The following is a 56,220-nucleotide window of genomic DNA, read 5'->3' on the forward strand; positions in this document are numbered from 1 at the left end:
ACCGGACACGTCGACCACGGTGACGTTCTCCTCGACCTTGCCGCGGCTGCCGCCCCAGTTGGCGTGGGTCACGCGGATCACCCGGTCGGTCAGGATGTCGGAAACGACGGCGACGTGACCGCGGCTCATCCGGCCCTCGGGGCGGAACACCAGCACCGAGCCGGTCTCGGGTGCATCACCGGTGCGCAGCCGGTTGACCGCCTGGCCCCACCAGGTCCAGGCGTCGCCGAAGATGTTGATGCCGGAGAACATCCGGGCAAAGGTCACGCACTGCCAGTAGGGATCGTCCGCCTTTGCCGGTGCTGCGCCCAGGGCAAAAAACCCGAGGGAGGCTGCAACCACTGCGGCGGTGATCCGTTTCGTCATACTGGCGTGTTTCCAATTGTTTCCGGAAAAGTAGCCTTAGACGATAGTTTCCGAAGGTTGAAGAACCCTTTCCGGGGAATTTTTCCTTTCGGCCGCGTCCGCTTGCGCGCGACGTCGGCGATCGGCCATGCCCCGAAGGGCCGTTCGCGCCGGGCGTTCGACCAGATGGTAGGACGCCGCCGCCACCACCGGCAGCAGCGCGACCACGATCAGCCACACGGCGAGGGACAGCCGCTTGTCCTCGGCCCCGGTCAGCCGGGCGGCGACGTTCACCGCCAGGATCTGCCACGGTACGCAGACCATGTAGATCGAATAGCTGATCTCCCCCAGATAGACGGCGGGCTTTGACGCCAGCCAGCCGGCCCCGGCATTGGTCATCGACGCCATCCCCAGGATCAGGCCGCCGGCCAGCAGCACGGTGACGCCGTCCCACGCGCCGAGTGAGGCGCTGACCGCCATGGCCGCGGCAAACCCGGCGGTCCAGAGTCCGGCCCGCTTCAGCGGGGCGCGACGATAGGCCAGGTACAGGGCGCAGCCGAGGGCGAAACAGGGCACGATCCGCAGCGCCCCCCAGGCGAAGGTCGCCTCGGTCAGGGAGAACCCGGCCGCGGCCTCGAACGCCAGATACAGACCGGTCAGGAAGAGGGCTGCCCCGGCGACGGCCGTCCAGGGGCGTGACCGCAGCCGCCAGGCCACGAAGGCGAAGGCCGGAAAGGCCAGATAGGCGAACCATTCGGCCGAGATCGACCACGACGGGTGATTGAACCCGGCCGCCGGGGCCAGGCCCCAGGCATGGGTCATCGTCAGTTGCGCGGGCAGGGAGGCCCAGCTCAGCACATTGCCGTCGATGGTCAGGCCCGCGGCCACCGCCCCCAGCCCCAGGGCCAGCACCCCGGCCAGGGTCGCCAGATGCAGCGGATAGACCCGCGCGATCCTGGCCCACAGAAACCCGCCGTAGCGGAACTGTTTCTCGCCCGCCGCCTGCAGATAGACATGGCTGAGAATGAACCCGGACAGCACGAAGAAGGTCTCGACCCCCAGATAGCCCTTGGTCACCGCCACCGGCACCAGACCGACCCCCAGGTCGGGCCAGAAGGTGTACATCACCACCCAGGCGGCGGCGAAAAACCGCAGCGAGGTCAGGGCGCGCAGGTCAGCGGGGGGCGATACCGGAGTCATGGCCGCCATCTTGCCGGATCATCGCTTGGCGAAGGGTTAAGCCGGCACGGTCGAACGCCGGCATTTTCGCGAGGGTCTCCGTCCCGGCGGCTGACTTCAGCCCTTGTCGATCACCAGCCCGGACTCCCCGGCCGTCGCCAGGGCCGAGACCGAGGCGGCGCAGCCGGTCAGGGTCTCGCCGTCCACCTTGACCACGGCGGTCAGCGGATAGGTGCGGTCGCTCATCCCGTCGGAACAGGTGGTGGCGATCAGGGCCACGGTCAGCGGCGTACCGGTATCGGTCGTGGCCTCATAGCGGGCGGTGGTCCCCTGCAGCAGCGGCCCCGGATTGTCGGCCCGCTGCTCGGGCCGGTCGACGCCGGAATAGACCAGCGCCTGCGGCGTGATCTCGACGGCCCAGAACGGCTCATTGCCCAGGGCCCGGATCGGCCGGCCCAGATCGACCCCGGCAAGGGTGGCGGGCGAAACGTCGATTGGCGGGGCCTCCGGGTCCCCGGGCGACGGCGAACAGGCGGCCAGCAGCAGGACGGGCAGGCTGAGAAGGGCGGCGATACGCATGACGGGCTCCGGAAAACGGCCGGTATGGAGCGCCGCGGCCCGACGCGGGTCAAGAGGGGGCGCCGGCGGCCTTAGCCTGGCCTATGCTGGCCGCATGACGATTCGCGTCGACGCCCCAGCCGTGCCGCCCGCCGCCCGTTCGCCGGTGGCGTGGGAATTCTTCGCCGGCGGCGGCCTGGCCGGGCTGGGCCTGGCCGGGTTCCGCGTCGGCCTGGCCAATGACATCGACGCGATGAAGGCCGCCGCCTATCGGGCCAACCACCCCGACGTTCCGCTGCATCTGGACGACGTCTGGTCGCTGTCGGCCGCCGACCTGCCGGGGAGACCCGACCTGTGCTGGGCCTCGTCGCCGTGCCAGGATCTCAGCCTCGCCGGGGCGCGCGGCGGGTTGCAGGCGACCCGTTCGGGGGCCTTCTGGGGTTTCTGGCAGCTGATTCGGCAACTGGATGCCGACGGGCGCGCCCCACCGGTCATCGTGGTCGAGAATGTCGCCGGCCTGCTCAGTTCCGCGGGCGGGGCCGATTTCGCCGCCGTCTGTCAGGCCATGGTCGACGCCGGCTACCGGGTCGGGGCGCTGGAACTGGACGCCGCCCTGTGGCTGCCCCAGTCGCGCCCGCGCCTGTTCATCGTCGCTATGCGTGGCGTCGCCGGGCCGACCGTGCCGGCTCCGGTCGCGCCCTTCCACAGCCGGCGGCTGGTCGCCGCCCAGGCCCGCCTGCCCCGGGCCGTGCGGGCCGCCTGGGTCTGGTGGGCCCTGGCCGTTCCGGCCCGGCGCAATGGCGACCTGTCCGCCGTGCTTGAACCGGACGCGGCGGTCGACTGGTTCGACGCCGACCGTACCGGGACCCTGCTGGCCCTGTGCGCCCCCCTGCACCGGATCCAGCTGGACCGGGCCCTGGCCTCCGGCGTGCGCCAGGTCGGGGCCGGCTATCGCCGCGTCCGCACCGAGGGCCCCCGCAAGGTCCAGCGGCTCGAACTGCGCTTTGACGGCCTGGCCGGCTGCCTGCGCACCCCGGCGGGCGGGTCGTCGCGACAATATGTGGTGGTCTGTGACGACGGCCGGATCCGCGCCCGTCGCCTGACCGGGCGCGAGGCCGCGCGTCTGATGGGGGTCGACGACACCTATGCCCTGCCGGCCGGCGAGGGGGCGGCACTGAAACTGATGGGGGATGCCGTGGCCGTGCCGGTGGTCCGCGCCCTGGCCGACGGTCTGCTGCGTCCGGCGCTGTCCGGCGGCGACTAGGCCTCGGGCGGGTGCGCCGCCCTGGACGCCGCGGCGTCATCCGCCGGCAGCCGGTCGGCCTGGGCGTCCCAGCCGTCGCGATCGGAGCGGAAGGCCAGGGTCATCAGCCCCCAGGCCAGGGCGATCGAGCCGCCGATGCCGATGGCCATGGCGATCCAGCCGTGCACCGACAGCGGGCCGCCTCCGATCGCGGTCCATACGCTGGCTGTTCCGACCGTGCCGGCCGCGGCCAGGGCCACGACCGCCACGGTCAGCAGGGTGCGCTTCAACAGGGTCGGCATGGCCGGCCTAGCGGCGGACCCACTGGCCTTCGGCGTTGCGGTACCACTGGCCGGTGGTCATGCGCGGCAGCAGCTGGCTTTCGAACATCCGGGCAGCGGCCACCTCGGTCGTGGTCCCGGCGGCGGCGGCGCTCTCGGTATACAGCTGGCGGCGCGCCGTATTGATGGTCTGGACGGCGACGGTCAGGTCAGGACTGGGGGCCGGGACGCGGAAGCCCAGATAGCCATCGGCCTGTTCACCGACCACGCCTTCGGCCTTGGCCGCATCGACCATGGCCTTCTGGGACGGAGACTGGGCGATGGCGGCCCCGGCGGCGACGCCCAGGGCGGCAACGGCGGCCCCGACGACGAAGATCTTGCGCATGTTCATCTGAGCGACTCCCTAGAACAGGTTGGGGTTTTCGACGAGGAGGTCCTGGAGCTCCTTGTCGAGGCGGATGCGCACGTCGGCATCCAGCTTGGCATAGATCTGGATCGGGTCGACCTGCAGCCGGATGGTCGGGGTACAGGCCGTCAACCCGGCGGTGGCCAGGCCTCCGGCGAGCAACAGGCCGAGATGGCGCTTGGTGATCATGTCTTGGCGCTCCGGGGGTGGGAGGTACGGTTGTACCCATGTAACGCGAGTCGGGGTGAATGGGTGCTGAACGGCGGCGCTCACGGCCGGCGCGGCCCGACCCCGCCGTTGCGGGCATGGTTCAGGTCCAGCAGGTCGCTGACAAGCTGATTGACGTTCAGCGTCGTGTCCAGTGTCAGGTCGATGGCCGTGCCCGACGGCAGGGGCAGGGTCTCGTTCAGGAAGTCGCGGCGGATCAGCTGCGACAGGGTCAGGCGGATTTCCTGCTTCTGCGGCGGATCGTGCCGGCCCTTGACGTGGAACAGCACCGACAGCCGTCCCTCGTCCAGGCTGTTGACCTCGGCGGTCAGGATGTCGAAGGCCAGGTTCTCCATCGCCTGATAGGCCAGGTCCTCGACCGTGCCCGGCGGCACGGCCCCGCCGCCCCCGGCCTCGAGGTCGCTCAGGGCCGTGCGCTGGATCGACAGCCGCCCGGGCCGTGCCGCATACAGCGACCCGCCGGTGACCTTCACCCCGCGAACGGCATCCGACACGAAGGGCAGACGACCCGACACGACCGCATCCATCTGCACCCGGTCGCCGAACCCGGCCCCGGCGATAATCTCGCCCAGCTGCACCTGGTCCAGCACGATGACGCCGGTAAAGGGCAGGCTGCGGTCCAGCGGCAGGCTGAACGGCTCGAGGCTGATCGTCCCCCCGGCCACGGCCAGCTCGCCGCCCGCGACGGTGATCGCCGCCGCGTCGAGGCCGAAGGTCAGGTCCAGATCGGTCAGGGGCGCGAACGACTCCAGCCGGCTGGCGGTCAGCACCTGGCCCGGGGCGGTGACCAGCGGCGTCAGGCTGGTGAAGACGATGTCGCCCTTCAGCCCCGTCACCGGCCCGGCCGGGCTGACGAAGTCGAGCCCGGGCACGGTCAGCAGGCCTGAACTCGAGCCCGCCCCGTCGGCGGCCCAGTCGATCCGCCCGGCGAACCGGGCCGTGCCGGTCACCGGCGGTCCCAGCAGCGCTGCCAGCGGCGTCAGTTCGGCCGGTTGCAGTCCGCCCTCGGCGAACACCAGCTCGGGTGTGGTGATATCGATGCCGCCGGCCCCGTTGCGCCCGTCATGAGCCAGCACCAGCCGGCCCAGCCGGTGCCCGCCACGCTCCAGGTCGAAGGTGCCGCGCCAATTCTGGTCGACCAGCCGCGCCGCCCCGCCGGCATCAACCGGATAGAAGCGCACCGGGCTGGTGGTGTCCGCGACGCGCGCCGCATCGATCCGGGCGTCGAGGCCGATCCCGGCCGGCCCCCCGGTCGCGGTCAGGGCTCCGTCGACCCCGGCGAAACGCATGGCCAGGAACGGGGCCTCGGCACCCAGTCCGCGGACCGCGCCGCCCGCCTGCCAGCGACCGCCGGCCACGGTCACCAGGGGCCGTCCGTCGGGACACAGGTCGCCGGTCACGCCGGTGACGTCGTTGTCGCCCAACTCCAGCCGCGCCACCGTCATCGCGACACAGTCGGCGGAACTGTAGGTCAGCGTCCCGCGGTTCGAGGCCAGCACGCCCCGCGTCTGCAGCGTCAGGCCGCGGGCCAGGTCGAAGTCCAGCGCCGCGCGGCCGTCCAGCCGGGCGCGGAAACCGCCCGGGGTCAGTCCCCAGGCCGGAATCGCGAACTGCGCCTCCGGCAGGCCGGGTCCGCGCGTCGCCGTCAGGTTCAGCGCACCGCCGCCCGCCTGTCCGTCGGGGGCGGCGAACACAGGTCCGGCCGCCGGGGTCAGGGTCAGGACGCCGCCGCTGGCCGGGGCCAGCCGCACCGGCCGGTCCATGACCAGTCGCACGCCCGGCTCTGCGGCCGACAGGCGCAGGCGGGGCGCGTCGATTGAAAAGTCGGCCAGGGCCCGTTTCATCGCCGCCAGGTCGGGCAGGTCGTCGGCCTTCGCCGCGCCGAACAGGGGCCAGGCTCCGTGCGCCGCCCGCAGCGACCCCGCCGCTTCCAGCCGCAGCCCGGCGTCAAAGACCAGATCCAGATCCAGCGCCCCGGTCACGGTCTTCAGGCTCAGGTCGCTCCAGTCCAGTTGTCGTGCCGTCAGTCGCACCGGCCCGGCGGCCTCGACCGCCGCCCCGCGCCCGCCGAGGGTGAAGCGCGATCCGTCCACGCTCAGGGCGGTGCCGTCGACGCCGGCCCCGCGGGCGCGGGCCGCCGTCAGTCCGGCGCTCCCGTCCAGCCGCCAGCCGAGGCCGCGATCATCGCGATCGACCACGGTCCGGGCGTCCGTCAGGCGCAGTGACAGCGTGCGCAGGTCGAGACCCTGGCCGCCGATCCGGCCCGCCGTCAGGCCAAGGTCGCTCTGACCGGTCAGATTGAGCGCGTCGATCCAGCCCGTGACCTGTCCGGCAAAGCCCAGCGTCGCCACGGCGGCATCGGCCCCGAGACCGGCCCCGTCCAGCCGGTCGCCGGTCAGCCGGCCGTCCAGTGTCGCCTGACCGTCCATCTGTCGCGCCTCGCTGTCCGGATAGGGCAGGTCGCCGGTCGCCGTCAGTCGCAGGCCGCGCCCGCTCCAGCCTTGCAGATCGGCCCGGTCGGCGGCCGCCGTCAGCTGCAGCGCCACCCGGTCGCCGGTGGTGACCAGGCGCAGGGTCCCGCCCAGGCCCTGTGCCAGCTGGCCGTCGGTTCCGAGCGCCTGGCGGGGCAGGGTCGCGGTCAGCTGCATCAGCCGGCCGTCATCGACGCGGGCGTCGGCCTGCAGCAGCACCGGTCCCTGGTCGGTGGTCAGCCGGACCTGGCCGCCTTCGACGAGAATGCGGGGCCCGGGCGTCGCGTCACTCGGCGGCCGCGCCATGACATCGGCGATCAGGGGGTCCAGCGATCCGAACGACAGCTTGCCGTCCTGCCAGCGCGCCCTGACGACCGGGCGCACCAGGCGGATGCGGTCGGGGGTCAGGCCGGCTCCACCCGACGACCACGGCAGGGTGATGCCGTAGTCGACCTCGACCCGGTCGACGACCAGGTCGGGATTGGCGGGGTCGCCCAGCCGGACCCGGGCAATGATTCCATCCAGGGTGACCCGCTCGACCGCGACGTCGGCGTCGATCCCCTGACTCTCCAGCCAGCCGACCAGAACCTGGCGGGTGACCGCCCGCTTGTTCAGATAGAGGGCGGCCAGCAGGATCAGCAGTCCCGCGGCCAGCCCGACGGCAATGCGCCCGCCGCGACCGGTTGCGGGGCGGCGGCCGGACGGGCGGGGACTGTTAGTCCGGACGTCAGTCACCGGCGGCTCCGTGCATGTCCTGAAGTGGGACGGGGTGGAACAGTTTATCGTCCCGGATCCGGTAGAGTATCGTCGACGTTGCTGATTGAACACTATGGCGTGGCACTTCAGACACTTTCAGTTCGACGATGGCAACGGGACCGACGGATGAGTCGATTGGCGCGCGATTTTTACCCTAACGCCGTGAATAGACTGTTCGCTCCGGGCATCGAGCGGCATGTTGAACTGTCTATTACCGCTGAAACGCCGTGCGGTTAATCATTTGTAACCCTGATGCTTCCCATGATGGGTTTCACAGGTTATATCGCTCGCTTCGCGACCTTTGGGGCTCCTGGGCGCGATCCTTGCTTGAAGTGACTTGGCGCCGTGTGGCGTCGCAGTATGTCGGGGACCGATGGCTCAGTTCGACCCACGTCGCCAACCGATGCGTATCGCACCGCACGCCCTCACGGCGGTGGCCGCGATCTCGGTGGCGCTGCTCGCTGGACGAGTTTACCAACCTGCGCATGCGGTAGAGGCTCCGTCTCTGACCCAGCAGGAATTTTCCGTGCTTGAGGCCCAGGCCTTCGCCACTGCCGGCATGCCCGAGGGACTGACGGCCCCCGAGGCCATTCCCGTCCAGATTCGCCGCGGCGAGACCTTCGAACAGGCTGTGCGTCGCACCGGGATCGGTGCCGAGGAAGCCAGCGCCGTCGCCGCCACCATCGCCAGCGCCTTTGATCTGAAGGACCTTCGCGCCGGCCTCCGTTTTGAAACCGCCATCTCCCAGCCCCGCGCCGGCCGCGGCGACGCCCGCCTGATCGGCCTGACCATGCGCACCGGTCCGGCCAGCCAGCTGACCGTGTCGCGCAGCTTCGACGGCGCGCTGCGCCTGCGGGCCCTGGACGAGAAGGTCACCGACGAAACCGTGGTTCTGAAGGGCGAGGTCCGCGGATCCCTGTCGTCCTCGGCCCAGCGCGCCGGGGCCCCGGCCGCGGTCCGCCGCCGCGCCATCCAGCTGTTCGCCCACAAATTCGATCTGGACCGCGATATCCGCGCCAGTGACGACTATACCTTCGTCTTCCCGCGCTCGGTGACCGAAAGCGGTCGTACGGTCGAGTCCGGCGACCTGCTCTATGCCGAGCTCAAGGGCGTCGCCTTCTACCGGTTCAAGCGCGAAGGTGAGCGCGAGGCCCAGTATTTCGACGCCACCGGCAAGAACATGCGCTCGACCATGATGCGCACGCCGCTGGATCGCGGCTTCCGCATCTCCTCGTCCTTCGGCTTCCGCCGTCATCCGATCGCCGGCTATCGCAAGATGCACCAGGGCATGGATTTCGCCGCCGGCACCGGCACACCGGTGATCGCTCCCGCCGACGGCGTGGTGGTCGAGGCCCGGCGCTGGGGCGGCTACGGCAACTGGCTTCGTATCCGTCACGCCAACGGTCTGGAAAGCGGCTACGGCCACCTGTCGCGCTACGGCTCGGGCATCCGGGCCGGCCAGCGCGTCCGCCAGGGTCAGACCGTCGCCTATGTCGGCTCGACCGGGGCCTCCACCGGCCCACACCTGCATTACGAGATCTGGCGCAACGGTCAGCGGATCAATCCCGCCGGCATCCGCACCTCCGAAGGCACGATCCTGACCGGGTCGGAGCTGGCCGCGTTCCGCGCCGAAAAGGCCCGGATCGATCGCATCATCGCCGCCGGCGGTGAACGCAAGCCGGCCGTGCTTGAAGCCTCGGTCGAAGGTCTGCGCCCCGCCCGCGCCTAGGGTCGTCTCTGCCGTTTCAGGTCACGCGGGCGACCCCGCTGAACCGCGCGTCCGCATGGCCTCCACCGCCTCGACCAGCCGCGCCAGATCCGCCGGGCCGGACAGGCGATGGTCGCCGCCCTCGATGAAGTCCAGACGCACGTCGCCGCCGGTCAGCTGTTCGGTCAGGGCCAGGGCGTGCCGCCACGGCACCACGGCGTCGGCCCGTCCCTGCAGAATGTGAACCGGGGCGGCGAGGGGGATCGGCGCGTCCAGCAGCAACCAGGTCCGGGCCTCCTCGAACATCGCCCGCGTCAGCACATAGGAGCCGAGGCCCTCCTCGACGATCACCGTCTCGCCGTCGCGCAGGATCGCCTGCCGTTCGTGGTCGGCCAGACCCGGCCACATCAGCCGTTCGGTGAAATCCTGGGCCGGATTGATCAGCACCAGACCCGCCATCCGCTCCGGTCGCGCCAGGGCCAGCAGCAGGGCGACCCAGCCGCCCATCGATGAGCCGACCGGAATGACGGGCCCGTCCAGACTGTCGATCAGGGCCATGGCGTCCTCGCGCCAGCGGCCGATCGTCGCCTGCCGCCAGTCGCCCGACGACTGCCCGTGGGCGAAATGGTCGTAGCGCACAAAGGCCCAGCCCCGTTCACGCGCGGCGGTCCCCAGCACCAGGGCCTTGGTTCCCTCCATGTCCGACCGGAAGCCGCCGATCCACACGACCACGGGCCCGTCGCCGGCCGTGGCGCGGAAGGCCAGGCGCTCGCCGTCGGGTCGGGTCAGATAGCGGATGGTGTCGTCAGTCATGTCCGTGCCTCTCGCCCTATCGTTCCCGGCCTGATAGCGAACCCTGACCCATGATGCGAAGGCGAATGCGCGTGCCCGACTCCCAGATCACCCCCAAGGTCCTGTTCGTCACCTCCAACCGCATCGGCGACTGTGTCATCTCCTCGGGCGTCATTCGCGAGATCGAACGCCAGCTGCCGGGCGCGGCCATCACCGTGGCCTGCGGCCGCCCGCCCGCGCCGCTGTTCCGGTCGGCCCCCGGCGTCGAGCGCGTCATCATCCTCGACAAGAAGAGGGCGGCCGGCCACTGGCTCGACCTCTGGAAACAGGTCGTCGGCACCCGCTGGGACCTCGTCATCGACATCCGCGGCTCGGCGCTCGGCTATCTGATCCCGGCGCGGCGGCGCGTGATCTACAACCGCTCGTGGGAGACCGGCCTGCCCAAGGTCGAGATGGTCTCGCGCCTGATCGGGGCCCCCGCCGCCCTGGACCCTGAACTCTTTCTCGACGACCAGGCCCGGCGCGAGGCGGCCGCGGTCATCGATCCGCAGCTCGCGGCCGGACCCGGTCCCGGACCGATCATCGCCCTGGCTCCGATCGCCCATCAGCCCGGCAAGAGCTGGCCGGCGGACCGCTGGGGCAGCCTGGTCGAGAAACTCCGCGCCGAGCCGCGCTTCGACGGCTGGCGCTTCATGCTGGTCGGCGGCCCGGGCGACCATGCTCCGGCGGCCCCGGCCCTGAAGGCGGCCGCGGAGCGGGCGATCGACTGCGTCGGGCGCGGCGACATCCTGGCCTCGGCGGCGGCGATCGACCGGGCGACCCTGTTCGTCGGCAATGATTCCGGACTGATGCATGTCGCGGCCGCGGCGCGGCGGCCGACCCTGGGCCTGTTCGGACCGACCGAATGGTGGCTGTACGGCCCCTGGGGTTCGACGACCCGCACCGTCGCCTCCAACGAGACGCGCGGCGCCTTCGCGCCGATCGAGGCCCTGTCCGTCGACCAGGTGTTTGCGGCCGTTCTGGCCCTGCATGCGGACTTCATCGCATCGCCCGCACCGGCTGTGCCTTGAAGTCAGGCCCTTTCACGGGCATATAGCGGACCTTGGAGAACGCGATCGTCGATCGTGCGTATCCTCCTGCAAGTCCATCTGCCCTTTCGACCACACAAGGAAACGACGCCCATTCGCCGTCCGATGAACCAGCCGCCCGTCAAGGACGGGCCGCCCATGAACCAAGACATCCGCGCACCGCGCGTTCTGCTGATTGATCAGAACGGCGAAAAGCAGGGCGTGATGCCCACCTCGGCCGCGCTTGAGGCCGCCGAGGAGGCGGGTATGGATCTGGTTCAGATCGTTTCCACCTCCGAGCCGCCGGTCTGCAAGATTCTCGACTACGGCAAATTCCGTTTCCAGGAACAGAAGAAGAAGGCCGAGGCGCGCAAGCGTCAGAAGGTCGTCGAGCTGAAAGAGATCAAGCTCCGCCCGAACATCGACGTGCACGACTACGAGGTGAAGACCAAGGCGATGCACCGCTTCTTCGACGAGGGTGACAAGGTCAAGGTGACCCTGCGGTTCCGCGGTCGTGAAATGGCCCACCCGGAACTGGGCATGAAGCTGCTCAACAAGGTCCAGGCTGATTTCGACGAGATCGCCAAGGTCGAATATGCGCCGCGCATGGAAGGCCGCCAGATGATCATGATCCTGGCCCCGCGCTGACGGCACCCGGTCCGCGAAAATCCCAGACGCCCCGGCCCCGACGGCCGGGGCGTTTTTCGTTTGCGAACCGCGTTCGGTCAGGCCCCGCCGCGTCCTTGCGCCGGAATCGCCACCGGGTAGCACTTTTCAAACCGGACACGCCGGGCGATAAAGACGGGTGGGGAGGGCTGCGGGATCCGCAGCCCGGCACGGAACAGGGGAATTCATGATCCGATCAATTCTGGCCGCCGGGGCGCTCGCCCTGACGAGTGTTGCGGCCCTGCCCGCGGTCGCCCAGCCGGCACCGCCGCCGATCGAGGCCTATGCGTCCCTGCCGGCCCTGTCCAACCTGGCGATCTCGCCGAACGGCGAGCGTATCGCCTTCATCGGCCAGGCGGGCGTGAACCGCCGCCTCGGTATCCAGACCGTCACCGGCGAGCCGCTCGGCGTGGTCGACATCGGCACCCAGAAGGTTCGTAACGTCCGCTGGGCCGACGACGATCACGTGCTGATCCTGACGTCCACCTATTCCGATCTCTCCGGCATGTCGGGCGACAGCGAATATTACACGGCCCAGTCCTACAACGTCCGGACCCGCAGTTTCGTGACCCTGCTCAACCGTACGGTCGGGGGCGGGGCCAATATGTCGAGCACGCGCATTTCCGGCGGAGCCGGGATGTTCAACATCGTGTCGGGAGCGCCGTTCGTCCATGTCGTCAACGGCGTGCCGCGCACCTTCGTCACCAGCTTCAATCGCGACTTCCAGATGCAGACCTTCGAGGTCGATCTCGATACCGGCGTCGGCACCCCGCGGGATGATTTCAACGGCGTGATGGGCCCGGACGGCCGTGCCGTGGCGCGCGCCAGCTGGGATGCCGAACGCGGGCGCTGGTGGGTTTCGGCCCGCCGCGCCGTCGGCCTGACGCAGATCTGGACCAGCGAAGACCATATGATCGATACGCCGTCCCTGCTCGGCTACGGACGGACCGACCAGTCCGTCCTGGTCCGGGTGCCGGAAGACGGCGGCGATCCGCTTTATGAGATTCCGCTGGACGGCGGCGAGCCCCGCAAGCTGGCCTTCGGCAATGTCGGTGAGGCGTCGCCCATCTATCACCCGCGCACCGGGGCCCTGCTGGGCTTCTATTTCCTCGGCGACAACGACCAGGAATATGTCTTTACCGATGACACCGTCGGTCAGGCCTGGGCCTCGATCGCCGCCGCCTATCCGGATCAGGACGTGCGTCTGGTCTCGTCGACGCCGGACTATTCCAAATTCATCATCCTGACCCAGGGGGCGTCCGACACGGGCACCTACCATCTGGTGGATCTGAAGGCCGGCCGCGCCGTCCGCATCGGCGCGCAGTATCCGGCCATTCCCGTCGAGGCGATCGGCGAGGTGCGCTTCATCAACTATGCCGCCGCCGACGGCACCAACATCCCGGCCTATCTGACCCTGCCGCCGGGGCGTGACGTGGCCGACCTGCCGCTGATCGTCATGCCGCACGGTGGACCCCAGGCCCGCGACGAGCCGGGCTTCGACTACTGGTCGCAACTGCTGGCATCCCGCGGCTATGCGGTGCTGCGGCCGCAGTTCCGCGGGTCGGTCGGCTTCGGCAAGGCCCACTATGAGGCCGGCTTCGGCGAATGGGGCCGCAAGATGCAGACCGATCTGTCCGATGGCGTCCGCTATCTGGCGGCCGAAGGCATCGCCGATCCGGACCGCGTCTGCATCTGGGGCTGGAGCTACGGCGGCTACGCGGCCATGGCCGGACCGACCATCGACCCGGGCGTCTATCGCTGCGCCGCCGCCGGGGCCGGGGTCTCTGACCTGCCGCGCATGCTGGACTGGGAACGGGACCAGACCGGCGGTCGCGACACGCCGGTGATGCGCTACTGGAAGCGGTTCATGGGGGCGTCGCGCATCAATGACGGCTCGCTGACCGAGGTCTCGCCGACCCGCATGGCACAGAATGCCGATGTGCCGATCCTGCTGATCCACGGCCGCGACGACAGTGTCGTGCCCTATGCCCAGTCCGAGGTGTTCGCGACCGCCCTGCGCCGCGCCGGCAAGGATGTCGAAATGGTCGATCTGGTGGGCGAGGATCACTGGCTCTCCAGCGCCTCGGGGCGTCTGGCGGTGTTCAACGCCCTGATCCCGTTCCTCGAGCGGCACAACCCGCCCCGCTGACCGGACCCGCCGCCTCACGCGCCCCGGCCGTGAGGCGGCCCCCCGGTCGGACCGGCCCAGACTCATCTTGCCTTCCGGTCAGGCCTGGCCTACAAGCCGCGCCTTCGCGTACCGAACCGCCGGGCGAACAGGCATGCCTGGGCGGTTCTTAATCAAGGGTCTGCACCCCGGGGGCTCACAAGGTCCCAGGGGCGATAGCCCACTCAAAAGAGAGTAGAAATGCCCAAATTGAAGACGAAGTCAGGCGCCAAGAAGCGCTTCAAATTCACGGCGACCGGCAAGGTCAAGGCCGGCGTGGCAGGCAAGCGTCACCGCCTGATCAGCCACAACAGCAAATATATCCGCCAGAACCGTGGCACCCAGCTGATGGCCGCCGCCGACGCCAAGAAGATCAAATCCTACATGCCCTACGCCTGATCGGCGCAGCGGTTCGATCTGATCTCTTCACACTGAATTTGAACACTGCCCCCGGCATCGCCGAGCGCCATGAGCGCCGCGTCAGGGGCCCAGACAAGGATTAAGCCAAATGGCTCGCGTCAAAAGGGGCGTAGTTTCCCACGCCAAGCACAAGAAGGTTCTGGCCCAGGCCAAGGGCTTCTACGGCCGCCGCAAGAACACCATCCGCGCCGCCAAGGCCGCGGTCGATCGCGCCGGGCAATATGCCTATCGTGACCGTCGGACCAACAAGCGGAATTTCCGTTCGCTCTGGATCCAGCGCATCAACGCCGCGGCCCGGGCCGAAGGCTTCACCTACTCCCAGTTCATGCACGGCCTGGACAAGGCCGGCATCGAGCTGGACCGCAAGGTCCTCGCCGCCCTGGCCATGGACGGCACCGGCTTCAAGGATATCGCTGACAAGGTCCGCGGCGCGCTCGCCGCCTGATCTACCGGACGATGTGACGACACAGACGCCCGCTCCGGGGAACCGGGGCGGGCGTCTTCCGTTGGTCTGGAGTCCCCGGCGCGCGGTTCCGACCGTCCGACGATATGTCGTGACCGGGTCGCAACTCACGGAGACCGCCATGTCCATCGCCCGAGTCACCGAAATCACGTCCGCCTCGACCGTCAGCTTCGAGGACGCGGTCAGCCAGGGCATCGCCCGGGCCGACAAGACGCTGAAGAATGTCGAGGGGGCCTGGATCCAGGACCAGAAGGTCGTCGTCCGTGCCGGCAAGATCGTCGAATACCGGGTCAACATGAAGATCACCTTCATCCTCAACGACTGAGCCGCCCGCCTGCGGACCGCTTCGACCCGGGGCAAAGGCTTTGCGTGACGGCGTCGCCGGGTTAGACGGTCCGCACCATGACTGATCTCGCCCAACTCGAACTCGACCTCATCAACGCCATCGGCGGTGCCGCCACCGTCGCCGCCGTCGAGGAGCTGCGCGTCGCCGCCCTCGGCAAGTCCGGCACCATCTCCGGCCTGCTGAAGGGCATGGGGGCCATGTGCCCCGACGAGCGCCGCGACCAGGGGCCGAAGCTGAACGGCCTGCGCGACCGGGTTCAGTCGGCCCTGGCCGCCCGCAAGGCCGAGCTGGAGGCCGCCGAGCTCGACGCCCGCCTGCTGGCCGAGGGGGTCGACCTGACCCTGCCGGCCCGGCCGCGTCGCCGGGGCAGCGTCCATCCGACCATGCAGGTGATGGACGAGATGATCGCCGTCTTCGCCGACATGGGTTTCGCCGTGGCCGAGGGGCCCGACATCGAGGACGACTTCCACAATTTCACCGCCCTGAACTTCCCGCCCAAACACCCGGCGCGGGAAATGCACGACACCTTCTTCCTGAAGCCCGATCCGGAGACCGGCGAGCGCAAGGTGCTGCGCACCCACACCTCGCCGGTCCAGGTGCGCACAATGATGTCGCAGACACCGCCGATCCGCATCATCGCCCCCGGCCGCACCTTCCGGAAGGACTCGGATGCGACCCACACGCCGATGTTCCACCAGATCGAGGGTCTGGTCATCGACCGCGACATCCACATGGGTCACCTGAAGACGACCCTGATCAATTTCATCGCCCGTTTCTTCGAGGTCGACGACGTCGACGCCCGCTTCCGCCCGCACCATTTTCCCTTCACCGAGCCTTCGGCCGAGATGGACATCCGCTGCGACCGTTCGGGTGGTCAGCTGAAGCTGAACACCGGCAGCGACTGGCTCGAGATTCTCGGCTGCGGCATGGTTCACCCCAATGTGCTGCGCAACTGCGGCATCGATCCCGACGAGTTCCAGGGCTTCGCCTTCGGCATGGGCGTCGACCGTCTGGCCATGCTGAAATACGGCGTCTCCGACCTGCGCCCGATGTTCGAGGCCGATACCCGCTGGCTGGCCCACTATGGCTTTTCCGCCTTCGCGGCCCCGAACGCCGCCAGCGGCCTGAGCTGAGGACACAACGATGAAATTCACCCTGTCCTGGCTCAAGGATCACCTTGAGACCGAAGCCTCCGTCGCCGACATCGCCGCCGCCATGACCATGGCCGGGCTCGAGGTCGAGCATGTCACCGACCCGACGGCCGCCATGGCCCCCTTCACCGTCGCCCGCATCGTCGAGGCGGTGCCGCATCCCAATGCCGACCGCCTGCGCGTCTGCCAGGTCGAGACGGTCGACGGCATGAAGGAGATCGTCTGCGGCGCGCCCAACGCCCGCGCGGGCCTGGTCACCATCTATGCCCCGATCGGGGCCTATGTCCCCGGACTGGATGTGACGCTGGTCGAGAAGCCGGTGCGCGGCGTGGTTTCCAACGGCATGCTCTGCTCGGCGTCCGAGCTGGAGCTGGCCGGGGACAGCGACGGCATCCTCGACCTCGACGCCGGCCTCACGGTCGGCACCCCGGCCGCCGCGGTGTTCGGGGCTGAGCCGGTCATCGATTTTGAGGTCACCCCAAACCGTCCCGACTGGCTCGGTGTCGCCGGCATCGCCCGCGACCTGTCCGCCGCCGGTCTCGGCCCGCTGAAGACCCCGGCCATTGATCCGGTGCCCGGCACCTTCCCGTCGCCGGTCACGGTGCGGATCGACGATCCTGACCTGTGCCCGATCTTCGCCGGCCGCCTGATCCGCGGCGTGAAGAACGGACCCTCGCCCGAATGGCTGCAGGCCCGGCTGACCGCCATCGGCCTGCGCCCGATCAACCGGCTGGTCGATATCACCAACCTGGTCACCTACGATCGCTGCCGGCCGCTACATGTCTACGACGCGGCGAAACTGGTCGGCGGCGAGATCGTCGTGCGCGGCGGTCAGGTGGCGACCGATTCCGGCGAGCCCGAACATCTGATTGCGCTGGACGGCAAAACCTATGCCGTCGATCCCGCCATGTGCGTCATCGCCGATGCCGCCGGCGAGCGTCCCATCGGCCTCGGCGGCGTGATGGGCGGCGAGTCGACCGGCTGTTCCGACGCGACCACCGACGTCTTCGTCGAGAGCGCCTGGTTCGACCCGATCGTCACCGCCCAGACCGGCCGCAGCCTGACGATCAATTCCGACGCCCAGTACCGGTTCGCCCGCGGCGTCGATCCGGCCTCGGTGGTGCCCGGTCTGGAGCTGGCGACCCGCCTGATCCTCGACCTGTGCGGTGGTGAGCCGTCAGACGTCGTGGTCAGCGGCCAGGCCCCGGCCGCGCCCGTCGCCTTCGCCTTCGACCCTGCCTATGTGCAGCGCCTGTCCGGCCTGTCGCTGGGCGAAGACCGGATCGCCGACATCCTGCTGGCGCTCGGTTTCGCCGTCGAGCGCGCCGCGCCCTGGCGCGTGACCCCGCCCAGCTGGCGGCGCGACGTCGAGGGCCCGGCCGATCTGGTCGAGGAGGTCGCGCGCATCGAGGGCTTCGACGCCCTGCCCGACACCCCCCTGCCGGACATGCCCCGCGCGTCCAAGGGCGTGCTCAATCCGCGTCAGGCCCGTGTGCGTCTGGCCCGTCGCGCCCTGGCGGGTCTCGGCTATGCCGAGGCCGTGACCTGGTCCTTCACCCGCCGCGCCACCGCCACCCTGTTCGGTGGCGGCGATGACCGTCTGGTGCTCGAAAACCCGATCGCCTCGGACCTCGACTGCATGCGGCCGTCGATCCTGCCCAATCTGATCCAGGCGGCGGCCCGCAACGCGGCGCGCGGCCATCCCGACGCCGCCCTGTTCGAGATCGGCCCCATCTATCTGGGTGACGGTCCCGGCGACCAGCGCACGGTCATCGCCGGCCTGATCGCCCCGCATCCGGCCCGCCACTGGGGCGGTGCGGGCGAGGATGCCCTGTTCGGCCTCAAGGGCGACCTGATGGCCCTGCTGGAAGAAATCGGGGCCCCGGTGGCTTCGCTGCAGCTGACCCAGGGCCAGAACCGCGACTGGTGGCATCCCGGCCGGTCGGCCCGGCTGCAGCTGGGACCCAAGACGGTCATCGCCGAATTCGGGGCCCTGCATCCGCGCGTGCTCAAGGCGCTGGACGCCGACGGACCGATGCTGGCCTTCGAGATCGTGCTCGAGTCCGTGCCCGAGCCCCGCGGCAAGGGCGGCAAGGCCCGCGGCCCCGCCAATCTGGCCAATCTGATGCCCCTGACCCGCGACTTCGCCTTCCTGGTCGAGGACGGCACAGCGTCCGGCGATCTGGTCCGGGCGGTCAGCGGCGCGGACAAGGCCCTGATCGCCGGCGTCCGGGTGTTCGACCTCTATCGCGGCCCCGGCGTGCCCGAAGGCAAGGCCTCGATGGCGCTTGAGGTGGTGATCCAGCCGCGCGAGGCGACTTTGACCGAGGCCGAGATCGACGCCCTGTCGGCGAAGATCGTGGCGGCGGCGGAAAAAACCGGCGCGACCCTGCGGACCTGAGGGCCCGTGGACAGGGATGGGCGGCGGTCTGGCAAGGTTCCGTTAACCCTGGGGCCGCAAGTCTGCCGTAAAAGGCGGTGACCCTGCGGCTCCGGTCGCGAGTCGCGTGGCCGCCTGCTTCCGTCGCCAGCCCAGAGAGTCCCGCCATGCATCGCCGCCAAATGATCCTGTCCGGTCTCGCCGCCACCGCCGCGGGGTCCGCCCTCGGGGCCTGCGCCTCGGGTCCGCGCCAGCCGACCGAGCCCAGCTATCCGATCTCGTCGGACGCGGCCGCCCCGACCTATACGGCCGAGGAGTTGATCGCCGCCGGGTCGCGCGAACTGGGCATCGCCGCCGAGGCCATGGGCGGGGCCATCGAACGCATCTTCGCCGAACAGGGCGACCGTCCGACCGCCTATATCGCGGGTGAGGAGGGGGCCGGGGCCGCCGGCATCGGCCTGCGCTACGGTCGCGGGGCCCTGCATATGAAGGACCTGTCGGCCTCGCAGGAGGTGTTCTGGCAGGGTATCTCCATCGGCTGGGATGTCGGGGGCAATGTCAGCCGGGTCTTCACCCTGGTCTATGGCCTGTACCAGCCCGACGCCCTGTATCGCCGCTATCCGGGCGTCGAGGGCAGCGCCTATCTGATCGGCGGCCTCGGTGTGAACTACCAGCAGGCCGACGGCATCGTCCTGGCCCCGGTCCGCACGGGCGTGGGCCTGCGTCTGGGGGCCAATGTCGGCACCATGGCCTACAGCCGCCAGCGCAACCTGCTGCCATTCTAGCGCAGGGCGCTACCGCTCGCCGCGCGGCGGCTCGCTTCTTGAGCGCTTCTTCGGGCGCTACCGCTCGCGACGCGGTCACGCGCTGCTTGAGCGCAGGTCCCGCGCGCAGCGCCAGGCCGCGTCGGGTCGACAGGGCAGAGCCCTGTGACCGCGGCCAAACAGGAATGCGCTCAGCCGAACCAACCCCATTTGGTGAGTCCGAAGATCAGCAGAACAATGATGGGCGGAATGGCGATGGCGAGGGTCATGGCCAGGGTGGGTTTCTGTTTCATGGACCCAGCATCACTCTTTCCGGGGCAGGTCGCAATGTTCAGCCGCCCTCGCGGATCAGCGCCTCCAGCCCCTCGCGGTATGACGGATAGCGCGGTCGCCAGCCCAGTTCGGCCTTGGCCCGGGCGTTCGAGATCCGCTTCGAGTCCAGATAGAAGCGCCGCATCCCCGCGCTGACCGAGGCGTCGGTCCAGTCGACCTCGGGCGGGCGCGGCAGGCCCAGCCGTTCCGCGGCCCAGGCGGTCACCGTCTCGGCGGCGCAGGGTTCGTCGTCGCTCAGATTATAGGCGGCCCCGGGTCGGGGCCGGGCCATCGAGGCGAACAGGCCCGCGACCACGTCGTCGACATGGATGCGGTTGAACACCTGACCCGGCTTGCGCACCAGCCGGGCCGTGCCGTCGCGCAGCCGCTCGATCACCGACCGACCCGGTCCGTACAGGCCGGGCAGGCGGAACAGCTGCACCGTCAGCCCCATGCCCTGCGCCGCGTCCAGCCAGTCCTGCTCGGCCCGGACCCGGCGCGCGCCTTCCAGACTGGCGGCGTTCAGGGCGTCGTCCTCGAACACCCAGCCGCCGTCGCGGTCGCCATAGACGGCGGTCGAGGAGACATAGCCGATCCAGTCCGGCCACGACCCCGAGGCCGCCAGCGCCGGGATCAGGTCGCGGGCACCGGGGCAGCCGCCCGCCTCGGGCGGGGCGGTGACCAGGATGGCCGAGGCTCCGGCCACGGCGGCCTGCAACGCGGCGGCGTCGGCCGGATCGAGCGGGGTAAGGCCGTCCTGCGCCAGCTGCGCCCGCCGGCCGGCGTCGCGTGAGGTTGCGGCGACGCTGTCGCCCTGCGCCAGCGCCGCCCGGGCCACGGCCTGGCCCAGCCAGCCGCCGCCGTAGATCACCAGCGACCGGGGAGCGGCGGAGTCGGGTCGGGCCATGCGGATCAGGCGCTGCGGGCTGTGGTGGTGGCGGCGGAGACCGGCAGCGCCGGAGCCGCCTGCACGGCCTCGGCCCGGGCGCTGTTCCACGACGAGACACAGGGCACCTTCGACAGGTCGGCGCGATCGGCGTAGCGGCGGGCGATGCCGGTGACCTCGTCCAGCAGGCCCTGGGCCAGGGTGATCGGCTTCAGCCCCAGATCGCGGAACTGGTCATTGGCCACGACCAGCTCGTTCTCGTCGGCCTCGAGGCGCGGATTGGGCACATTGCTGACCGTGGCCCCGGTCATGCCGGCGATCATGGCCGCCAGACCCCGCACCCGGTGGCTCTCGGTCATCTGGTTCAGGATCTTGACCCGCTCGCCGCGCTTCGGCGGATTGGCCAGGGCCAGTTCGACACAGCGCACCGTGTCCTGCAGATGGATGAAGGCCCGGGTCTGGCCGCCGGTGCCGTGCACTGTCAGCGGATAGCCGACCGCCGCCTGCATCAGGAAGCGGTTCAGCACCGTGCCGTAGTCGCCGTCATAGTCGAAGCGGTTGACCAGGCGCTCGTCCTGACGCGTCTCCTCGGTCTGGGTGCCCCAGACGATGCCCTGGTGCAGGTCGGTGACCCGCAGGCCGTCGTTCTTGGCGTAGAACTGGAACAGCAGGGCGTCCTGGGTCTTGGTCATGTGATAGATCGAGCCCGGATTGGGCGGGAACAGGATCTCCTGCTCGGCCGGTCCGTGGTCGGTGTCGACCGTGACCTTCAGATAGCCCTCGGGGATGCGCAGGCCGGCGGTGGCATAGCCATAGACCCCCATGGTCCCCAGATGGGCCAGATGCACGTCCAGCCCGCTCTCGACGATCGCCGCCAGCAGATGATTGGTGGCGTTGATGTTGTTGTCGACCGTGTACAGCTTGTGCCGCGCCGACTTCATCGAATAGGGCGCGGCTCGCTGTTCGGCGAAATGCACGACACTGTCGGGTTTGACGTCGCGGATCAGGGTGACCAGGCGGTCGAACGCCTTGCCGACGGTCATGTTGACGAAATCGATGCTGCGGCCCGAGACCGCCTTCCACGCGGCGATCCGCTCGCCCATGGTGCGGATCGGGGTCAACGACTGGATTTCCAGCTCATTGTCGATGTTGCGGCGGGACAGGTTGTCGACGATCGTCACGTCCCAGCCACGGGCCGACAGGTGCAGGGCCGTGGGCCAGCCGCAGAATCCGTCGCCACCCAGAACCAGTACGCGCATCTCACTCAAACCCTCGTTGCAACAGGCCGTCTCTGACTAGCCCAAGCCGCGACGCGGGCAAAGCGCAGCGGTCGGTCTAGAGCAGGGCCTCGATCGCCGCCCGAGCCGCCGCGCCCAGGTCGGGCCGCTTCAGCGCCAGGGCGACGTTGGCCCGCAACAGGCCGATCTTGTCGCCGCAGTCGTGGGTCACGCCCGCGTATTCGACGGCGGTGAAGCTCTGGTCCTGCATCAGCCGGGCCATCGCGTCGGTCAGCTGGATTTCACCGCCGGCCCCGCGCTCCTGGGTCTCGAGGAAGTCGAAAATCTCCGGCTGCAGGATATAGCGGCCCGAAATCGACAGGTTGGACGGGGCCGTGCCCTGGGCCGGTTTCTCCACCATCCCCTTCATGCGGATGTTGCGGCCGTCGCGGTTCACCGGATCGACGATGCCGTATTTGTGGGTCTCGCTGTCCGGCACCGCCTCGACGCCGATGACGTTGCCGCCGACCGCCGCATAGACCCCGGCCAGCTGTTTCAGCGCGCCGGGCCGGGAGTCGACGATCACGTCCGGCAGCAGCACGGCAAACGGCTCATCGCCGATGATGTCGCGGGCACACCAGATGGCGTGGCCCAGGCCGAGCGGCTGCATCTGGCGGGTGAAGCTCATCTCGCCGGCGGTGGCCAGTTCGGCGTTCATCGCCGCCAGGATCTCGGTCTTGCCCTTGGCCAGCAGCTGGGCCTCCAGCTCGATCTGGTGATCGAAATAGTCCTCGATCGCCCCCTTGGAGCGACCGGTGACGAAGACGATGTGCTCGATCCCCGCCTCGCGGGCCTCCTCGACGATATAGCTCAGGATCGGCCGGTCGACGACGTTCAGCAGTTCCTTGGGCGTGGTCTTGGTCCCGGGCAGGACCCGGGTGCCGAGCCCGGCGACGGGCAGGACGGCCTTGCGAAGGCGACGGGGCGTGGCGGTCATGCGAATCCTGGTTCAGCGAAGCGCGATCCTAACGCATGATCGGACGGACGGGTGCCATTTTCAAAGCGATCGTCATCCCGGGGCGCGAAGCGACCCCGGGACCCAGCGGCACCGGAGCGAAGCGAAGGTGATGGGGCCGGGCAGGTGTTCGCGACAGGTTCGCGCTCACGCGCGCCGCCGGGTCCCGGCCTTCGCCGGGATGACGAAAGCAAAAATACGGATCGTCGCGGCTATTCCACCGTCACCGACTTGGCCAGGTTGCGCGGCTGGTCGACGTCCGTGCCCTTCTGCACGGCCGTGTAATAGGCCAGCAACTGCATCGGCACCGCATAGACCAGGGCCGCGACCAGCGGGTGACAGTCGGGCGCGGCGATGCGGCGGATACCGGCCCCGTGCGGATCGGGGGCGCGGGCCGGGGCGATCATGATCACCGGACCGCCGCGCGCGGCCACCTCCTGCAGGTTGGAGGCGGTCTTCTCGTAGACGTCGTCCAGCGGGGCCAGGGCCACGATCGGGGTGAATTCGTCGACCAGGGCGATCGGGCCGTGCTTGAGCTCGCCGGCGGCATAGCCCTCGGCGTGGATATAGCTGATCTCCTTCAGCTTCAGCGCGCCTTCCATGGCCAGCGGGAACATGGCCCCGCGCCCCAGGAAGATGACGTCGGTGGCCTTGGCGATGTCCTGGGCCACCTCGCGCAGGTCGCCGTCCATCTGCAGGGCCTCGGCGATCAGGCGCGGGGCCTCGAACAGCGCCTTGACCAGCTCGGCCTCGGTGGTCGCATCGATCCGGCCCCGGGCCACGCCGGCGGCGACCGCCAGGGCCAGCAGGGCGGCGACCTGGGCGGTGAAGGCCTTGGTCGAGGCGACGCCGATCTCGGGTCCGGCATGGGTCGGCCACAGCAGCGAGGCCTCGCGCGCCATGGACGAGGAATGGACATTGACCAGGGCGGCGGTCCTGAGGCCATGCGCCTTGCACCAGGCCAGGCAGGCCAGGGTGTCGGCGGTCTCGCCCGACTGGGACACGGCCACGGCCAGGGTGCCCGGGGTGACGGCCGGTTCGCGGTAGCGGAACTCCGAGGCGATCTCGACGTCGCAGGGCAGGCCCGCCAGCCGCTCGAAGGCATAGCGGCCGATCTGGCCGGCATAGAAGGCGGTGCCGCAGGCGACGATCTGGATACGGTCGATGCCGGCGAAGTCGATGGCCGGCGTCTTGGCCCGGCCGTTCACGAAGTCCAGATACTCCGACAGGGTGCGCTGCACGCTGTCGGGTTGCTCATGGATTTCCTTCTCCATGAAGTGGCGATACTCGCCCTTCTCGACCATGGCCGACGAGGCCGAGACCTGGACGATCGCGCGTTTGACCCCGGTCCCGCTGCCGTCGAACATCCGCGCGCCGTCGCGGTTGAGGGCGACATAGTCCCCTTCTTCCAGATAGCTGATCTTCTGGGTGAAGGGGCCGACCGCCAGGGCGTCAGAGCCCAGATACATCTCGCCCTCGCCCCAGCCGACCACCAGCGGACTGCCGCGGCGCGCGCCCAGGATCAGGCCGTCCTCGCCCTCGATCAGCACCGCCAGGGCATAGGCCCCGATCAGCCGGTCGAGCACCGACTTGAAGGCGGTCAGCGGATCGGAATCCCGCTTCAGCGCCTCGTCCAGCATGTGGGCCATGACCTCGGTGTCGGTCTGGCTCTCGAACACACAGCCGGCGTCGGCCAGTTCGGCCTTCAGCTCGGCGAAATTCTCGATGATGCCGTTGTGGACCAGCACCACACGCCCGGCCTTGTGCGGGTGGGCGTTGGTCGTGGTCGGGGCCCCGTGGGTGGCCCAGCGCGTATGACCGATGCCGAGGGTCGCCTCCAGCGGCTCGGCCGCCAGCACCGCCTCCAGCTCGCGAATCTTGCCCTTGGCGCGACGGCGTTCGATACGCCCGTCGACCAGGGCGGCGATCCCGGCCGAGTCATAGCCGCGGTATTCCAGCCGCTTCAGGCTGTCGATTATCCGCGGGACGGCGGGGCCGATGCCGGTGACTCCGATGATGCCGCACATGATATCTTCCCCGGAAAATGATGGACGCCGCTTTGCGCGCCGGTGCCTGACGGTCTAATCCGGCGCGGAAGGTCCGGTTGCGCATCTAGGCGATCTGTAGCCTTGAGGCATCTGAATTGCGGTTTCGCAAGGTTTCCGTACCGGCGACACCACGGGAGAATCCCATTGGGCGAGCGACGCTATTTCGGCACCGACGGCATCCGCGGCCGGGCCAATACCCATCCGATGACGCCCGAGGTGGCGCTGCGCGTCGGCCTCGCGGCGGGCCGTCTGTTCATGTCCGGCAACGAGCGTCGCCATCTGGCGGTGATCGGCAAGGACACGCGGCTGTCGGGCTATATGATCGAGCCGGCCCTGGTCGCCGGTTTCGCCAGCGCCGGTATGGATGTCCTGACCTTCGGTCCCCTGCCGACCCCGGGCGTGGCGATGATGACCCGGTCGATGCGCGCCGACATCGGGGTGATGATCTCGGCCTCGCACAACAGCTTCGTCGACAACGGCATCAAGCTGTTCGGACCCGACGGTTACAAATTGTCTGACGAGGTCGAGCTGAAGATCGAATCGATGATGGACACCGCCCTCGGCGAGGGGCTGGCCGCCCCGGACAAGCTGGGCCGGGTCAAGCGGATCGACGACGCCCAGGCCCGCTATATCGAGATCGCCAAGGCCAGCTTTCCCAAGACCCTCAGCCTGCAGGGCCTGCGTATCGCCATCGACTGCGCCAACGGGGCCGGCTACCGCGTCGCCCCGACCACCCTCTACGAACTGGGGGCCGAGGTCTTCCCGATCGGGGTCACCCCCGACGGTCTGAACATCAATGCCGAATGCGGCTCGACCTATCCGACGGCCCTGGCCGAGGCGGTCAAGCGCTACCGGGCCGACATCGGCATCGCCCTGGACGGGGACGCCGACCGGCTGATCATCTGCGATGAGCACGGCAAGGTCATCGACGGTGACCAGATCATGGCCCTGATTGCGCGCGACTGGGCCCGGCGCGGCCTGCTGACCGGCGGCGGCGTGGTCGCCACCGTCATGTCCAACCTGGGGCTCGAACGTGGTCTCCTCGCCGACGGCCTGTCGCTCGAACGCACCAATGTCGGCGATCGCTATGTGATGGAACGGATGCGCTCGGGCGGGTTCAACCTCGGCGGCGAACAGTCCGGCCACATCATCCTGCACGACTATGCCACCACCGGTGACGGCCTGATGTCGGCGCTGCAGGTCCTGGCGGTCATGGTCGAGAGCGGCCGCACCATGAGCGACCTGGCCCAACAGTTCGAGCCGGTGCCCCAGCTGCTGCAGAACGTCCGCTACAAGGCCGGCAAGCCGCTGGAGGCCACGGCGGTCAAGACGGCCATCGCCGTCGGCGAGGCCCGGCTGACCGGGGTCGGTCGCCTGCTGGTGCGCAAGTCCGGCACCGAGAAACTGATCCGCGTGATGGCCGAGGGCGATGACCCGGCCATGGTCGAAGGCGTGGTCCTCGACATCGTCGCGGCGATCGAGGCGGCGGGCTAACGTTCAGCCCGTCGCTTCAGGTCTTCCAGCATCGCCACCGCCCCGCGCGCGTAGGGGGCGATCCAGCGATCGTGGACGGCCTTGATCGGCATGGCGTTGAGGTGATTCCAGCGTTCGCGGCCCTCGCGCCGGACGATGATCAGACCGGCGGTTTCCAGGACCTTCAGGTGCTGCATCACGGTGCAGCGATCCAGTGACGGCTCGGCGGCGCACAACTGGCCCGTCGTTCGCGGCCCCGCCTTTATCGCATCCAGCAGGCGACGGCGAAGCGGATTGGCCAGGGCCCGGAACACACCGTCCAGATCGTCGTCGTTTGACATGTTTTATTTTTATAACATAAAATAGCCGGCAGCAACCATGGAGCAGATCAATGGAGCTGAAATTCGAGGTCAGCACCCGGATCGGACGGCCGGTGCACGAGGTGTTCGAGGCGGTGGTCGATCCGGCGAAACTGTCGGAATATTTCACCACCGGCGGCGCGGTCGGTCGGCTGCAGGCCGGTGCCACGGTCCAGTGGGCGTTCGCGGAATTTCCGGAGACCTTTCCTGTAGAGGTCGTCGAGGTGGTTCAGGATGAGCGCATCGTTCTGCGCTGGGCAGCCGGCGAGGGCGCGCCGGAGGATACCGATCCGGTCATGGACGCAGGCTATATGACGACGGTCACCCTGACCTTCCAGCCGCTGGACGCCGGAGCCCGCACGCTCGTCCGCATCGCCGAGGAAGGCTGGCGCCAGACGCCGGCGGGCCTGAAAGCCTCCTACGGCAACTGCATGGGATGGTCCCATATGCTGTCGGCGCTCAAGGCCTGGGTCGAACACGGCATCAATCTGCGCGACGGGGCCTACCGCTAGCCGGCCAGGGCGGTCACCACGGCTTCCAGGTGGCGGCGGATGTCAGGCACGGCGATCGACTCCCAGAAGGCGGCGCGGGCCGGCGGGCCCAGCACGAACAGCCCCGGGTCCGGCGTGCCGTCGGCCTGCAGCACCCGCCCGTCGGCATCGAGCGCCAGCCCCAGCCCCAGGGTGTCCAGTTGTGCGCGTCCGGCCTCGAGCAACGGACCGGTCAGCGCACTCCGGGCCGGATCATGGCCGGGTCCGCTGCAGTCGATCAGCCAGCCCGTCGTCAGGGTCTCCGGGGTCGCGCTGTGACGCGGCGTCCAGTGCAGGGTCACGGACCCGGACGTGGCCGCGATCCGTCGGGCCCGGCCCGCCACGACCCGCAGCCGTCCGTCCGCCACCAGCCCGTCGATGGCCGTGGCCACGACCGGGGCGAGGCGATGACGGTGCACATCCCACCACGGCCGCAGATGCCGCAGCAGCCGGGCCCGGACCGCCGGATCGGCCGCGCGCCACAGGTCGGCGGTGACCGGCCGCAGACCGTCCATCATGGCCCGCCATCCGTCCGACCGGGCCAGCCGTCGTCCGTCGCCCAGTCGCCGCGACGCCGGTCCCGCGACCATGCCGGGGGTGGGGTCCGTCGGCACCTCATGATGGATCCGGTGGGCCCGGGGCAGCAGGCCGCGCCGCGACAGGGCCGTGGCGCGGCCGCGCCAGCCGCCCGCCGTCAGTTGCAGCAACAGGTCGACCATGGTCAGGCCGCTGCCGACGATCAGCACGTCGTCGTCGGCCCCGATCCGCGCCAGGACTCCGGCGACCCAGGGGTCGCCCAGCACGCGATCGCCGCTGCTGTCATCCGCCGCCATCCGCGGGGCGGGGTTGCCGGTGGCCAGCACGACGGCCCGGGCCGGAACGACCCGGCCGTCCGCCAGCCGGACCCCGTCGCTCTCGATGGCCACCGCCTCGCCGACGACCCGGTCGATTCGTCCCGGATGCGCCGCCTCGGCCGCCGCCAGCCGGTCCTGCACATAGTGGCCGAACAGCCGACGCGGGACGAAGCCCGCCGCGTCGGCATGGCCGGGGTGGTGGCGGGACAGCCAGTCGATGAAATCGTCCGGCCGATCCTCGACCGCGCTCATCCGTCCGGCCCTGACGTTCAGCAGATGGCCGTCGAACGGCGTCGCATAGGCCACCCCCGGGCCGAACTCCGGGGTGCGGTTGATCAGGCTCGAGGCGATGCCGCGTTCGGCCAGCCGCACCGCCAGCATGGAGCCGGAAAAGCCCCCGCCGATGATGACGACCGGCCCTGACGGATCAGATCTCCTGATTGTAGGCCCCGATCTCGGGGTATTTCGCCAGGCGCGGCTTCACCTCGTCGTGGAACAGGGCGCGCATGTCGTCGGCCGAGCGCATGCTCTCGACCACCACCACCAGCTCGGGCTTGTTCGACGAGGCGCGCACCAGCACCCACGAGCCGTCCTCGAGATGCACCCGCACTCCGTTGACGGTGATGGCCTCGACGATCTTCCGGCCCAGGATCGAGCCGCCGGACGCCGCCAGGGCCTCGTAGTCGGCGACGATCCGCTCCAGCACCTCGTATTTCAGCTCGTCATCGCAATGCGGGCTCATGGTCAGGCTGGTCCAGGCATCCGGCAGGGCCGCCTTCAGCGCCGAGAGTTTCTTCCCGGGGTTGCGATCCAGCATGGCCAGAATGGCCCCGGCGGCGACAATCCCGTCGTCATAGCCGCGCCCGATCGGGGCGTTGAAGAAGAAATGGCCCGACTTCTCGAACCCGGCCAGGGCCCCCAGCTCGGCGGTCTTGCGCTTGATATAGCTGTGGCCGGTCTTCCAGTAGACGACGTCCGCGCCGTTGGACTTGAGGACCTCATCGGTCTTGTACAGGCCGGTCGACTTCACATCGACGACGAAGGTGGCGTCGGCGTGCAGGGCCGACAGGTCGCGCGCCAGCATCAGGCCGATCTTGTCGGCGAAGATCTCCTCGCCGGTGTCATCGACCACGCCGCAGCGGTCGCCGTCGCCGTCGAAGCCCAGGGCCAGGTCGGCCCCGGTCTCGCGCACCCGCTGCGCCATCTGGCTCAGCATGGCGTGGTCCTCGGGGTTCGGATTGTATTTCGGGAAATTGTAGTCGAGCTCGGTGTCCATCTCGATCACCTCCACCCCCATGCGCCGCAGGGCCTCGGGCGCGAAGGCCCCGGCCGTGCCGTTGCCGCAGGCGGCCACCACCTTCAGCGGCCGGGTCAGCGTCACCCCGGTGGTGACCTCGTCCAGATAACGGTCGCGGAAGCCCTCGACCCGCTCCAGCCGCCCGCCCGGCCGGGCCACGCCCTGGCCCTCCAGCACGATGGTCTTCAGCCGCCCGATCTCGTCGGGCCCGAAGGTCAGCGGCGGATTGGCCCCCATCTTGACACCGGTCCAGCCGTTCTCGTTGTGGCTGGCCGTGACCATGGCCACGCAGGGCGCGTCGAGCGCGAACTGGGCGAAATAGGCGGTCGGCGACAGGGCCAGGCCGATGTCCAGCACCTCCATCCCGCCTTCCAGCAGGCCGAGGATCAGGGCCTGTTTGACGGTCAGGGAATAGGACCGGTAGTCGTGGCCAACCACGATGCGCGGCCGGGTGCCGACCTCGTGGACATAGGTGGCCAGGCCCAGCCCCAGGGCCTGCAGGCCCAGCAGGTTGATCTCCTTGTCCAGGATCCAGCGCGCATCATATTCGCGAAAGCCCGTCGCCTTCACCAGCGGTGTGGTCTCGTAGTCGGCGGTGTTGGGACGAAGGTCGGAACGGGGTTTTTGCATGGACGGAGCCTTGAATGAGACCGGACTGGGGCTGGCTATAGGACACCCGGGGCGGGGCCAACAACAACGCCGGTCGTCGGCAACGGCTCCGACGGCCTGCCGAAGGCGGTGCGGCGGTCGCCTTGACCCGGCGCTCACCCGGTCCTACGCCCCGTCTATTACCGTCGGAGACCCTGAATGCCCCGTCTGATCCTGTTGCGTCACGGCCAGAGCCAGTGGAATCTCGAGAACCGCTTCACGGGCTGGGTCGATGTCGACCTGACCGCCCGGGGGGAGGCCGAAGCCCGTCGGGGCGGTGAGCTGATCGCCGCGTCCGGCTTCAGGCCCGATGTGATGTTCGTGTCGGTGCTGACGCGGGCCAAACGGACCGGCGCCCTGGCCCTGCAGGCCGCGAACCTCAGGGACATCCCCACCGTCGAGGACTGGCGGCTGAACGAACGCCACTACGGCGGCCTGACCGGCCTCAACAAGGCCGAGACGGCGGAAAAGCACGGCGAGGACCAGGTCCGCATCTGGCGTCGCAGCTATGACGTGCCGCCGCCGCCGCTGGCCCCCGGCGGCGAGTACGATTTTCATGCCGACCCCCGCTATGCGGGCCAGCCGATCCCCGACACCGAAAGCCTCAAGATCACGCTCGAGCGGGTTCTGCCCTACTGGACCGACGCCATCGCCCCCCGCCTCAAGGCGGGCGAGGACGTGCTGATCGTCGCCCACGGCAATTCGCTGCGCGCCATCGTCAAACATCTGTTCCAGGTGCCGGACGACCGGATCGTCGGCGTCGAGATCCCGACCGGCAATCCGCTGGAGATCGATCTGGACGCGAACCTGAAGCCGGTCGCCGCCCGCTATCTCGACACGGCCCGGGCCCAGACCCTTCCGGTGCTGCCGTGAGCGACGCCGCCGCCGATCTCGGCTTCATGCGCCGGGCCATCGACCTGGCCCTGGGCCGGATGGGGGACACCTGGCCCAATCCGGCGGTCGGCTGTGTCATCGTTCGCGACGGGGCGGTGCTGGCCGAGGCGGCCACGGCCCCCGGTGGCCGGCCCCATGCCGAGGAACAGGCGATTCCGGCCGCCGGCGACCAGGCTCGCGGGGCGACCGCCTATGTGACGATGGAGCCCTGCGGCGCACGTTCGTCGGGACGCACCTCCTGCGCCCAGTTCCTGGTCGAGGCCGGGATCGCCCGGGTCGTGATCGCGGCCGTCGATCCCTCGCCCTTCGCCTCGGGCCGGGGCATCGAGCGGCTGCGCCAGTCGGGACTGACGGTCGAGTCCGGCCTGCTCAGCGCGGATGCCGCCGTCCTGTACGAAGGCTATCTGCACCGGCTCGAAAGCGGGCGCCCGATGGTGCGCATCAGCGAGGACGGGGCCGGCTTCGACGCCCGGTTCGCCGCGGCCCCCCGGGCCGACCTCGCCATGGAGCTGAAACGCCTCGGCGAGGCGGGCTATACGCGCCTGTGGACCGGACCCGGCGAACTGGCCGACGCCCTGATCGAACAGGGCCTGCTGACGGCTTGAGTCTGAACGGAAAAACCCGGGTTTCCGCAAGTCTTCCTTAAGCGAACGGGTTTAGCATGAACCCATGCCTGTGACCTCGCCAGATGTCGCCCGACGACGCCTCACACAGCCGGAGCTGGACGCCATCTGCGCCCGGCACGATCGTCTGTGGCAGGCCCGGCCCGGCGGTGCGCGCGCGGTGTTTGCCTGGATGGATCTCAGCGGCCTGAGCATGGTCGGGCGCAATCTCGCCGATGCCGACTTTTCCGCCGCCTGCATGATCGGGTGCGATCTGAGTGGCGCGCGGCTGGACAATGCCACCTTCTTTGGCTCGGACATGCAGGACGTCCTCCTGGTCGAGGCCAGCCTGCGGCGCGCCGACCTGCGGGGTGCCTGTCTGCGCGGGGCCGATCTGTCCGGTGCCGACATGTTCGAGGCCGACCTGCGGGAAGGCACCATCGCCGCCGCCGATTCCCGGCTCGGCTTCCGCGTGGTCGAGTCGAAGTCGCGGACCGATACCCAGGCCCAGGGGGCCTGTCTGGCCGGGGCCAATCTGCAGCGGTCAAAGCTGACGGGCATCATCGCGGTCGCCGCGGACTTCACCGATGCGATCATGAAGGACTGCAAGCTGGTCCGGGCCAATCTGAAACAGGCCAGTTTCCGCGGGGCGGACCTGGCCGGTGCCGACCTGTCCGGTGCGGACCTGACCGGGGCCGATCTGCGCGACGCCATCCTGGTCGGCGTCAAGGCGGACCTGTGGCGTACCGACGGGGCCAATATGGAGGGGGCGCTGACCGATCACCGCTCCGCCGGGGCCCCGGTGTCGGTCATGCCGGCCGCCGACATGCTGGGCGAGCACGCCCGCTGGTGTGACACCGGTGGGGCCGAGGGCCAGCCCTCGGTGTTCGACGGCGTCGACCTGCGGGAATTGCGATCGATCACCGGACTCAATCTGACGGCCCTGTCGGCGCGCGGCGCGGTCTTCTATGGCCTCGACATGGCCGGGGTCCAGTTGCAGGGCGCGCATCTCGAGGATGCCGACCTGCGCTCGGCCAATCTGCAGGGGGCCGATTTGCGCGGGGCCCGACTGGCCCGGGCGCGGCTCAACGGGGCTGACATGCGCGGGGCCCAGCTGGGGCCGTTGATGCTGGCCATCGACCGGCTGCTGCCGGCCGACCTGACCGGAGCCTGTCTGCGCGGCGCGGACCTGACCGGTGCCGATCTCCGCCGGGCGGTGCTGACCGGCGCGGATCTGTCCCGGTCCGTTCTCCACGGGGCCCAGATGCGTCAGGCCGAGCTGACCGATGCCGTCCTTGCCGGAGCCCGCGGCATGGAATTGCCCGCCGCCCCCGGGGCGGCCGCCTGACACGAAACGGGGGGCGGCGCGAACGCCACCCCCCTATCTGTCCGATGTCCGTCGGAGTGTCGTCTCGAAAGGTCGCGCTAGGCGGCCTTGGCCTTGGTCTTGCGGCCCTCGAGCAACGGCGCACTGGTACCGATCTCGATCCGACGGGGCTTCAACGCCTCAGGCAGCTCGCGGTTCAACTCGATGCTGAGAAGACCGTTGACCAGGTCGGCCTGGGTCACGACCACATAGTCGGCCAGCTGGAAGCGGCGTTCGAAATCCCGCTCGGCCAGGCCGCGGTGAAGGAAGGACCGGGCATTGCTGTCGTCATTGGCGGTCTTGCGACCGGTGACGGTCAGCAGGTTTTCCTTCACCTCGAGGGTCAGCTCGTCGGGCCGGAAGCCGGCGACGGCGATCTCGATACGATAGGCGTTTTCGCCGGTGGTTTCGATATTGTAGGGCGGCCAGCCGTCGGCCTCGCCGGTTCGGGCGGCCGTTTCCAGCAGGGTCGCCAGCCGGTCGAAACCGACGGCGGAACGGTAGAGAGGGGAAAAATCATAGGCACGCATGGGTCATCCTCCTGGGAGTCAGCAAGGTTGAGTCGTCCGGCGATTTGGCCCCGGACGACGGTGGGGATCAGGCCGTGACGGTCCCTTGTGGGCCCCGCCTGGTCTGGAGAGCCCGGAACCGGCGCTCTCGGAATTCGATGTGGGAAGTGGCGTGCGGACGTCAAGGGGGTGTCGCCCCGATCAATTGCGATGTGCGGGATCGTGACTTGCCCCTGCCGCCATCCGTCGTATGAAAACCATCACCTTCCCGTTTTCTGTGGAGTTCGCCGATGCGTCTGCTCGCCCTGGTCCTGTCGACCGCCCTGATCCTGCCCGCCACGGCCCTCGCCCGAAGCGGGGCCATCGCCGGCGGTCCGACCGCGGACCGCGCCGCCCACGCGCGGCTGGCCATGGTGCCCCCGGTGCCGCAGGAGGACGAAACCCTTCGTGCGGTGATCGCCGATCCGTCCCGCCCGGCGGCGGACACCGCCCGTGACGCCGCGCGTCACCCGTTCGAAACCCTGACCTTCTGGGGCCTGACGCCCGGCCTGACGGTGGTCGAGATCGAGCCCGGCTCCGCCGGCTGGTGGCGAGGTATTCTGGAGCCCTATGCCCGCAACAGCGGCGGCACCTATGTCGCCGTCAACCGCCCCGCTGACGGCATGGGCGTCGCCGACGGCAGCGCCGACATGGTCGTCGTGGCCCGCGCCTTTCACAACTGGGCCCGTGACGGACGCACCGCCCCCTATATGGCCGCCTTCTTCCAGGCCCTGAAGCCGGGTGGCGTGCTGGCGGTCGAGCAACATCGCAGCCCCGGCGATCTGGACGTGTCGGTCACCGCCCCGACCGGCTATGTCTCCGAGGCCTACGTCATCGCGGCCGCCGAACAGGCCGGCTTCGTGCTGGACGGCCGCAGCGAGCTGAACGCCAATCCGCGCGACGATCATGACCACCCGTTCGGGGTCTGGACCCTGCCGCCGGTGCGGCGCTCCTCCGGTCAGGGTCAGACCCTGACCCCCGATGAGCGGGCCCGTTATGATGCGGTCGGCGAAAGCGATCGCATGACCCTGCGGTTCCGCAAGCCGGGCTGAGCCGATGGTCATTTTGACGACAGGGGCGAACGTGGTTAATCCAGCCCGGTCGGGGCCGCCGCAGCGAACGCGGCGCAACGACACGGGGGATGTGTATGGGTGAGTCTTGGCAGGGCCGGCAACTGGTCGCGTCGCGTCGCGGCATGCTTTTCGGTGCCTCTGCCGTTGTCCTGACCGGGCTGGCCGCCTGCGGGCGTGGCAAGGCGGTCGAGGAGCCGGTCGCCGAGGATGCGCCGACCGGCCCGCCGGCCGGCTCGCTGGAATGGGCCGTCGCCGGCGCGTGGCGGGCCCAGGACCAGGCGCGCGATCCGGCCCGTCACCCGATGGAGACCCTGCGTTTCTTCGGCCTGCAGCCGAACATGACGGTGGTCGACTTCTGGCCGGGCAGTGGCTGGTACACCGAGATCATCGCCCCCTATCTGGCCCGCGGCGGCGGCACCTACTATGCGGCGGGCTTCCAGACCGGGGGCGGTGACGACCCTGCCCAGTCGGCCCTGATGGCGGCCTTCCAGGCGCATTTCACCGCGGATCGCAAACTCTACGGGGATCTCAAATTCAGTGCCTTCGGGCCGACCAGCGGCCCGGTCGCCCCGGCGGGGTCGGCGGATCTGGTCCTGTTCATGCGCAACATCCACGCTTGGATGGCCGCCGGCGTGGCGGAAAAGGCCTTTTCCGACGCCTATGCCGCCCTGCGGCCCGGCGGAATCCTCGGCATCGAGCAGCACCGTCTGGCCCCCGACCAGGATCAGGATCCGGCCGCCGCCAACGGCTATGTCCAGGAGGCCTTCGTCCGGCAGCTGGCGGCCGAGGCCGGGTTTGTTTTCGTCGCGTCCTCGGAAATCAACGCGAATGAAAGGGATACCAAGGATCATCCGTTCGGCGTGGAGACCCTGCCGCCCCGGAGTTTGACGGCGGCGCGGGGTGAGGCGCCCGATCCGTCGTTCGATCGGAAGAAATATGACGCGATCGGCGAGAGTGATCGCATGACCTTGAAGTTCAGGAAGCCCGAGTGAACCGTGCCGTAGCCTATGCCGCCAATGCCCCCCTGATGGGGGTACCGGGCGCAGCGCCTCCGCCCGGCGGGCAGGGCGAATGGTTCCGTGGAGCCGGCGGCCTGCGCCTGCGCGCGGCCCTGTGGACCCCGTCGGCCCTGGTGGCCGCCAAACCGCGGGGCACCGTGGTCCTCAGCACCGGACGCACCGAACCGATCGAGAAATATTTCGAACTGATCGGCAATCTTCTCGCCCGCGGCTTCTGTGTGCTGGCGCATGACTGGCGCGGTCAGGGCCTGTCCGCCCGGCTGCTGCCCGACCGGCTCAAGGGTCACGCCCGGGCCGTCGAGGAGTTTCTCGACGACTACGGCCGCCTGATGGAAACCTTCGAGGCCCGCGCGCCCAAGCCGTGGATCATGCTGGGCCATTCGATGGGGGCCACGCTCAACCTGATGACGCTCGAAGCCGGCGAGACCCGCTTCTCGGGCGCGGTGCTGTGCAGCCCGATGCTGCGCATCAAGACCGGCAAGCGGTCGATGTGGTCGGTCAAGCTGGCGGCGCGCTGGAACCTGCGCCACGGCAAGGCCGGCGACTATGTGCTGGACGACGCCGATGATCCGTTCGACCACACCTTCGAGAACGACGCCCTGACCTCGGACGAGACCCGCTATGAGCTGTGGCGGCAGCAGCTGTACGCCTGCCCGCACCTGGCGGTGGGCGGCCCGACCTGGGGCTGGCTGGCCTTCGCCCTCGACGCGGGTGAACGGGCCCTGAAGCCCAAGGCTCTGAAATCCGTCAAGATTCCGGTGGCCATCGTCCAGGCCGGCGAGGACGACCGGGTCTGGAAGCAGACCAACAAATGGGCGGCCCGCCGGCTCAGCCGCGGGCGCTATGTCGAGGTGACCGGGGCGAAACACGAGGTCATCATGGAGACCGACGCCCTGCGCGGGGTCTTCCTGGAAGAGTTCGATGCGATGGCGGCCTATGTCTCGCCGATCCAGGACCTGTCACCGGTCGAGCCCGCGGCCGGACCCGCACCCGGGGCGGACGCCGGGGGCAGCGCGTCCGGCGACCAGGACCCCCCGTCGATGCCCGGATCCGCGCCGGAGCCCGCCCCCGAGGCGGCCAGGGATTCGTCCGAAGTCGCCTGATCGCCGGCGCTAGACGTCGGCGGCGCGGCCCAGGGCGGACAGGGCCGGTTCCAGCAGACCCGCGTCGCCGACCGCCAGCACCTGGCCGCCGGCGTTCGGGGCCCCGCCCTGCCAGTCGGTGACGCGCCCCCCGGCCGCCTCGATCACCGGCACCAGGGCTGACCAGTCCCAGACCTTCAGGTCGCTCTCGGCCACCAGGTCGATGGTTCCGGCCGCCACCATCGCATAGGCATAGGCGTCGCAGCCCAGCCGGGCCAGGCGGGCGGCGGCGCGCAGCCGGGTCCAGGCCGCGCGCTCGGTCGGGGTGAACAGGTCGGGGTCGGTGGTGGCGATCAGCGCCTGGTCCAGTCCGGCACAGGGCCGGGTCCGCAGCGGTGTCTCGGTGCCGCCCTTCAGCAGGCGGGCACCCGACGGGCCGCCCAGGAAGATCTCGTCCAGATAGGGCTGGGCGATGGCCCCGATGCGCGGCCGGCCGGCGTGGCGCAGGGCGATCAGACAGGTCCAGACCGGCAGGCCGGCGATGAAGGCGCGGGTGCCGTCGATCGGATCCAGCACCCAGACATGTTCGGCGTCCGGGCGGTCCTCGCCGTATTCCTCGCCGATCACCCCGTGGTCGGGATAGCGGGCGGCGATCCGGCGGCGGATGGCGGCCTCGGCCGCGCGATCGGCCTCGGTCACCGGATCAAAGGCCCCGCCGGCCCCCTTGTCCTCCTGGGCGAACACGCTGCGGAAGAAGGGCAGGGACACCCGGGCCGCCTCGCGGGCCAGGTCGACGGTAAAGGCTTCAAGCTCGGTCATCGCCGGCGGCATACAGCAAGGGCCGCCGGCAAGTCACCCATCAAACAGCCCGGCCCACCCCCGACCGGGGGATCAGGCGGCGTCGCCCTCGGCGTGCAGCGACTTGGCCAGGTCCAGCAGGCGACGGCGCGGCCGCTCGCCCAGCTGATAATAGGCCTGGATCAGGTCGAGCGTTTCCTTGCGGGAAAACATCTCGCCACCGTTCGCGCCGGCAGCCTCCTGTCGCTCGATCGCCTCTTCCAGCCCGTCGTAGAAATAGCTGACCGGCGACTCCAGCGCCTCGGCCAGCTGCCACAGGCGGGCGGCCGAGATGCGGTTGGCCCCGCACTCGTATTTCTGGATCTGCTGGAAGCGGATCCCGACCTGCATGGCCAGTTGCTGCTGCGTCAGGCCCAGAAGGCGACGACGACGACGCAGGCGGCGCCCCAGGTGAAGATCGATATCGGTAGCCATGACCCCAAATCCCCTTGGTAGTGCGCTGTCCCGAAACGGAACGGCTCGCCTCTCATGCGGCAAGGGGCGTGCCGCGTTCGCGTCCGGAGGGAAAACCGCCGAACGCCGTCTTTCAAGGTGCGACGCAACCGGATTGTGGCCGGGGCATTATGGGCTGGAGCTTTGCTTTTTAGGGAAGGGACTTACTCATGAGCATTCTGTTCTGGATCATCGTTGGTATCATCGCCGGTTTTCTCGCCGAGAAGATCATGGGCCGCAGCCACGGCCTGATCACCAACCTGATCGTCGGCATCATCGGTGCCGTCATCGGTGGTTTTCTCGCCAATGCCCTCGGCTTCTCGTGGGGCGGCTGGATCGGGTCGACCATCGTCGCCACCATCGGCGCGATCATCCTCCTGTTCCTGCTGGGCCTGGTCAAACGCCGCTAGAGCCGGCGAGGGGATAAACCAGAAAGGGCGGCCCCGCCGGGGCCGCCCTTTTTTGTGTCCGGTCCGGTTCGGGCCGCGACCCTATTCGGGGCGGGCGCGCTTCTTGCGGAAGCTCGGGTTCAGGATCTGCTTGCGCAGACGGATCGACTTCGGCGTGACCTCGACCAGCTCGTCCTCGCCGATATAGGCGATGGCCTGTTCCAGCGACATGGCGCGCGGCGGGGTCAGGCGCACGGCCTCGTCCTTGCCCGAGGCGCGGATGTTGTTCAGCACCTTGCCCTTGATCGGGTTGACGTCGAGGTCGTCCCAGCGGCTGTTCTCGCCGATGATCATGCCCTGGTAGGTCTTCTCGCCGGAGCCCACGAACATCACGCCGCGGTCCTCGAGGTTCCACAGGGCGAAGGCGGCGGTCTCGCCGTCCGAGTTGGAGACCAGCACGCCCTTCAGGCGACCCTCGATGGGGCCCTTGTGCGCCTCATAGTGGCTGAACACCCGGTTCAGCACGCCCGACCCGCGCGTGTCGGTCAGGAACTCGCCCTGGTAGCCGATCAGCGACCGCGACGGGCACATCAGGCTGATGCGGGTCTTGCCGGCACCCGACGGCCCCATGTCCTTCAGTTCGCCCTTACGGGCCGACAGCTTCTCGATCACGATGCCGGTATATTCATCGTCGACGTCGATCATGACGTCCTCGATCGGCTCCAGCTTCTCGCCGTTCTCGCCGGTCTGGTAGACCACGCGGGGACGCGAGATCGACACCTCGAAGCCCTCGCGGCGCATGTTCTCGATCAGCACGCCCAGCTGCAGTTCGCCGCGGCCGGCGACCTCATAGGCGTCGCCGCCCTCGCTGGTGGTGACGCGGATGGCGACGTTGGCCTCGGCCTCCTTCAGCAGGCGGTCGCGGATCACGCGCGACTGAACCTTGTCGCCTTCGCGACCGGCCAGCGGGCTGTCGTTGACCGAGACGGTCATCGAGATGGTCGGCGGATCGATCGGCTGGGCCGGCAGGGCGTCGGTGACCTCCATGGCGCACAGGGTGTCGGCCACGGTGGCCTTGGACAGGCCTGCGATGGCGACGATGTCGCCGGCCTCGGAGCCCTCGTCCAGCGCCGTGCGCTTCAGGCCGCGGAAGGCCAGGACCTTGGTGATGCGGCCGCGCTCGATTTCCTTGCCGTCGCGATCGAGGGCGTGGATGGCCATGCCGGGAACGGCCTTGCCGCTCTCGATCCGGCCGGTCAGCAGACGGCCGAGGAAGGGGTCGGACTCGATCAGCACGTTCAGCATCTGGAACGGCTTGTCCTTGTTCTCCTGCACCTTGGGGGCCGGGACGTGATCGACGATCAGGTCGAACAGCGGGGCCAGGTTGTCGTTGGGCTGGTTCAGGTCCAGCGTCGCCCAGCCGTTGCGGCCCGAGGCGTAGATGTGCGGGAAGTCCAGCTGCTCGTCGGTCGCGCCGATGGCGGCGAACAGGTCGAAGGTCTCGTTATGGACCCGGTCGGGATCGGCGTGGGCGCGGTCGACCTTGTTGATGCACAGGATCGGGCGCAGGCCCATCTTCAGCGCCTTGGTCAGCACGAATTTGGTCTGGGGCATCACGCCCTCTTCGGCGTCGACCAGGATGACGCAGCCGTCCACCATGCCCAGGATGCGCTCGACCTCACCGCCGAAGTCGGCGTGGCCGGGGGTGTCGATGATGTTGATCCGGGTCTCGCCCGCCTTGCCGTTCCACAGCACCGAGGTGCATTTGGCCAGGATGGTGATCCCGCGCTCTTTTTCCTGGTCGTTGGAGTCCATGGCGCGCTCGGTCGTCGCCTCATTGGCTCGGAACACGCCGGACTGGGCCAGAAGTTGGTCCACCAGGGTGGTCTTGCCATGGTCGACGTGGGCGATGATGGCGACGTTGCGCATGTTCATTTTGATATCAGACGTGAAAAGCGGCCGGCGAACGGGATGAACCGGGCGGGCCGCGGAGAAAGAGCGACAGTTCAGGGAGCGCGCGCCTCATACAGGGACGCGCACGCAAAGGCCAGAGCGTGCGAAACACGCCGCCCGACCAATCGGCGGATGTCCTAGCGACCAAAAACGGCGAGGTCGGGGCGGTGGCCGAACGGGACTCGGTGGAAGCGCGCCGGGCTAGACCTTCGCCGCCCGGCCGCGGGTCCAGCCGTACAGGCCGACGACCACGATCACGAAGGCGATCGCGCCCACGGCCATCGCCGGCCAGGCCGATCCCTCCGGCAACAGGGCGAACGGGGCGCTGTTGCGGCTGCTGACGATCACCGCCGCGGTAAACACCCCGAACAGGCTCTCGCCGACGATCAGGCCCGAGGCCAGCAGCACGCCCAGTCGACGCGCCACGGCCGCGAACGGTGTCGTCGACACCACCCCGTCATAGATCCGCCCGGCGACGGCCCCGACCACGACGGTCGAGACCACCGAGAACGGCAGATAGATGCCCAGGGTCACGGCCAGCGGATGCAGCCGCGCCCGGGTGCGGGCCCCCAGAATCTCGTCGACGACGATGATGGCCACGCCCAGGGCGATGCCGATGCCGATGAAATTCCACGGCAGATTGCCGTCGATGACCCCCCGCGCCAGCGACGAGATCAGCGTGGCCTGGGGCGCGGGCAGGGGCTGGGCCCCGACGACCGTGGCCGCCGGGCCGCCGACGAAGCCATAGGCCCCGTTCAGCAGGTCGAGGATCGGCGGAATGACCAGCGATCCGGCGATGACGCCGACGATCAGGGCTGTCTGTTGCCGCCACGGCGTCGCCTCGACCAGCTGACCGGTCTTCAGATCCTGCAGATTGTCATTGGCGATCACGGCGATGGCGAAGACCACGGCGGTGACCAGCAGGGCATACGCGATGACCGAGGGGTCGGCCGGGATATCGGCCAGCCGCATGGCCGCGACCATCATCAGGGTGGCGACGATCACCGCCAGGATACCGACGCCGGACACCGGGCTGTTCGAGGACCCGATCAACCCGGCCATATAGCCGCAGACCGAGGCCACGACGAAGCCGATCACGATCACATACAACAGGCCGCCGACGACCAGCATCGGCGCATGCGGGGCCAGCGGTGTTCCGGCGGTGAAGCTCCACAGCAGCACCCCGATGGCGGCGACCGCGGCCAGCGACGCCAGCCCGACCAGGCCGATCGGAATGTCCTGCTCGACCCGGTCCAGCGTCTGCGAGGTGGCGCGCCTGGCCTGGGCCGCCAGGGCTGCGGTCAGGCCCAGCACCAGCGGCCGGACCAGCTTGGTCAGGGTCCACAGGGCGGCCACACCGATGGCCCCGGCTCCGATGAAGCGCACCTGGTTCAGCCACACATCCATCGCCGCCGCCTCGGCCGCACCGGGGGTGTTCTGCATCGCGGTCAGCAACGGCACGGCCACGCCCCAGGCGATGACCAGCCCGGCCATCATCGACAGGCCGACGGTCAGACCGATCAGATGGCCCGCCCCGAGCAGGGCCATCGACACGCCGCCGCCCATGCCGGTGGCGCCGCCCCCCAGGGCGGTCGGCAGGCGGAAATAGGTAACCGCCTCGGCGGTGAACACCCGGGCCGAGGCGAGAAAGGCGAAGGCGGTCGAGCTCACGGCCCCGACGATGACGGTGACCAGGCCGGCCTTGTTCTCGCGCACGGCCGCCTCGGTCTGGTCCGCGCCGCGCGAGCCGACCTTCAGCACCTCGGCGGCGGCGACGCCCTCGGGGTAGGGCAGGTCGGTGTTGACCACCAGGGCGCGGCGCAGCGGGATCGACAGGGTCACGCCCAGCACCCCGCCGAAGGCGCAGATCATGAAGGAGGTCCAGAACGGGAAGGCGGTCCACCAGCCGACCATGACCAGGGTCGGCAGCACGAAGATGATCGCCCCCATGGCCCCGCCGACCGAGGCCACCGTCTGGACCGTCATATTCTCCCAGATGGTCGAGGACCGGAACGCCCGCAGCACCGCCATCGAGATCACCGCGGCGGGAATGGCCGAGGCGAAGGTCAGGCCGACCCGCAGGCCCAGATAGACATTGGCCGCCGTGAACACGAGCGCCAGCAGCGACCCCAGCACCAGGGCGCGCAGGGTCAGTTCCAGCCGCTTGGCCGGCTTTGCAGGGGCGTCGGTCATCGTGGGGTCTCTCCGTCTTCGGATGAGGCTAGGCCGGAAACAGCAGGAGAGGCTAGTGAGTAGTGAGTAGTGAGTAGTGAGTAGTGAGTAGGGCTTGGGGAGTAGGAAGACGCACCGGCCTGTCCCCGTCCCAAGCCCTAAGCCCTAAGCCCTAAGCCCTAAGCCCTACTCACGACTCACGACCTCCCACGCCCCCGTTCCAGACCCCCGCCTCATGCCCGAACTGCCCGAAGTCGAAACTGTCCGCCGTGGCCTCGAGCCCGTCCTTGTCGGCGCGCGTCTGACGGCGGTGCGCCAGAACCGGCCCGACCTGCGCTTTCCCTTTCCCGAGCGGTTCATCGACCGGCTGGAGGGGGTCACCGTCCAGCGCATCGACCGGCGCGCCAAATATCTGCTGGCGACCCTGTCGACCGGCGAGACCTGGGTCACCCATCTGGGCATGACCGGGCGCTTCACCCTGGGCGGGGTCGCGCCCGGCGACTTCGTCCAGGCCGCCCCGGTCACCGGCAAGCATGAACATATGAGTCTGGACGCCGTCTCGGGGTCGCTCGTCACCCGCGTCGGCTATACCGACGCCCGCCGCTTCGGCTTCATGGGACTGATCGCCGCCGGGGCGCTCGACACCCATCCCTGGTTCGCCGGCCTCGGTCCCGAGCCTCTGGGCAACGGCTTTTCCGGCGCGCACCTGGCCGAGGCCTTCGCCGGCCGCAAACCGTCCATCAAGGTCAGCCTGCTGGACCAGCGCCACGTCGCCGGCCTCGGCAATATCTATGTGTGCGAGGCCCTGTACCGCGCCCGTATCTCGCCCCTGACTGCCGCGGGCAGGATCAGCCGCCCGCGGCTGGAACATCTGGCCGCCGTGATCCGCGACGTGTTGACCGAGGCCATCGCCGCCGGCGGCTCGACGCTCAAGGACTTCGCCAATGCCGAGGGCGGCCAGGGCTATTTCCAGCATCGCTTCGACGTCTATGGCCGCGAGGGTCAGCCCTGCCTGTCCGACGGCTGCACCGGTACCGTCACCCGCATCGTCCAGGGCGGCCGCTCGACCTTCTTCTGCCCGGTCTGCCCGAAGGACTGAGCCCATGAACCAGCGCGTCTGCCTGCTGCGCGGCGTCAATGTCGGCGGGGTCAAGGTTCTGATGACCGAGCTGAAGGCCGTGGCCGACGCCCTCGGTCTGGCCAACCCCCGCACCCTGCTGGCCAGCGGCAATCTGGTCGTCGACAGCGCCGCCGATCCGGCCGGTCTGGAAGCCCGGCTGGAAGCGGGCATCGCCGCCCGCTTCGGCCGCCCGATAGAGGTGATGGTGCGCACGCCGGATCAATGGACGGCCCTGATCGCCGCCAACCCCTTCCCGGCCCAGGCTGCGGTCGACGGCAGCCGGCTGCTGGTCATGATCATGAAGGCCGGCGTCGCGGACGGTACCGTCGCGACCCTGCAGGGGCTGGCGACCGGGGATGAGCGGGTCGCCGCCGTCGGCGGGACTCTCTATCTCTGGTGCGCCGACGGCATCGGTCATTCGCGGATGGCCGCGCGGGCGGTGCCACGCCTGACCGGCACCGGCACCGGGCGCAACTGGAACACCGTCCTCAAGCTGGCGACGATGGTTGGTGTCTGACATACCGGACTCGATGTAAAAAATAATAGACATCGTGTCCGCTTTATGGGACACGACTTCCCCATCTGGAAATGAGGAAGACAATGTCGTTCAAGGAAAAGCTGTCCTGGTCTGCCCTGGTGACCATTGTCCTGGTCTGGGGCTTCTATTTCGTCCGCCTGGCCCAGATGGCGGGTGATGGCACCCTGACCGCGGACCGGTCGCGCTGGCTGTTGTTTGCCTGCGTCATCGTCCTGGTGGTCAGCCATGCCGTCAGCGCGGTGGTCGCCGCCCGCAGTGGCCCGCGCGCCGAAGTGGCGATCCAGGATGAGCGCGAGCAGGCCATCGCCCTGAAGGCCAGCAATGCGGCCTTTCTCGTTCTCGGCACCCTGCTCGGCGGCCTGTCGGCCTTCGCCTATGTCTATGCCGTCAAACAGCCCGACCTGCTGGGCACCGAACCGCTGTCGACCGCGGCGCTTATCGCCGTCAATGGCGTGGTGCTGGCCCTGGCCCTGGCGGAGGCGATCCGGCACCTGGTTTCGGTCGTCCTGTCCCGACGGGTCGGCTGATGGTCAGGACGCCGCCACCGATCCGCAACCGCATCCGTGAGCTGCGCTTTCACGCCGGAGAAATGACCCAGGCGGATCTGGCGGCCCGGATCGGCATGACCCGCCAGACCATCGTCGCGATGGAGCAGGGCAAATACTCGCCGTCGCTGGAAGCCGCCTTTCGCATCGCCGCCGTGTTCGGTGTCGAGATCGGTGAGGTGTTCCAGTGGACCGGATGACGCGCTAGACGTCGCCTCCGACCCAGAGGAGCACCATCATGTCTGACAGCTATTCCACCCTGCTGATCGAACGCCATGCCGACGGCTATGCGCTGGTGACCCTGAACCGGCCCGAGGCGCTGAACGCGCTGAACTCGACCCTGTTCGCCGAGCTGGCCGCCTTCCTCGACACCGTCGAACAGGACGACAGCGTCCGCTGCCTGATCCTGACCGGTTCGGGTCCCAAGGCGTTCGCGGCCGGGGCCGACATCAAGGAGATGGCCGACCAGACCTATGCCCAGATGTATACGGGCAATTTCTTCGCCCTCGGCCACGATCGCATCACCCGTTTCCGCAAGCCGATCATCGCTGCGGTCAACGGCTTCGCCCTCGGCGGCGGCTGCGAGCTGGCCATGCTGTGCGACTTCATCCTCGCCTCGGACAAGGCCCGGTTCGGCCAGCCCGAGATCAACCTCGGCGTCGCCCCCGGCATCGGCGGTTCGCAGCGCCTGACCCGGGCCGTGGGCAAGGCCAAGGCGATGGAGATGGTTCTGACCGGCCGGATGATGGATGCGGACGAGGCCGAGCGTGCCGGCCTGGTGTCGCGTGTCGTCCCCGCCGACACCCTGCTGGACGAGGCCCGCGCCGTGGCCGCGAAGATCGCCGCCCAGTCGCTCCTCGCCGTGATGGCCAACAAGGAGATGGTCGGGGCCGCCTTCGAGACCACCCTGACCCAGGGCGTCCAGTTCGAGCGCCGCCTGTTCCATTCCCTGTTCGCCTTCGAGGACCAGAAGGAAGGGATGTCGGCCTTCGTCGAAAAGCGGAAGCCGAATTTCACGGGGCGCTGACTCGCGTTGACCCCCTCAACCCTTTCAGCTATATCCGCGCGCTCTTGAGATTTCACGCCGTGGACGCTTGGTCTGCGGCGTTTTCCGTTGAAGGTTTTTTCAGATGGCTAACAACCCCGGCGCCCGGAAGGCGGTCCGCAAGATCGCGGCCCGTACCGAGGTCAACAAGGCGCGACGCACGCGAGTTCGCACCTTCCTCCGCAAATTCCAGGAAGCCGTCACCTCGGGTGACGCCTCCGCCGCCAAGGGGGCCTTCATCGAGGCCCAGTCCGAGCTGATGCGCGCGGTCTCCAAGGGCGTGGTTCACAAGAACACCGGTTCGCGGAAAGTGTCCCGTCTGGCCGCCCAGCTGAAGAAGCTGTCTGCCGCCTGACTTAGGACGCCTGCGGACGGCCCTTCGTCGGACCGTCATGCGAAAAATTATGGATTCCAACGGCGAGGGCGCAACCGCTCCCTCGCCGTTTCCACGTCCGCAGGTAAGTCCCGCGAGGGGATTCCGCGCTCGCCTGAACGGGGAATTGAAGTTTTCCTCAACGCTGCTTTGGCTTTAGCGGAGTCAAACAATTTAACTGCAATTCGAGTCGCGAATCAGCGTTGACCCAACCCGCGCTGAGGGTAAGTTTTGGGCTCTTACGCACCTCCATCCCGCAAGGGACGAAGGCAGCGCGGAACCTGTGTATCGCGTCGGCGTGAGACGTCTGTTCGAGAGTATGACCCCGCCTGCAAAGCACCACGCTTTGCGGGGCAGGAGAAGTCGTCCTCGGTTCTGGCGGCTTTGAAGTGCGGTCTGTTTGTTGGTTTTAGTAGGGTGGGTGATTGATATGGCGGGGGGCGTGGCAATGGCGAGCATGACGGATCCGGATCGCATCTGGACCGAGGCAGCGGGTCGTCTGCGTACCGAAATCGGTGAAGGTCCGTTCAGCTCCTACATCGCTCCGTCGGCCGTGCGGGTTGACGGTGCCGGCCAGCTGATCCTGGTCACCCCGACCGCCTATGCCCGGGACTGGGTGCGCAAGAACGCCCTGCGTCGCATGAACGAGCTGTGGCTCGGCCTCGACGGCCTGTCGCGGCATCTCGACGTGCGCTGCCGCGCCGAAATGAGTTCGACCCCGCCGGCCTCGGCCGTCAGCGCCGCCCGCGGTGAACTGGCCGCCGTGATGCCGATGCCGCGCCCCACCGTGGGACCGGTCGCCGACGGGGCCCGCGCCGTGCGCGCCGCCGGCCTGCAGGACCGCCTGACCTTCGACAGCTTCGTCGAGGGCCAGGGCAACGCCTTCGCCCTGGCCATCGCCCGCCAGGCCGCCGCCTGGGCCGACGGCCATTTCAATCCGATCTTCTTCTGCGGCCCCTACGGCTACGGCAAGACCCACCTGCTCAACGCCATCGCCTGGGAGGCCCAGCGTCTCCGCCCTGACGCCAAGGTCGTCTATCTGACCGCCGAACGCTTCCTGTCGACCTTCGTGCGCGCCATGCAGGACCGCTCGACCGCCGCCTTCAAGGACAGCCTGCGCAGTGCCGACATGCTGCTGATCGACGACGTCCAGTTCGTCGGCGGCAAGGCCTCGACCCAGGAAGAGCTGCTGTCGACCCTGACCGCCCTGATCGAGGACGGCAAACGTATCGTCCTGTCGGCCGACCGGCCGCCGATGGCCCTGACCGAGGTCGAGCCGCGCCTGCGCAGCCACCTGGCCTCGGGTCTGACCTGCCCGGTTGAACCGGCCGACCGTGTGCTGAAGCTGGCCGTGGCCCGCAACCGTCTGGCCGCCCTTGGCCGCCTCGGCGTCGTCTCCGGCGACGTCCGGCCCGAGGTGCTCGAACATCTGGTCGACCGCACCCCCGGTTCGATGCGCGAGCTCGAGGGGGCCGTGAACACCCTGGCCGCCGTGGCCGGCACCCGCCTGTCGGCCCTGACCGTCGAGGAGGCCCAGGGGCTTCTGGGGGCCGCCCTGCGCGGCGGGCCCGAGCGGCGCATCACCGTCGACGAGATCCAGAAGACGGTGGCCGAGCATTTCAACATGAAACAGGCCGACCTGCTCAGCGAGCGCCGCACCCGGTCGGTGGCCCGCCCGCGCCAGATCGCCATGTGGCTGTGCAAGCAGCACACGACCCGCTCCTATCCGGACATCGGTCGTCGCTTCGGCGGGCGCGATCACACCACCGTCCTGCACGGGGTCCGCAAGATCGAGGAACTGATGCCGCAGGACGACCAGATCGCCCGCGACGTCGAGGCCCTGACCCGCAAGCTCCGGGGGTAGTGAGCAGGGCTTAGGGCTTAGGTCTTGGGTCTTGAGACGGGCGTATCCGGCGTCTTTCCGCCGATTATCCCCATCTGCCGGTGGGTGCTCCCTAAGCCCTAAGCCCCAAGCCCTACAGGGTTCCTTGCCCCGCGCCACCAATCCGCTAGTGTCCAAGGCCCTCCAGTCGCAGCGACGATCCTGAGTCGTCGCATCCCGGGCGAGACGACATGCAGCTGACCATCGAACGATCCGCGCTCCTGAAGGCCCTCGGCCATGTGCAGAGCGTGGTCGAACGCCGCAACACCATTCCGATCCTGTCGAACGTCCTGCTCAGCGCCGGTCGCGACAAGCTGGCCTTCGCCGCCACCGATCTCGACATGGAGATGGTCGACGAGGCCGAGGCCGTGGTCCAGGTCGAGGGGCAGATCACCGCCCCGGCCCACACCCTGTACGAGATCATCCGCAAACTGCCCGAGGGGGCCGAGGTCTCGCTGACCTACAACAGCGACGATCCGCGGCTGACCGTCTCGGCCGGGCGTTCGAAATTCAACCTGCCGGTGCTGCCGGCCGGTGACTTCCCGGTCATGTCGGCCGACACCGGCGGCACCCGCTATGCCGTGGCCAAGGACGACCTGGCCCGGCTGATCGACAAGACCCGCTTCGCCGTCTCGACCGAGGAGACGCGCTACTATCTGAACGGCCTGTATCTGCACACCGTGGCCGAGGCCGGGGTGCCGCTGCTGCGCGCCGTGGCCACCGACGGTCACCGCCTGGCCCTGGCCGAGACCCCGGCCCCCGACGGCGCGGCCGGCGGCCCCGGCGTCATCGTGCCGCGCAAGACCGTCGACCAGGTGCGTCGCCTGCTCGACGACGGCTCCGGCCCGGTCGAGGTCCAGGTCAGCCCGCAGAAGATCCGTTTCGAATTCGGCCAGGCCTCCCTGACCTCCAAGGTCATCGACGGGGCCTTCCCCGACTATATGCGCGTGATCCCCAAGGGGAACGACAAGCGCGCCGACATCGACAACGCCACCTTCAAGAACGCGGTCGACCGCGTCGCCACCATCTCGGCCGAGAAGAGCCGTTCGGTGAAACTGGCCTTCGAGCTGGATCGCGTCACCCTGACCGTGCGCAACATGGAGGCCGGCCAGGGCGTCGAGGAGGTCGAGATCGGCTATTCCGAGGAACCGTTCGAGATCGGCTTCAACGCCCGCTACCTGCTGGACGTCGCCGGCCAGATCACCGGCGAGAACGCCACCTTCATGTTCGCCGACCCGGCCAGCCCGACCCTGGTCCTCGATCCGGGCGACCCCGGCGTCCAGTATGTGCTGATGCCGCTGCGGGTGTAGGGGCTCACACAAATCCGCTCATCCCGGCGAAAGCCGGGACCCAGTGCTTTCGTGAGGTACGGAGGTTCCGGTTGGCGTTTTTCACCTACATCGTCGCCAGCGGGCGCAATGGCACGCTCTATACCGGTTCGACCGACGACCTGATCCGCCGGGTCAGTGAACACCGGGACAAGGTCCGGCCGGGCTTCACCGCCAAATACGGGGTGGCCATGCTCGTCTGGTATGAGGTCCACGAAACGCGGCATGCAGCCTTTGTCCGGGAGCGCCAGATCAAGGAATGGAAACGTCTCTGGAAGCTGGAGTTGATCGAGCGCGCCAATCCCGGCTGGGTGGATCTGTGGGATCAGGTACTTGTCGAGTACAGTGTCTGAGCCAAAGGACTGGGTCCCGGCTTTCGCCGGGATGAGCGGAATTTTGAGTATCCAGTCCCTCACCCTCACCGATTTCCGGTCCTATGCGAGCGCCACCCTGCCGGTCCCGGCGGGGCCGGTGGTGCTGTACGGGCCCAATGGCGCGGGCAAGACCAATCTGCTCGAGGCGCTCAGCCTGTTCACCCCCGGCCGCGGCCTGCGCGCGGCCACGGCGGTCGAGATGGGCCGGCGCGAACCGGGCGAGGCGACCGGCCGGGCCTGGGCCGTGGCCCTGACCCTTGATGCCGGCGGCGGCGACGAAGTTCGCCTCGGCACCGGCGTCCAGTCCCCCGGGGCCGCGCGGCGCATCGTCCGCATCGACGGCGAGACGGCCCAGCCGGGGCGGCTGCTCGACTGGCTGCGCCCGGTCTGGGCCACGCCCGAACAGGACCGGCTGTTCTCCGACGCCCGCGCCGCCCGGCTCAAATTCTTCGACCGTCTGGTGTTCGCCGCCGTGCCCGACCATGCGGCGGTGGTGGCCGGCTATGAGAAGGCCCTGCGTGAGCGGCTGCGTCTGCTGACCGACGGGGCCGCCAATTCTGAAAAGGGGGGGCGCGAGGCCGACCCCCTGTGGCTGGACGCGCTGGAGTTGCGACTGGGCGAGGCCGGGGCCCGCGCCGCCACGGCCCGCACCGCCGCCCTGGCCGTGCTCCAGGCCGGGATCGACGCCCGCGGCGACCGCCCCTTTCCCCAGGCCGATCTGGGCCTGACCGGCGAGGCCGAATCCATGGCCGCCGCCGGGGCCGACCTGGACGCCATCGCCGCCGCGATCCGCGAGGGCCTGCTGCGATCCCGCCCCCGCGACGCCGCCGCCGGCCGCTCCCTGTTCGGTCCGCACCGCTCGGACCTGACCGCCCTGCACCGCGAGAAGAACCGCCCCGCCGCCGAGGGCTCGTCCGGCGAACAGAAGGCCCTGGTCCTGAACCTGATCCTGGCCCAGGTGACCCGGCTGCGCTCCGTCTCGGCCGTGCCGCCGGTCCTGCTGCTGGACGAGGCCCCGGCCCACCTCGACGCCCGTCGCCGCGCCGCCCTGTTCGAGGAGATCATCGCCCTCGGCCTCCAGGCCTTCCTGACCGGCACCGAGGCCGACCTGTTCACCGACCTCACCGGCCACGCGACGTTCGTAAAGGTTGAGAGCGGCGGGTTCGGGTAGGAAAGAACCCCTCTCCCGGGGGAGAGGGGTTGGGGAGAGGGCGTACGGTATCGCCCCCGGGCGCACCATAACCCCTCACCCTTTCGCCTGACCGATCGCTGCGCTCTCGGAGGCTCAAGCCCTCTCCCGCCGGGAGAGGGAGGCGATGCGAGGTGTTTGCCAACAATCCCCCTATCGGCGCTACTCAAACCCTAGCCCCATCAACCCCCTAACCAAATCCACCCCCTAATCTTCCCGCCCTGGTCCCCGCGCGTGCCAGACTCTCCCCCGTCCCGTCGCACGGGGGCTCGCTCGGCCGGCGATCCGCAGCGGCGGCGGGAGCGGATGGAGCGGGCGCAACCCGGAGCCGGATCCCCTGTCGGGGTCGCTGGCCGCGGGGATGCGAGGTCGAGCCGGGTGAAAAGCCGGACGGCCGAGGGGGCGGGGCGGAGACCCGCACCGGTCCAGGAGATGGTCGCTGCCATCCCTGCCCGCCGTGTGCAGAAGGACCCCTCGTCAACAGCGAGGCCCACGGTCCGCGCATGTGGAAGCCTGTCCGCGCGGAGCGTCAGACGTTCGCCGAAACATATACCCACACGGTCTCCGGGCGGACGCCCGGCGCTCCGTCCATGCCCCCATAGCCGCGGCCGGACCGGCGCGCGGGGCTCCGGTGTGCGCGGTACGCGGCGGCCCGTAGGCCCCGGTCCCGAAATCCCCGTATCCGCTCGCTTTTGCTGCGCGAATTCCTATATAAACACAGGACGGGAACGGCCGGAATCGGTCGCCTTCCGAATGCATGAAACAGCGGGCCGGGTCCGCCCTACCAGACCCCCAGCCGCCCGCGTCTCCGGACGATTGAATGACCGACCAGAACGATACGGCGCGCAACGAAGACACCGCCGAAGAAGCCGCCTACGGCGCTGAATCCATCAAGGTTCTCAAGGGCCTGGATGCCGTCCGCAAACGGCCGGGCATGTATATCGGCGACACTGACGACGGGTCGGGTCTGCACCACATGGTCTATGAGGTGGTCGACAACGCCATCGACGAGGCCCTGGCCGGTCACGCCGACCTGGTCCAGGTCATCCTCAATGCCGACGGCTCGGTCACCGTGACCGACAACGGTCGCGGCATCCCGACCGACATTCACGAGGGCGAAGGCGTCTCGGCGGCCGAGGTCATCATGACCCAGCTGCACGCCGGCGGGAAGTTCGACCAGAATTCCTACAAGGTGTCCGGCGGCCTGCACGGCGTCGGCGTCTCGGTGGTCAACGCCCTGTCCGACTGGCTGGAACTGAAGATCTACCGCAACGGCAAGGCCCACCAGATGCGCTTCGAGCGCGGTGACACCGTCACGCCCCTGCGCGTCGTCGGCGACGCCCCGATGCGCGACAACGGCAAGGTGCTGTCCGGCACCGAGGTCAGCTTCTATCCGTCGGTCACCACCTTCTCGCACATCGATTTCGACCTGAAGACGCTGGAACACCGGCTGCGCGAACTGGCCTTCCTCAACTCGGGCGTGGTCATCCGCCTCGCCGACCATCGCGGTGTCGAACCGGTCGAACAGACCCTGCATTACGAGGGCGGGGTCGAGGCCTTCGTGCGCCACCTGGACAAGTCCAAGACGCCGATCCTCAAGGACGTCATCGTCATCCGGGGCAAGAAGGAAAACATCGAGATCGACCTCGCCCTGTGGTGGAACGATTCCTACCACGAGACGATGCTGTGCTTCACCAACAACATCCCCCAGCGCGACGGCGGCACCCATTTGTCGGCCTTCCGCGCCTCCCTGACCCGGGTCATGGGGGCCTATATCGAGAGCTCCGGCGCGGGCAAGCGCGAGAAGGTTTCCGTCACCGGCGAGGACGCCCGCGAGGGCCTGACCTGTGTGCTCTCGGTCAAGGTGCCGGATCCCAAATTCTCGTCCCAGACCAAGGACAAGCTGGTCTCGTCCGAGGTCCGTCCGGCGGTCGAGGGCCTGTGCACCGAGGGCCTGTCGCAGTGGTTCGAGGAACACCCGCTCGAGGCCAAGCAGATCGTCGGCAAGATCATCGAGGCCGCCTCGGCCCGCGAGGCCGCGCGCAAGGCCCGCGACCTGACCCGGCGCAAGTCGGCGCTGGAAATCAGCTCCCTGCCGGGCAAGCTGGCGGACTGCCAGGAGCGCGATCCGGCCAAGTCCGAACTGTTCATCGTCGAGGGCGATTCCGCCGGCGGCTCGGCCAAACAGGCCCGCAACCGCGAGAACCAGGCCGTGCTGCCGCTGCGCGGCAAGATCCTCAATGTCGAGCGCGCCCGCTTCGACCGGATGCTGTCGTCAGAGCTGATCGGCACCCTGATCCTGGCGCTCGGCACCGGTATCGGCCGTGACGATTTCAACGCCGACAAGCTGCGCTATCACAAGATCATCCTGATGGCCGACGCCGACGTCGACGGGGCCCACATCCGCACCCTGCTGCTGACCTTCTTCTATCGTCAGATGCCGGAACTGATCACCCGCGGTCACGTCTACATCGCCCAGCCGCCGCTTTATAAGGTCTCCAAGGGCAAGCAGAGCCGCTACCTGAAGGACCAGGCCGAGATGGACTCCTACCTCATCGAGGAAGGCTCATCCGAGGCCGAGCTGGACCTGCCGACCGGCGAGCGTCGCACCGGCCTCGACCTGCAGTCGCTGGTGCGCGAGGCCAAGGCCTTCAAGGCCGGTGTCGACCGTCTCAGCCAGCGCGCCCCGGTGTTCGCGATCGAACAGTCGGCCCTGGCCGGCCTGTTCACCGACGACGGCACGGACATGGCCACCAAGGCCGCCGCCGCCGCCGCGCGTCTCGATCTCTATGCCGAAGAAGGCGACGGCAGCTGGTCGGGCGTGCCCGGCGAACAGGGGGCCGTGGTGTTCGAACGCGTCCGTCGCGCCGTGTCCGAACGGGTGGTGCTGGAAGAAGCCCTGATCCGTTCGCTGGACGCCCGCCGTCTGGCCGAACGGGCCACGGCCTTCGAGGGCCTGTTCGACGCCCCGGCCGTCTACCGCCGCAAGGACAAGTCGACCACGATCCGCGGACCGCTCGACCTGCTGACCGCCGTGCTCGAGGCCGGCAAGAAGGGCCTGGCCATCCAGCGGTACAAGGGTCTGGGCGAGATGAACCCGGAACAGCTGTGGGAGACCACGCTCGACGCCAACGCCCGCACCCTGCTCAAGGTCGAGGTCGAGCACGAGGAAGACGCCAACGACCTGTTCGCCAAGCTGATGGGCGATGTGGTCGAGCCGCGCCGAGAGTTCATCCAGGAAAACGCCCTCGACGCCGCCGTCGACGTCTAGGGCGAAACCGGAACCGCTGTCCTAGCGGCGGCGGCTGTCCACATAGGCGGCGATCGACGGCCATGAGCCCTCGCTCGAGCGTTCACCGTCGCAGGCGATGGCCTTGAGGAAGTCGAGATAGCTGTCGCGGACCAGCGGGTCCCACGGAGCCTCGGCATCATCGAACCGGCCGGTCTCGGTGCCGTCAGGGCCATAGTCGACCGACAGGATCGACCGCACCTGGCGGGCCCCGCAGCGGAAGGTGAAGGTGTCGACCGAATGGGTATAGTCGCCGGCGGCACCGGACTGCGGCACCTTGGCGGCGTGGATGGCGGTCACCTCGCCCTCCACGCTGATGCTGTCGACGTCGGCCAGGTAGGCGATCCGGCTGCTGTACGAGAATTTGTGCCAGTTTTCGGCGGCCGCCGGACCGGCGGCCAGCGTCACGGCAGCGAGCGCCAGCGATAGCAGCGTTTTCATCACAGTCTCCCCAAACGATGTTCCGCCCATGATCGCCTTCGGCGGGAAATTGGCAAGGGGTTACGGCCCGACCCGGACGCTAGCCGCCGAGAGCCTGCAACACGGCCGTGCCGTAGCGATCCAGCTTGGTCTGGCCGACCCCCGAGATATGGCCCAGGGCGTCGAGACTGCCCGGCTCGGCCAGGGCGATCTCCAGCAGGGTCTTGTCCTGGAAGATGACGTAGGGCGGCACCTTCTGCTCCGCTGCCCGCTCGCGCCGCCAGACCCGCAGCCGTTCGAACCGGGCCCGGACGTCGGCGTCCATGGCCTCGACCGCGGCATTGCGACCGGTGCGGGTCCGCTCCCGGGGGGCGCTGGCCCGCGCCGGTCCCTGCCGCACCTCGATGACCCGCTCGCCGCGATAGACGCCGCGCACCGCCTCTGCCTCGCCCAGCCGGATCAGCGGCTTGCCCTCGTTGGGATCCTCGACCAGCAGCCCCTCGAACAGCAGGTGGTCGATCACATCGCGCCAGCCGGGTCGCGACAGGTCGGCCCCGATGGCCCAGGTCGACAGGGCCGTCTCCCACGGCTGCGGGTCTTTCGTCCCGCCCAGCAGATGGTCGATGACCCGGTTGCGCCCGAACCGTTCGCCGAGCCGCTGCACCGCTGCCAGCGCCTTCTGGGCCGGGACGGTGGCGTCGACCAGGGCCGGCGGATCGCCGCAGATGTCACAGACCCCGCACGGCCCGGCGTCGCTCTCGCCGAAATAGCGGCGCACGGCCTGGGGCCGGCACACGGCCCCGTCCAGCATGGCGAACAGCTGGCGTGCCTTGCGTACCTGCACCGCCTTGACCGCCTCGTCCATCGGCCGGCTGTCCAGCCGCTTCAGCGTCCAGGCGATGTCCGACGGGCCGTACAGGGTGATGCCCTCGGCCGGTTCGCCGTCACGCCCGGCCCGGCCGATCTCCTGCCAGTAAGCCTCCAGCGACCCGGGCGGATCGGCATGGATGACGAAGCGGACGTCGGCCTTGTCGACCCCCATGCCGAAGGCGATGGTCGCCACCATCACCGCCCCGTCCTCGGCCAGGAACCGGGCCAGCAGCCGGTCGCGCTCCCGGGCGTCCATCCCGGCGTGATAGGCGATGGCATTGGTGCCGGCGTCGCGCAGCGCCCCGGCCACCCGTTCGCAGCCGTCGCGCGAACCGCAATAGACCACCCCCGACTTGCCGCGCCGCTCGCGCACCAGGGCGATGACATGGGCGTCGGTCCGGGCCCGCGAGGCCGACTCCTTGCGTTCGGCCGACAGCTGCAGATTGGGGCGGGCGAAACTGTCGACGAAGACCCGGGCGTCGTCGAGCCGCAGCGACTTGACGATATCCTCGCGGGTCCGGGCGTCGGCGGTGGCGGTGACGGCGATGCGCGGCACCCCGGGGAACAGCTCGGCCAGACGACCCAGGGTCCGGTAGTCGGGGCGGAAGTCATGACCCCACTGGCTGACGCAGTGGGCCTCGTCGATGGCGATCAGGCTCAGCGGCAGTTCGTGCAGCCGGTCGATCAGATGCGGCTGGGCCAGCCCCTCGGGCGACACATAGAGCAGGTCCAGTTCCCCGGCGCGGGCCTGACGCCAGATCTCGGACCGGTCGTCCATGGAGACACCGGAATCCAGCCGCGCCGCGGCCACGCCCTGCTGTTTCAGCGC

At 69.1% G+C, this 56,220-nt stretch carries 53 protein-coding genes (2 of these 53 cut by a window edge); 31 read left to right on the forward strand and 22 right to left on the reverse strand.

The features are described 5' to 3' along the window. The 3 genes from AACZ75_RS12650 to AACZ75_RS12660 all read right to left on the reverse strand — a co-directional run. Positions 1 to 366, reverse strand: the 5' portion of a protein-coding gene (locus tag AACZ75_RS12650) for a CHAP domain-containing protein (protein ID WP_339873282.1). The gene continues 147 nt to the left of window position 1, outside the view; 366 of the gene's 513 nt are visible here — the first part of the coding sequence; its start codon is at positions 364 to 366; the stop codon falls past the left edge of the window. Between the two features lie 36 nt (positions 367 to 402). Further along, positions 403 to 1,545, reverse strand: coding sequence for an acyltransferase (locus AACZ75_RS12655; protein ID WP_339873283.1), 1,143 nt, complete (start codon positions 1,543 to 1,545; stop codon positions 403 to 405). Between the two features lie 96 nt (positions 1,546 to 1,641). Beyond that, positions 1,642 to 2,103 carry a hypothetical protein gene (locus AACZ75_RS12660; RefSeq protein ID WP_339873284.1) on the reverse strand — a complete coding sequence of 154 codons (462 nt, stop codon included), beginning with the start codon at positions 2,101 to 2,103 and terminating at the stop codon, positions 1,642 to 1,644. 94 nt (positions 2,104 to 2,197) lie between these two features. On the opposite strand from AACZ75_RS12660, the gene AACZ75_RS12665 reads away from it, so the two are divergent. Next, a complete protein-coding gene (locus AACZ75_RS12665; protein ID WP_339873285.1) occupies positions 2,198 to 3,346 on the forward strand; it encodes a DNA cytosine methyltransferase in 1,149 nt (382 codons plus the stop codon). On the opposite strand, the gene AACZ75_RS12670 is transcribed toward AACZ75_RS12665, so the two are convergent. The 4 genes from AACZ75_RS12670 to AACZ75_RS12685 form a co-directional block, all read right to left on the reverse strand. Further along, complete coding sequence (locus tag AACZ75_RS12670) at positions 3,343 to 3,627, reverse strand: hypothetical protein (protein ID WP_339873286.1); 285 nt, start codon at positions 3,625 to 3,627, stop codon at positions 3,343 to 3,345. The two genes, AACZ75_RS12665 and AACZ75_RS12670, sit on opposite strands and share 4 nt — an antisense overlap. A 7-nt stretch (positions 3,628 to 3,634) precedes the next feature. Then, positions 3,635 to 3,997: a YdbL family protein gene (locus AACZ75_RS12675; protein ID WP_339873287.1), complete on the reverse strand. Its 363-nt coding sequence runs from the start codon at positions 3,995 to 3,997 to the stop codon at positions 3,635 to 3,637. Positions 3,998 to 4,009: 12 nt separating this feature from the next. After that, positions 4,010 to 4,201, reverse strand: a complete 192-nt coding sequence (locus AACZ75_RS12680) for a YnbE family lipoprotein (RefSeq protein WP_339873289.1) — start codon at positions 4,199 to 4,201, stop codon at positions 4,010 to 4,012. An 80-nt stretch (positions 4,202 to 4,281) separates the two neighbouring features. Further along, positions 4,282 to 7,446, reverse strand: a complete 3,165-nt coding sequence (locus tag AACZ75_RS12685; protein WP_339873290.1) for a YdbH domain-containing protein — start codon at positions 7,444 to 7,446, stop codon at positions 4,282 to 4,284. Between the two features lie 547 nt (positions 7,447 to 7,993). Here AACZ75_RS12685 and AACZ75_RS12690 point away from each other — a divergent pair. Next, positions 7,994 to 9,196 (forward strand): peptidoglycan DD-metalloendopeptidase family protein, encoded by a 1,203-nt coding sequence (locus AACZ75_RS12690; protein WP_339873292.1) that lies wholly within the window; start codon positions 7,994 to 7,996, stop codon positions 9,194 to 9,196. Positions 9,197 to 9,217: 21 nt separating this feature from the next. Here AACZ75_RS12690 and AACZ75_RS12695 read toward each other — a convergent pair whose 3' ends face one another. Beyond that, positions 9,218 to 9,988, reverse strand: a complete 771-nt coding sequence (locus tag AACZ75_RS12695; protein ID WP_339873293.1) for an alpha/beta hydrolase — start codon at positions 9,986 to 9,988, stop codon at positions 9,218 to 9,220. 71 nt (positions 9,989 to 10,059) lie between these two features. Here AACZ75_RS12695 and AACZ75_RS12700 point away from each other — a divergent pair, with 71 nt between their 5' ends. From AACZ75_RS12700 to AACZ75_RS12740, 9 genes are all read left to right on the forward strand, one after another. Beyond that, positions 10,060 to 11,037, forward strand: a complete 978-nt coding sequence (locus AACZ75_RS12700; protein WP_339873294.1) for a glycosyltransferase family 9 protein — start codon at positions 10,060 to 10,062, stop codon at positions 11,035 to 11,037. A gap of 123 nt (positions 11,038 to 11,160) precedes the next feature. Further along, positions 11,161 to 11,682: a translation initiation factor IF-3 gene (gene infC, locus AACZ75_RS12705; RefSeq protein WP_300446211.1), complete on the forward strand. Its 522-nt coding sequence runs from the start codon at positions 11,161 to 11,163 to the stop codon at positions 11,680 to 11,682. A 205-nt stretch (positions 11,683 to 11,887) separates the two neighbouring features. Then, positions 11,888 to 13,849, forward strand: coding sequence for a prolyl oligopeptidase family serine peptidase (locus AACZ75_RS12710; protein ID WP_339873296.1), 1,962 nt, complete (start codon positions 11,888 to 11,890; stop codon positions 13,847 to 13,849). A 219-nt stretch (positions 13,850 to 14,068) separates the two neighbouring features. Further along, complete coding sequence (gene rpmI / locus AACZ75_RS12715) at positions 14,069 to 14,266, forward strand: 50S ribosomal protein L35 (protein ID WP_339873297.1); 198 nt, start codon at positions 14,069 to 14,071, stop codon at positions 14,264 to 14,266. 109 nt (positions 14,267 to 14,375) lie between these two features. Next, complete coding sequence (gene rplT / locus AACZ75_RS12720; protein ID WP_300446134.1) at positions 14,376 to 14,732, forward strand: 50S ribosomal protein L20; 357 nt, start codon at positions 14,376 to 14,378, stop codon at positions 14,730 to 14,732. Between the two features lie 139 nt (positions 14,733 to 14,871). Next, positions 14,872 to 15,075 (forward strand): dodecin family protein, encoded by a 204-nt coding sequence (locus AACZ75_RS12725; protein WP_339873300.1) that lies wholly within the window; start codon positions 14,872 to 14,874, stop codon positions 15,073 to 15,075. Between the two features lie 77 nt (positions 15,076 to 15,152). Beyond that, a complete protein-coding gene (pheS, locus tag AACZ75_RS12730; protein ID WP_339873302.1) occupies positions 15,153 to 16,229 on the forward strand; it encodes a phenylalanine--tRNA ligase subunit alpha in 1,077 nt (358 codons plus the stop codon). Between the two features lie 10 nt (positions 16,230 to 16,239). Further along, entirely contained in the window at positions 16,240 to 18,648 is a 2,409-nt protein-coding gene (pheT, locus tag AACZ75_RS12735; RefSeq protein ID WP_339873304.1) for a phenylalanine--tRNA ligase subunit beta, read from the forward strand. Between the two features lie 146 nt (positions 18,649 to 18,794). Then, complete coding sequence (locus AACZ75_RS12740) at positions 18,795 to 19,412, forward strand: EipA family protein (protein ID WP_339873305.1); 618 nt, start codon at positions 18,795 to 18,797, stop codon at positions 19,410 to 19,412. Between the two features lie 310 nt (positions 19,413 to 19,722). Here AACZ75_RS12740 and AACZ75_RS12745 read toward each other — a convergent pair whose 3' ends face one another. The 4 genes from AACZ75_RS12745 to glmS form a co-directional block, all read right to left on the reverse strand. Beyond that, positions 19,723 to 20,610, reverse strand: coding sequence for an SDR family oxidoreductase (locus tag AACZ75_RS12745; RefSeq protein ID WP_339873306.1), 888 nt, complete (start codon positions 20,608 to 20,610; stop codon positions 19,723 to 19,725). Positions 20,611 to 20,615: 5 nt separating this feature from the next. Then, entirely contained in the window at positions 20,616 to 21,848 is a 1,233-nt protein-coding gene (locus AACZ75_RS12750; protein ID WP_339873307.1) for an NAD-dependent epimerase/dehydratase family protein, read from the reverse strand. Between the two features lie 76 nt (positions 21,849 to 21,924). Continuing rightward, positions 21,925 to 22,803: a UTP--glucose-1-phosphate uridylyltransferase gene (locus AACZ75_RS12755; protein ID WP_339873308.1), complete on the reverse strand. Its 879-nt coding sequence runs from the start codon at positions 22,801 to 22,803 to the stop codon at positions 21,925 to 21,927. Between the two features lie 230 nt (positions 22,804 to 23,033). Further along, on the reverse strand, positions 23,034 to 24,848 hold the full coding sequence (gene glmS / locus AACZ75_RS12760; protein WP_339873309.1) for a glutamine--fructose-6-phosphate transaminase (isomerizing): 1,815 nt from the start codon (positions 24,846 to 24,848) through the stop codon (positions 23,034 to 23,036). Positions 24,849 to 25,013: 165 nt separating this feature from the next. On the opposite strand from glmS, the gene glmM reads away from it, so the two are divergent. Further along, positions 25,014 to 26,363 carry a phosphoglucosamine mutase gene (gene glmM / locus AACZ75_RS12765; RefSeq protein WP_339873311.1) on the forward strand — a complete coding sequence of 450 codons (1,350 nt, stop codon included), beginning with the start codon at positions 25,014 to 25,016 and terminating at the stop codon, positions 26,361 to 26,363. Here the strand turns inward: glmM and AACZ75_RS12770 are convergent. Continuing rightward, positions 26,360 to 26,683: a metalloregulator ArsR/SmtB family transcription factor gene (locus AACZ75_RS12770; protein ID WP_339873313.1), complete on the reverse strand. Its 324-nt coding sequence runs from the start codon at positions 26,681 to 26,683 to the stop codon at positions 26,360 to 26,362. The genes glmM and AACZ75_RS12770 overlap by 4 nt on opposite strands. A 50-nt stretch (positions 26,684 to 26,733) precedes the next feature. Between AACZ75_RS12770 and AACZ75_RS12775 the strand changes: the two genes are divergently transcribed. Continuing rightward, positions 26,734 to 27,213, forward strand: coding sequence for an SRPBCC domain-containing protein (locus AACZ75_RS12775; RefSeq protein ID WP_339873315.1), 480 nt, complete (start codon positions 26,734 to 26,736; stop codon positions 27,211 to 27,213). Here AACZ75_RS12775 and AACZ75_RS12780 read toward each other — a convergent pair. Continuing rightward, positions 27,210 to 28,526, reverse strand: coding sequence for an FAD/NAD(P)-binding protein (locus AACZ75_RS12780; RefSeq protein WP_339873379.1), 1,317 nt, complete (start codon positions 28,524 to 28,526; stop codon positions 27,210 to 27,212). The two genes, AACZ75_RS12775 and AACZ75_RS12780, sit on opposite strands and share 4 nt — an antisense overlap. After that, complete coding sequence (locus AACZ75_RS12785) at positions 28,513 to 30,012, reverse strand: phosphomannomutase/phosphoglucomutase (protein ID WP_339873317.1); 1,500 nt, start codon at positions 30,010 to 30,012, stop codon at positions 28,513 to 28,515. The genes AACZ75_RS12780 and AACZ75_RS12785 overlap by 14 nt, the downstream gene beginning before the upstream one ends. A gap of 177 nt (positions 30,013 to 30,189) precedes the next feature. Between AACZ75_RS12785 and gpmA the strand changes: the two genes are divergently transcribed. The 3 genes from gpmA to AACZ75_RS12800 all read left to right on the forward strand — a co-directional run bounded on the left by gpmA (position 30,190) and on the right by AACZ75_RS12800 (position 32,874). Then, the gene (gene gpmA, locus AACZ75_RS12790; protein ID WP_339873319.1) at positions 30,190 to 30,903 is read left to right on the forward strand and encodes a 2,3-diphosphoglycerate-dependent phosphoglycerate mutase; all 714 of its coding nucleotides are present in this window, start codon (positions 30,190 to 30,192) and stop codon (positions 30,901 to 30,903) included. Then, a complete protein-coding gene (locus tag AACZ75_RS12795) occupies positions 30,900 to 31,529 on the forward strand; it encodes a bifunctional diaminohydroxyphosphoribosylaminopyrimidine deaminase/5-amino-6-(5-phosphoribosylamino)uracil reductase RibD (protein WP_339873320.1) in 630 nt (209 codons plus the stop codon). The genes gpmA and AACZ75_RS12795 overlap by 4 nt, the downstream gene beginning before the upstream one ends. Before the next feature lie 64 nt (positions 31,530 to 31,593). Beyond that, positions 31,594 to 32,874 carry a pentapeptide repeat-containing protein gene (locus AACZ75_RS12800; protein ID WP_339873321.1) on the forward strand — a complete coding sequence of 427 codons (1,281 nt, stop codon included), beginning with the start codon at positions 31,594 to 31,596 and terminating at the stop codon, positions 32,872 to 32,874. Positions 32,875 to 32,951: 77 nt separating this feature from the next. On the opposite strand, the gene AACZ75_RS12805 is transcribed toward AACZ75_RS12800, so the two are convergent. Next, the gene (locus AACZ75_RS12805; protein ID WP_339873323.1) at positions 32,952 to 33,422 is read right to left on the reverse strand and encodes an Hsp20 family protein; all 471 of its coding nucleotides are present in this window, start codon (positions 33,420 to 33,422) and stop codon (positions 32,952 to 32,954) included. Between the two features lie 269 nt (positions 33,423 to 33,691). Here AACZ75_RS12805 and AACZ75_RS12810 point away from each other — a divergent pair, with 269 nt between their 5' ends. The 3 genes from AACZ75_RS12810 to AACZ75_RS12820 all read left to right on the forward strand — a co-directional run bounded on the left by AACZ75_RS12810 (position 33,692) and on the right by AACZ75_RS12820 (position 36,635). Further along, a complete protein-coding gene (locus AACZ75_RS12810; protein WP_339873325.1) occupies positions 33,692 to 34,492 on the forward strand; it encodes a methyltransferase in 801 nt (266 codons plus the stop codon). Positions 34,493 to 34,587: 95 nt separating this feature from the next. Continuing rightward, the gene (locus tag AACZ75_RS12815; protein ID WP_339873327.1) at positions 34,588 to 35,505 is read left to right on the forward strand and encodes a methyltransferase; all 918 of its coding nucleotides are present in this window, start codon (positions 34,588 to 34,590) and stop codon (positions 35,503 to 35,505) included. Then, positions 35,502 to 36,635, forward strand: a complete 1,134-nt coding sequence (locus AACZ75_RS12820; RefSeq protein ID WP_339873329.1) for an alpha/beta hydrolase — start codon at positions 35,502 to 35,504, stop codon at positions 36,633 to 36,635. Before AACZ75_RS12815 ends, AACZ75_RS12820 begins: the two co-directional genes overlap by 4 nt. A 9-nt stretch (positions 36,636 to 36,644) precedes the next feature. On the opposite strand, the gene hisN is transcribed toward AACZ75_RS12820, so the two are convergent. Both hisN and AACZ75_RS12830 read right to left on the reverse strand, forming a co-directional pair. Continuing rightward, positions 36,645 to 37,433 (reverse strand): histidinol-phosphatase, encoded by a 789-nt coding sequence (gene hisN / locus AACZ75_RS12825; protein WP_339873330.1) that lies wholly within the window; start codon positions 37,431 to 37,433, stop codon positions 36,645 to 36,647. 72 nt (positions 37,434 to 37,505) lie between these two features. Beyond that, positions 37,506 to 37,886 (reverse strand): helix-turn-helix transcriptional regulator, encoded by a 381-nt coding sequence (locus AACZ75_RS12830; RefSeq protein ID WP_300446174.1) that lies wholly within the window; start codon positions 37,884 to 37,886, stop codon positions 37,506 to 37,508. 188 nt (positions 37,887 to 38,074) lie between these two features. Here AACZ75_RS12830 and AACZ75_RS12835 point away from each other — a divergent pair, with 188 nt between their 5' ends. After that, positions 38,075 to 38,314 carry a GlsB/YeaQ/YmgE family stress response membrane protein gene (locus AACZ75_RS12835; protein WP_339873331.1) on the forward strand — a complete coding sequence of 80 codons (240 nt, stop codon included), beginning with the start codon at positions 38,075 to 38,077 and terminating at the stop codon, positions 38,312 to 38,314. Positions 38,315 to 38,395: 81 nt separating this feature from the next. On the opposite strand, the gene typA is transcribed toward AACZ75_RS12835, so the two are convergent. Further along, positions 38,396 to 40,228 carry a translational GTPase TypA gene (gene typA / locus AACZ75_RS12840; RefSeq protein WP_339873332.1) on the reverse strand — a complete coding sequence of 611 codons (1,833 nt, stop codon included), beginning with the start codon at positions 40,226 to 40,228 and terminating at the stop codon, positions 38,396 to 38,398. Between the two features lie 219 nt (positions 40,229 to 40,447). Further along, on the reverse strand, positions 40,448 to 42,439 hold the full coding sequence (locus AACZ75_RS12845; protein WP_339873333.1) for an oligopeptide transporter, OPT family: 1,992 nt from the start codon (positions 42,437 to 42,439) through the stop codon (positions 40,448 to 40,450). A 214-nt stretch (positions 42,440 to 42,653) separates the two neighbouring features. On the opposite strand from AACZ75_RS12845, the gene mutM reads away from it, so the two are divergent. From mutM to gyrB, 11 genes are all read left to right on the forward strand, one after another. Continuing rightward, on the forward strand, positions 42,654 to 43,517 hold the full coding sequence (gene mutM / locus AACZ75_RS12850) for a bifunctional DNA-formamidopyrimidine glycosylase/DNA-(apurinic or apyrimidinic site) lyase (protein ID WP_339873334.1): 864 nt from the start codon (positions 42,654 to 42,656) through the stop codon (positions 43,515 to 43,517). Between the two features lie 4 nt (positions 43,518 to 43,521). Next, on the forward strand, positions 43,522 to 44,055 hold the full coding sequence (locus AACZ75_RS12855) for a DUF1697 domain-containing protein (RefSeq protein WP_339873336.1): 534 nt from the start codon (positions 43,522 to 43,524) through the stop codon (positions 44,053 to 44,055). 83 nt (positions 44,056 to 44,138) lie between these two features. Beyond that, the gene (locus tag AACZ75_RS12860; RefSeq protein ID WP_339873337.1) at positions 44,139 to 44,603 is read left to right on the forward strand and encodes a hypothetical protein; all 465 of its coding nucleotides are present in this window, start codon (positions 44,139 to 44,141) and stop codon (positions 44,601 to 44,603) included. Next, positions 44,603 to 44,821, forward strand: a complete 219-nt coding sequence (locus AACZ75_RS12865; protein WP_339873339.1) for a helix-turn-helix transcriptional regulator — start codon at positions 44,603 to 44,605, stop codon at positions 44,819 to 44,821. Before AACZ75_RS12860 ends, AACZ75_RS12865 begins: the two co-directional genes overlap by 1 nt. A gap of 38 nt (positions 44,822 to 44,859) precedes the next feature. Further along, the gene (locus AACZ75_RS12870) at positions 44,860 to 45,648 is read left to right on the forward strand and encodes an enoyl-CoA hydratase-related protein (RefSeq protein ID WP_339873341.1); all 789 of its coding nucleotides are present in this window, start codon (positions 44,860 to 44,862) and stop codon (positions 45,646 to 45,648) included. Between the two features lie 103 nt (positions 45,649 to 45,751). Beyond that, positions 45,752 to 46,021: a 30S ribosomal protein S20 gene (gene rpsT, locus AACZ75_RS12875; RefSeq protein WP_339873342.1), complete on the forward strand. Its 270-nt coding sequence runs from the start codon at positions 45,752 to 45,754 to the stop codon at positions 46,019 to 46,021. A 448-nt stretch (positions 46,022 to 46,469) separates the two neighbouring features. Continuing rightward, positions 46,470 to 47,903: a chromosomal replication initiator protein DnaA gene (dnaA, locus tag AACZ75_RS12880; protein WP_339873344.1), complete on the forward strand. Its 1,434-nt coding sequence runs from the start codon at positions 46,470 to 46,472 to the stop codon at positions 47,901 to 47,903. Between the two features lie 209 nt (positions 47,904 to 48,112). Next, on the forward strand, positions 48,113 to 49,231 hold the full coding sequence (dnaN, locus tag AACZ75_RS12885) for a DNA polymerase III subunit beta (protein ID WP_339873346.1): 1,119 nt from the start codon (positions 48,113 to 48,115) through the stop codon (positions 49,229 to 49,231). Between the two features lie 71 nt (positions 49,232 to 49,302). Further along, the gene (locus AACZ75_RS12890) at positions 49,303 to 49,602 is read left to right on the forward strand and encodes a GIY-YIG nuclease family protein (protein WP_339873348.1); all 300 of its coding nucleotides are present in this window, start codon (positions 49,303 to 49,305) and stop codon (positions 49,600 to 49,602) included. Between the two features lie 43 nt (positions 49,603 to 49,645). Continuing rightward, a complete protein-coding gene (gene recF / locus AACZ75_RS12895) occupies positions 49,646 to 50,794 on the forward strand; it encodes a DNA replication/repair protein RecF (RefSeq protein ID WP_339873350.1) in 1,149 nt (382 codons plus the stop codon). Positions 50,795 to 51,632: 838 nt separating this feature from the next. After that, positions 51,633 to 54,083 (forward strand): DNA topoisomerase (ATP-hydrolyzing) subunit B, encoded by a 2,451-nt coding sequence (gyrB, locus tag AACZ75_RS12900; protein ID WP_339873351.1) that lies wholly within the window; start codon positions 51,633 to 51,635, stop codon positions 54,081 to 54,083. A gap of 21 nt (positions 54,084 to 54,104) precedes the next feature. Here gyrB and AACZ75_RS12905 read toward each other — a convergent pair whose 3' ends face one another. Together AACZ75_RS12905 and recQ are read right to left on the reverse strand one after the other, a co-directional pair. Next, positions 54,105 to 54,542 (reverse strand): surface-adhesin E family protein, encoded by a 438-nt coding sequence (locus AACZ75_RS12905; RefSeq protein WP_339873353.1) that lies wholly within the window; start codon positions 54,540 to 54,542, stop codon positions 54,105 to 54,107. 79 nt (positions 54,543 to 54,621) lie between these two features. Next, positions 54,622 to 56,220, reverse strand: partial view of a DNA helicase RecQ gene (recQ, locus tag AACZ75_RS12910; protein ID WP_339873355.1) — the 3' portion only. 270 nt of this gene lie beyond the right edge of the window; the window shows 1,599 of its 1,869 coding nt (coding positions 271-1,869); its start codon lies off the right edge, out of view — the gene reads right to left on this strand; its stop codon occupies positions 54,622 to 54,624.

Origin of the sequence: uncultured Brevundimonas sp. (genome assembly GCF_963975535.1) — a bacterium.
Classification (GTDB): Bacteria; Pseudomonadota; Alphaproteobacteria; order Caulobacterales; family Caulobacteraceae; genus Brevundimonas.

Coding starts and splice junctions, on each gene's coding strand:
- AACZ75_RS12655 (WP_339873283.1), bottom strand. CDS start 1,545: ATGACTCCGGTATCGCCCCCCGCTGACCTGCGCGCCCTGACCTCGCTG.
- AACZ75_RS12660 (WP_339873284.1), bottom strand. CDS start 2,103: ATGCGTATCGCCGCCCTTCTCAGCCTGCCCGTCCTGCTGCTGGCCGCC.
- AACZ75_RS12665 (WP_339873285.1), top strand. CDS start 2,198: ATGACGATTCGCGTCGACGCCCCAGCCGTGCCGCCCGCCGCCCGTTCG.
- AACZ75_RS12670 (WP_339873286.1), bottom strand. CDS start 3,627: ATGCCGACCCTGTTGAAGCGCACCCTGCTGACCGTGGCGGTCGTGGCC.
- AACZ75_RS12675 (WP_339873287.1), bottom strand. CDS start 3,997: ATGAACATGCGCAAGATCTTCGTCGTCGGGGCCGCCGTTGCCGCCCTG.
- AACZ75_RS12680 (WP_339873289.1), bottom strand. CDS start 4,201: ATGATCACCAAGCGCCATCTCGGCCTGTTGCTCGCCGGAGGCCTGGCC.
- AACZ75_RS12695 (WP_339873293.1), bottom strand. CDS start 9,988: ATGACTGACGACACCATCCGCTATCTGACCCGACCCGACGGCGAGCGC.
- infC (WP_300446211.1), top strand. CDS start 11,161: ATGAACCAGCCGCCCGTCAAGGACGGGCCGCCCATGAACCAAGACATC.
- AACZ75_RS12710 (WP_339873296.1), top strand. CDS start 11,888: ATGATCCGATCAATTCTGGCCGCCGGGGCGCTCGCCCTGACGAGTGTT.
- rpmI (WP_339873297.1), top strand. CDS start 14,069: ATGCCCAAATTGAAGACGAAGTCAGGCGCCAAGAAGCGCTTCAAATTC.
- rplT (WP_300446134.1), top strand. CDS start 14,376: ATGGCTCGCGTCAAAAGGGGCGTAGTTTCCCACGCCAAGCACAAGAAG.
- AACZ75_RS12725 (WP_339873300.1), top strand. CDS start 14,872: ATGTCCATCGCCCGAGTCACCGAAATCACGTCCGCCTCGACCGTCAGC.
- pheS (WP_339873302.1), top strand. CDS start 15,153: ATGACTGATCTCGCCCAACTCGAACTCGACCTCATCAACGCCATCGGC.
- pheT (WP_339873304.1), top strand. CDS start 16,240: ATGAAATTCACCCTGTCCTGGCTCAAGGATCACCTTGAGACCGAAGCC.
- AACZ75_RS12740 (WP_339873305.1), top strand. CDS start 18,795: ATGCATCGCCGCCAAATGATCCTGTCCGGTCTCGCCGCCACCGCCGCG.
- AACZ75_RS12745 (WP_339873306.1), bottom strand. CDS start 20,610: ATGGCCCGACCCGACTCCGCCGCTCCCCGGTCGCTGGTGATCTACGGC.
- AACZ75_RS12750 (WP_339873307.1), bottom strand. CDS start 21,848: ATGCGCGTACTGGTTCTGGGTGGCGACGGATTCTGCGGCTGGCCCACG.
- AACZ75_RS12755 (WP_339873308.1), bottom strand. CDS start 22,803: ATGACCGCCACGCCCCGTCGCCTTCGCAAGGCCGTCCTGCCCGTCGCC.
- glmS (WP_339873309.1), bottom strand. CDS start 24,848: ATGTGCGGCATCATCGGAGTCACCGGCATCGGCCCCGCCGTCCCGCGG.
- AACZ75_RS12770 (WP_339873313.1), bottom strand. CDS start 26,683: ATGTCAAACGACGACGATCTGGACGGTGTGTTCCGGGCCCTGGCCAAT.
- AACZ75_RS12775 (WP_339873315.1), top strand. CDS start 26,734: ATGGAGCTGAAATTCGAGGTCAGCACCCGGATCGGACGGCCGGTGCAC.
- AACZ75_RS12785 (WP_339873317.1), bottom strand. CDS start 30,012: ATGCAAAAACCCCGTTCCGACCTTCGTCCCAACACCGCCGACTACGAG.
- gpmA (WP_339873319.1), top strand. CDS start 30,190: ATGCCCCGTCTGATCCTGTTGCGTCACGGCCAGAGCCAGTGGAATCTC.
- AACZ75_RS12800 (WP_339873321.1), top strand. CDS start 31,594: ATGCCTGTGACCTCGCCAGATGTCGCCCGACGACGCCTCACACAGCCG.
- AACZ75_RS12805 (WP_339873323.1), bottom strand. CDS start 33,422: ATGCGTGCCTATGATTTTTCCCCTCTCTACCGTTCCGCCGTCGGTTTC.
- AACZ75_RS12810 (WP_339873325.1), top strand. CDS start 33,692: ATGCGTCTGCTCGCCCTGGTCCTGTCGACCGCCCTGATCCTGCCCGCC.
- AACZ75_RS12815 (WP_339873327.1), top strand. CDS start 34,588: ATGGGTGAGTCTTGGCAGGGCCGGCAACTGGTCGCGTCGCGTCGCGGC.
- hisN (WP_339873330.1), bottom strand. CDS start 37,433: ATGACCGAGCTTGAAGCCTTTACCGTCGACCTGGCCCGCGAGGCGGCC.
- AACZ75_RS12830 (WP_300446174.1), bottom strand. CDS start 37,886: ATGGCTACCGATATCGATCTTCACCTGGGGCGCCGCCTGCGTCGTCGT.
- AACZ75_RS12835 (WP_339873331.1), top strand. CDS start 38,075: ATGAGCATTCTGTTCTGGATCATCGTTGGTATCATCGCCGGTTTTCTC.
- typA (WP_339873332.1), bottom strand. CDS start 40,228: ATGAACATGCGCAACGTCGCCATCATCGCCCACGTCGACCATGGCAAG.
- AACZ75_RS12845 (WP_339873333.1), bottom strand. CDS start 42,439: ATGACCGACGCCCCTGCAAAGCCGGCCAAGCGGCTGGAACTGACCCTG.
- mutM (WP_339873334.1), top strand. CDS start 42,654: ATGCCCGAACTGCCCGAAGTCGAAACTGTCCGCCGTGGCCTCGAGCCC.
- AACZ75_RS12855 (WP_339873336.1), top strand. CDS start 43,522: ATGAACCAGCGCGTCTGCCTGCTGCGCGGCGTCAATGTCGGCGGGGTC.
- AACZ75_RS12860 (WP_339873337.1), top strand. CDS start 44,139: ATGTCGTTCAAGGAAAAGCTGTCCTGGTCTGCCCTGGTGACCATTGTC.
- AACZ75_RS12865 (WP_339873339.1), top strand. CDS start 44,603: ATGGTCAGGACGCCGCCACCGATCCGCAACCGCATCCGTGAGCTGCGC.
- AACZ75_RS12870 (WP_339873341.1), top strand. CDS start 44,860: ATGTCTGACAGCTATTCCACCCTGCTGATCGAACGCCATGCCGACGGC.
- rpsT (WP_339873342.1), top strand. CDS start 45,752: ATGGCTAACAACCCCGGCGCCCGGAAGGCGGTCCGCAAGATCGCGGCC.
- dnaA (WP_339873344.1), top strand. CDS start 46,470: ATGGCGGGGGGCGTGGCAATGGCGAGCATGACGGATCCGGATCGCATC.
- dnaN (WP_339873346.1), top strand. CDS start 48,113: ATGCAGCTGACCATCGAACGATCCGCGCTCCTGAAGGCCCTCGGCCAT.
- gyrB (WP_339873351.1), top strand. CDS start 51,633: ATGACCGACCAGAACGATACGGCGCGCAACGAAGACACCGCCGAAGAA.
- AACZ75_RS12905 (WP_339873353.1), bottom strand. CDS start 54,542: ATGAAAACGCTGCTATCGCTGGCGCTCGCTGCCGTGACGCTGGCCGCC.